The sequence below is a fragment of the Cupriavidus malaysiensis genome (genome assembly GCF_001854325.1).
Classification (GTDB): Bacteria; Pseudomonadota; Gammaproteobacteria; order Burkholderiales; family Burkholderiaceae; genus Cupriavidus; species Cupriavidus malaysiensis.
Genome location: NZ_CP017755.1, coordinates 2041236 through 2097023 on the forward strand (window position 1 = coordinate 2041236; position 55788 = coordinate 2097023).

Genomic DNA, 55788 nt, shown 5'->3' on the forward strand with positions numbered 1-55788 from the left:
CAGGCCGGTCAGCTCCAGCACGGCCTCGGCGCCAAGCCGCAGGCGCGTGCCGACCGGCAGCGCCAGCAGGTCGAGCCCCGCCGTGGCGACGTTCTCCCCCAGCGCCCCGTGCCCGAGGCCGAAGCCCTGGGCCGACCACTGCGCCAGCAGTTCGTCCGCGATCAAGTGGACCTGGCGCAGGTTGGGCTGGCTGGGATCGACCGCCACGCGCGAACGATGCTGCACGGTGACGCCGGCGTGCGCGTCCCCCTCCACGCCGAGACCGGCCAGCAGGCGGATTTCCTGCACCACCTCCTTGCTGAAGCCGTGCACGGCGCTGCGCGCCACCGCGGCCACCCGGGCATCCGGCCCGGCGCCGGCCGCCCTCACGCAGCCTCCAGCGCCACCTGCGGCCGCACCGGCGCCGCCGCCGCATAGCCGGCCGCGAACACCAGCCGGCCGGCCGACCACGTATGCGTCACCAGCGGCTGGCCCGCCACCGTCGCCACCGCGACCAGGTCGGCGCGCAGGCCTGGAATCAGGCCACCGCGGTCTCCAAGGCCGCAGGCGCACGCCGGATTGGCGGTCACCATGGCGAGCGCGCGCCACAGTGGCTGCCCGGCCTGTTGCGCGGCGGCAAAGGCCGAAGGCACCAGCGTCGACGGCTGGTAGTCCGAACACAGGATGCTGGCCACGCCGGCGCGGATGGCGTCGATGGCGCGCATCGAGCCGCTCTGGCTCTTGCCGCGCAGTACATTGGGCGCCCCCAGGATGGTCGGCAGCGCCCGCTCGCACGCGGTACGCGCCGTCTCCAGGTTGATGGGGAACTCGCTCATGCGCACGCCCAGCGCCAGCATGGCCTCGATGCGCTGCGGCGAATCGTCGTCGTGGCTGGCGGCCGGGATGCCCAGCCGGCCCGCGCGCGCCAGCAGGCGCTCGACGCGCCCGGCCACACCCTCGCGCTCCTTCAGCTTGCGCTCGGCGACCTCGCCGGCCGCTTCGCGGCTCATGCCGTGGTTGCCCATCAGGTAGGCCAGGTAGGCTTCCACCGTCTTGAACTGCCCCTGGCCGGGCGAGTGGTCCATCACCGAGATCAGGTCGACCACGCCCTCGTCCATCAACTGCTCCAGCGCCGGCACCGCGGCCGCGTCGGTCACCTCGTAGCGGCAGTGCACGCGGTTGTCGACCAGGCTGTGCGCGCGGAAGGCGGCCACCCTGCGCACGATGTCGGAGGCCGTCTGGTTGTTGCGCACGCCGGCCTCGTGGCTGGAGAAGGACAACGCATGGAAGGGTGTGGTGATGCCCGCGGCGGCATTGCGCCGATCCACCTGCGCCACGGCGAAATCGAGCGGGAACAGCACGTTGGCGCGCGGCTCGGCCTCCTTCTCGATGGCGTCGCAGTGCAGGTCGACCAGGCCGGGCAGCAGGTACTGGCCGTGCAGGTCGACCACCTGCGCGCCGCGCGGCACGGCGGATGGTGCGGGCTCGATGGCGGCGATACGGCCGTCTTCGATCAACAGGGCGCTGTCGGCCAGTTCCTGGTCCGGCAGCATCAGATGGGCATGCGTCAGGTAGATCGGTGGCATGTTCGGTTCCATGGGCAAAGGGCCGGGCGGCCGCTCAGGCGGGCCGGGCGGCGGCGGCGGCGGCGGGCACCATCGTTTCGCCCGTCGCCGGGCGCAGCGGCAGCAGCCGTGTGGCGACGGCGTCGCGCACCGCCTCGTCGTGGAAGATGCCGACCAGGCAGCGCCCCTCGGCCAGCGTCTCGCGCATCAGTTCCACCACCACCGCGCGGTTGTCGGCGTCGAGCGAGGCGGTGGGCTCGTCCAGCAGCAGGATCGGGTGGCCGCCGATGAAGCCGCGCGCGATATTGACGCGCTGCTGCTCGCCGCCGGAGAAGGTGGCCGGCGGCAGGCTCCACAGGCGGCCCGGCAGGTTCAGCCGCGCCAGCAGTGCCGCCGCGCGCTCGCGCGCGGCCTCCTGCGGCACGCCGCGCGCGAGCGCCGGCTCGGCCACCACATCCAGCGCCGAGACGCGCGGAATGGCGCGCAGGAACTGGCTGACATAGCCCACTACGTCGCGGCGCAACTGCAGGATGCGCTGCTCGGGCGCGCTGCTCAGCTCCACCCAGGCCTCGCCGGCGCCGGCCGGGTCGCGCAGGCGGATGCTGCCCTCGGTGGCCAGGTAGTTGCCATAGAGACAGCGCAGCAGCGTGCTCTTGCCGGTGCCCGAGGGACCGGCAAGCACCACGCACTCGCCACGCGCGGCGTCGAAATCGACCGCGTGCAGCACCGGCAGCCGCACGCCGCCCTGGTTGTGCAGCGTGAACAGCTTGCCGAGCCCGCGCACCTCGATCATGCGTTCGGTCATGCGCCCGGCCCCGGCCAGGGGACTCCGTACTTCGTCGTTCATGTTCAGACCTGCAGGATGGAGGAGACCAGCAATTGGGTGTAGGGATGCTGCGGATCGTCGAGGACCTGGTCGGTCAGGCCGCTCTCGACCACGCGGCCACCCTGCATCACCAGCGTGCGGTGCGCCAGCAGGCGCGCCACGGCGAGGTCGTGGGTGACGATGATGGCGGCCAGGCCGAGGTCGCCGACCAGGCGGCGCAGCAGGTCCAGCAGGCGTGCCTGCACCGACACGTCGAGCGAGGCGGTCGGCTCGTCCATGAAGACCAGGCGCGGATGCGTGACCAGGTTGCGGGCGATCTGCAGCCGCTGCTGCATGCCGCCGGAGAAGGAAGCCGGCGCGTCGTCGAGGCGGCCGAGGTCGATCTCCATCTTCTCCAGCCAGGCACCCGCCGCGGCGCGCAGGTCGCCGTAGTGGCGCTCGCCCACCGCCATCAGCCGCTCGGCGATGTTGGCGCCGGCGCTGACCTGCATGCGCAGGCCGTCGCGCGCGTGCTGGCGCACGAAGCCCCAGTCGGTGCGCGCCAGCAGGCGCAGCCGCGCGCTCGACAGCGTGGCCAGGTCGGTCATGCCCTGTTCGCGCACATCGTAGTGCAGGCTGCCCGACTGCGGCGGCGCCTGCATCGACACCGCCTGCAGCAGCGTGCTCTTGCCCGAGCCGGACTCGCCGACCACGCACAGCACTTCGCCGGGATAGAGGTCGAAGCTCACGTGGTGGCAGCCATGCACGCCATCCCAGGTGCGGGTCACGTCCCGCACCGACAGCAGAGGACGGTCCGCGCTCATGCCGCGCCCTCCCCGCCATGCATGCCCTGCGTGCCGGCCTGCGCCTGCTGGCGTCCGGCGCAGTATTCCGTATCGGAGCAGACGAACAGGCGGGTGCCGCTGTCATCCATGATGATCTCGTCCAGGTAGCTGTCGGAGGCGCCGCACTGCGCGCAGCAGGTCGACCACTTCTCGACGGTGAAGGGATGGTCGTCGAAATCCAGGCTCTTGACGCTGGTATAGGGCGGCACGGCGTAGACGCGTTTCTCGCGCCCGGCGCCGAACAGCATCAGCGCGGGGCTGCGGTCGAGCTTGGGATTGTCGAACTTCGGGATCGGCGAGGGCCGCATCATGTAGCGCCCGTTGACCGTCACCGGATAGTCGTAGGTGGTGGCGATATGGCCGTGATGCGCGATGTCCTCGTAGAGCTTGACGTGCATGGCGCCGTACTCGGACAGCGCGTGCATGGTGCGCGTCTCGCGCTCGCTCGGCTCCAGCCAGCGCAGCGGCTCCGGGATCGGCACCTGGAACACCATGATCTGGCCTTCGGCCAGCGGCGTCTCGGGGATGCGGTGGCGCGTCTGCACGATGCTGGCCTGGGCGGTGCGCTCGGTGGTGCGCACCCCGGTCACGCGCGCGAAGAAGCGGCGGATGTTGATGGCGTTGGTGGTGTCGTCCGAGCCCTGGTCGATCACCTTGAGCACGTCCTGGCTGCCGATGATGGCGGCCGTGACCTGGATGCCCCCGGTGCCCCAGCCGTAGGGCAGCGGCATCTCGCGCCCGCCGAACGGCACCTGGTAGCCGGGAATGGCCACGGCCTTGAGCAGCGCCCGGCGCAGCATGCGCTTGGTCGATTCGTCGAGATAGCCGAAGTTGTAGTGGGCGTCGCGCGCGGCGCTGTTGTCGGTCGGCGCCGGCGCGGCGGCGGCCTGGGTCGGGATGGCAGCGTTCATGCCAGCGTCTCCTCTTGCGTTGCGGCAGGCTGCGGCGCGGCGGCGGCCGGCGCCGGCGCGGCGGCCTCGCGCTCGGCGCGCAGGCGGCGCAGCAGCTCCAGGTTGGCCTGGAAGTCCACGTAGTGCGGCAGCTTCAAATGCTGCGTGAAGCCCGAGGCTTCGACATTGTCGCTGTGGTACAGCATGAACTCGACATCGTTGGCGGGCGCGTCGGCGGCTTCGCCCAGCTCTTCGGCGCGCATCGCGCGGTCGGCCAGGGCCATCGACATCGCCTTGCGCTCCCCATAGCCGAACACCAGGCCGTAGCCGCGCGTGAAACGCGGGCCGGCCTCGGCATTGCCGCTGAACTGGCTGACCATCTGGCACTCGGTCAGCTCGATCTCGCCGACGGTGACGGCAAAGCCCAGCTCTTCCACGAACAGCTCCACTTCCGCGCTGCCGTAGCGGATCTCGGCCGCGAACGGGTGCGAATTGCCGTAGCCGCGCTGGGTCGAGTAACCCATCGACAGCAGGAAGCCCTCGTCGGCGCGCGCCAGGTTCTGCAGGCGCGTGGCGCGCTCGGCCGGCAACGTCAGCGGCTCGCGCGTCAGGTCGCGCGGCGCGGGATCGCCGGCGGCCGGCAGGTCCGGCTCGATCAGCGCTTCGCGCTCCAGCAGCTCGGTCACGCGCGGCATGGCGGCCGCCAGCGGCACCTCGGCGGGCGGCAGCGGGTCGGCGACGCGCTCGGCTTCCAGGCTGAAGTCAAGCAGGCGCTGCGTGTAGTCATAGGTCGGGCCCAGCACCTGGCCGCCCGGCACGTCCTTGTAGGTGGACGAGATGCGGCGGCGCAACTGCATGGTGCCGGTATCGAGCGGCACCGTGTAGCCGAAACGCGGCAACGTGGTGCGGTAGGCGCGCAGCAGGAAGATGGCCTCGATCAGGTCGCCGGCCGCCTGCTTGATGGCCAGCGCGGCCAGGTGAGGATCGTGCAGCGAGCCCTCGGCCATCACGCGCGACACCGCCAGTGGCATCTGCTCGCGGATCTGCGCCAGGCTCAGTTCCGGCACGGCGGGATCGCCGCGCCGGTACTCGTCCAGCAAGCGATAGGAATTCAGGATGGCGCGCTCGCCTCCCTTGACGGCCACGTACATCTCAGTCCTCCATGCGGGTGGTGCGCGGCAGCGCGCAGAAGCGCGCCCCGCTGGTCAGCATCAGGTCCACGCCGAGCGGGAAGCGCGCATGGTTGGCGCGCCATTGCGCGCGCAGCCCCGGCGGCAGTCCCTCCACCTGCAGCGCCTGGCGCTGGGCGATGCCGGGACCGCTCAGGCTCAGCGCCTCGCCCTGCTGCAGCGAGGCGACTTCCAGCAGCAGCGTGGCGGAGCGGTCCGGATAGGCCGGATCGCCCTGCGCGCAGGCCGACAGGGCCGGGGCGTCGAAGCCCGCCGGCACCGCCACGAACGCCGCCGCCGCGGGCGTGTCCACCAGCGGGCACCCGCAGTGGAAACGCAGGAAATCGCGCGCGGCTGCCGGCACCTGCGCCGGCAGCCACACCGGCGTGTCGCCGTCGGCCAGCGTCAGCAGCAGCGCCGCCATGGCGGCGCCGAGACCCTGCGGCGCGCCGCAGGCGAGCGCGGGTGCCTGCACCCGCCCGGGGTGGGCCATGGCATCCAGGGCGGCACGGAACACCTGCTGCGCGTCGCCGACCGGGTCGTCGAAGCCGGCCACCAGGCCGGGACCGGCGCCACCGGGCGCCCGCAACTCCATCGTCTTGTCCATCTCAGTCCTCGCCCCTGACCATGGTGAAGAAATCCACGCGCGTCTGCGCCGCCACGGCGGCCTCGGCCGCGCGCCGGGCCGCGTGCGCCTGCGCCAGCGGCGCCAGCACCTCGGCCTCGATGCGCGCCTGCCACGACGGCAGCTGCAGCAGGGCATCCAGCACGGCTGCCTGTTCGGCATGGCGCAGGCTGCGCCCCTGCACATAGGCCACGCCGACTGCGGCGCCCTCGCTGCCCTCGCCATCCAGCGTGACGGCGCAGCGGCTGACCGTGGTCTCGCCCAGGTTGAACTGCGCTCCGGTGCCCCCGGCACGCGCGCGCACCATCGCCATGCCGCACTCCGGCCGGCGCAGGAAGCGCCAGGACGGCAGGCCGCCGGCCTCGCGCAGGCGGCCGAAAGCCGTATCCAGCGCCTCGTCTCCGGCCAGCGCCAGCACGCGCATCCAAGCCGCGCGCCCTGCCTGGCCAGGTGCCGCAGACGCCGCAGACGCCGCTCCGCCGTGCTGGCGGGGAATCCCGCTTTCGCTCATCATCACCCCTATACGTCTATACGTTTAGATGTAAAATTACCACCAACGGCAGCACTACACCATAGGCGCATGAAGCTTTGATGACGCACCCGCGGCGGAGTCGGACTCCTCGCACGGCGGCGCCACGCGGCACCGCAATGAGGCAAAATCGCACAATGACGATGAATGCTTGATGACAGAAGGCAAGGCAATGGCCGAACAAGAAGTCGAACGGGGTTCCGGCGTAGCGGTGTGGCGCCAGATCGGCGAGGCGCTGGCGCACGATATCCGCACCAAGCTGTACGGGCCGGGCGAGCAGCTCCCGCCCGAACCGGAGCTGGCGGCGCGCTTCGCCGTCAACCGCCACACCATCCGGCGCGCCATGGGCGAACTGGAGCAGAACGGACTGGTGCGCATCGAGCAGGGGCGCGGCACCTTCGTGCAGGAACACGCGATCGACTACGCCATCGGCCGCCGCACGCGCTTTTCGCAGAACCTGGCCAGCCAGGGCATGCGCGGCCACAACGAGGTCATGGAGGCGCAGACGCTGCGCGCGCCGGACATCGCCAGGCACCTGGGGCTGGCCCGCAGCGCGTCCATCCTGCGCGTGCAGACGGTGGGCAAGGCGGAGGAACGCACCATCGACGTGGCCGAGCACTACTTCGATGCCGGACGCTTCGACGGCCTCGACGAGCAGATGCGTACCACCAAGTCCATCTCGCGCGCGCTCGGCCACTATGGCATCGCCGACTACACGCGCAAGTGGACGCGCATCACCGCCACCCTGCCGAGCGCGCCGGTGGCACGCCTGCTGAACCAGCCCAAGACCCGGCCGGTGCTGCAGGTGGAATCCCTCAACGTGGACCTCGACGGCCAGCCGCTGCACTACAGCCTGGTGCGTTTCGCCGGCGACTGGGTGCAGCTCACGGTCGCCGATCCCGACTGAGCCGCCCGGCGCGGTGCCGGCAACGGCACGGCGGGCCGCCCTCACTGGTCTAGACATCTGTCTGTCATCTCTCAGCGATAACTTCGCCGGCATGGACACCTACACTTCCCAACCGACACCGCTCGCGGGCCTGACCGGCCGCCGCGTGCTGGGCGCCGACGGTATCGGCGCCGCCACCCTGCCCTTCGATGGCGGGCGCATCGCCACCGGCCGCAGCGCCGGCGCCTGCCTCGACGCCGGCGACCTGCTGGTGCTGCCCGGCATCGTGGACATCCATGGCGACGCCTTCGAGCGCGCGGTGATGCCGCGCCCCGGTGTCAGCTTCCCTTACCAGGCCGCGCTGTTCGACGTCGACCGCCAGTTGCTGGCACACGGCATCACCACCGAACTGCACGGCGTCACCCTGTCGTGGGAAGGCGGCCTGCGCGGCGAAGCCTACGCGCTGCGCATGTTCGACGCGCTGGAGCGCCAGCGTCCCTTCTTCGGCGCCAGCCATTTCGTGCACCTGCGCTTCGAGAGCTACCACCTGACCGGCATCGACACCGCGCTGGACTGGATGGCCAGCGGCAAGGTCAAGCTGCTCGCCATCAACGACCACCTGCCGGGCATGGCCAGGCGCCTGGGCGACGAGCTCAAGGTGGTGCAGTATGCCGACCGCGCCGAATGCGACAGCGACACCTTCCGCAGCCGCCTGCGCCAGGCCAGCCAGCACGCGGCCGAGGTGCCGGCGGCGATGGCGCGCCTGATCGCCGGCGCGCGCGCGGCCGGCCTGCCGGTGGCCTCGCACGACGATCCGGACCGCGCCACGCGCCAGCACTACCACCGCCAGGGCTGCGCCATCGCCGAGTTCCCGCTGACCGTGGAAACCGCCCAGATGGCGCGCCAGCTCGGCAACGACACCGTGTTCGGCGCCCCCAACGTGATGCGTGGTGGCAGCCACACCGGCGCGCCCGATGCCACCGAGATGGTCAGCGCCGGACTCTGCACCGTGCTGGCTTCCGACTACTACTACCCGGCCCCGCTGCAGGCGGCCTTCCATCTCGCCCGCCTCGGCGTGGCGAGCCTGCCGGCGGCCTGGGACCTGGTCTCACGCAATCCCGCGCGCGCGGCTGGCCTGCGCGACCGCGGCACGCTCGCGCCGGGACTGCGCGCCGACGCCATCCTGGTCGACGACAGCGTGCCAGGCTTCCCACGCGTGTGCGCCACCATCGTCGGCGGCGTGCTGCGCCACGCCACCCAGGGCTTCGGCCTGGCCGCGCCGCAGCCGGCGCGCGCCGCCGCATGAATCCCGCGTGAGAGCCACATGAAGGCCGCCATCCAGCAAGCTCACCGCTACGCCGTCTACCTGGCGCCGGCCGAACCCTTCCGCGGCATCGGCAGCCGCTGGCTGGGGCGCTGCGCCGACACCGGCGCCGCGCTGCCCGCCGCGCCGGACGGCGAGGCCCCGCCGGCAGCCTGGACCCGCGCCCCGGCCCACTACGGCCTGCACGCCACGCTGAAGGCGCCCTTCCGCCTCGCGCAGGACCGCACCCCGCCCATGCTCGACGCGGCGGCCCGCGCCTTCGCCCGCGGCCGCCAGCCCTTTGCCGCCCGGCTGGCGCTGCGCAACCTGCGCGGCTTCCTGGCCTGGTGCCTGGACGACAGCCCCGCGGGCGACGAGGGCCGGCGCCACATGCATGCGCTGGCCGACGATGCCGTGCGCGGCTTCGACGCCTTCCGCGCGCCGCCCACGCCCGAGGACACCGCGCGCCGCCGCCCCGAGCAGCTCGGCGCCGCCGAACGCGAGATGCTGGCGCGCTGGGGCTACCCCTACGTGTTCGACACCTTTACCTTCCACATCACGCTGACCGGCCAGCTCGACCCGGCCGCGCAGCAGGATGCCACCGCGCGCCTGCAACGGCTGGCGGGCGGGCACGCCGCCACGGCGATGCCGGTCGCGCGCATCAGCCTCTACGTGCAGCCCGAGCCGGGCGCCGATTTCGTCGTGGCACGCCACTATGGCTTCTCGGGCGCGGTCGAGGACGGTGCGGGCGCGGCCTGGCTGGGGACGGCGGCATGATGGGCGGCATGAAGGGTGCCATGAGCGGCGCACTGGTCTACGTCATGGGCCCCTCCGGCAGCGGCAAGGACTCGCTGCTGCGCGCGCTGCGCGAAGGCCTTGCCGATGGCGATCCCGTGCTGGTGGCGCACCGCTACATCACCCGTCCGAGCGACGCCAGCGAAGCCTCGGTGGCCCTGACGCCGGCCGAGTTCTCGCGCCGCTCGGAACTGGGCTGCTTCGCCCTGCAATGGCGCAGCCACGGCCTGCACTACGGGGTCGGCATCGAGATCGACGCCTGGATGGCGCGCGGACTCACCGTGGTGGTCAACGGCTCGCGCGAGCATCTCGGCGCCGCCCACGCGCGCTACCCTGGCCTGCACGCCGTGCAGGTCCAGGTCCGGCACGAGGTGCTGGCCACGCGCCTGGCCGCGCGCGGGCGCGAGTCCGGCGAAGCAGTGGCGGCGCGCCTGGCGCGCGCCACGCAGCCCTTCGACCTGCCGCACGGCTGCCGCCTGACCCGTCTCGACAACAGCGGCCCGCTCGAACAGGCCGCCGATGCCCTGCTGCGCCTGGTGCGCGCGCCGATCGCCGCCTGAGGGCACCGCCTGAGGGCGACGCCTGACTCCCTCCCGGCGGCGCCTGACTCCCTCCCGTGGGCCTCAGCCCGCCGCACGCACGCAGCGCGCCGCCATGGCGAGATAGTGCGGCAGCGCGGGCGTGGCCAGCCCCACCACCTTCGCCAGATCGTCGTAGCGGCGCAGCCGCACGGCAGCCAGCGCATGCGGGCCGGCGGCGAAGGCTTCGGCCTGCTGCGCGTCGAACGGACCGCCCTGCAGCGCCAGGCTGTGCTGCGAGGCCGGCGACAGACCGGCATGGTAATCCGCGTCGCGGGCGCACAGATAGCGCTTGGCGGCCACGTGCAGGCGCACCGGCTCGGTCACTTCCGCGCCGAACAACGTCGCCAGCGCGTCCGCGCCGGCTTCCTGGTGGCGCATGTCTGTGGTACTGCTTTCGGCCAGCATCAGGTGCCCGATGTCGTGCAGCAGCGCCGCCACCACCAGCGGCTCGGGCTCGCCCGCCTGCTCGGCCTGCCAGGCGCACTGCAGCGCGTGTTCGGTCTGGCTGATGGCCTCGCCGCCGTAGTAGTCGTTGCCGTGGCCGGCGAAGAGGGCTTGGATGCGGTCGAGGGTCAGCATATCGGAGGGGATGGTCATGGGGAAAATCGAAGGGATGCGCCAACGGTGCGCGCCAAGCCTGGTGTCTTGGCTCCCTTTCCCCGCATGGGGAGAGGGTTGGGGAGAGGGGTGGTTTGGCAAGGCGCCACGCATGACGAAGCCGTCGGTGTGATCCAGCACGTGAGCGCAAAGACGAAGCCGAGGGTGTGTCCAGGCCAACGTGCTCAGTCAGCGCCTGCCCTCTCCCCCGGCCCCTCTCCCGCAAGCGGGAGAGGGGTGACAACAAACGCGGTACTGGCCGCGCCTCAGACCAGCACCTTGCGGATCTGCGCGGACAGCACGTCGATCGCCGTGACGAAGGCGATCACGATGATCATCACCGCGCAGGTCTGCGCGTACTGGAAGCTGCGGATGATCTCCCACAGCACGGTGCCGATGCCGCCGGCGCCGACGATGCCGACCACCGAGGCCGAGCGCACGTTCGACTCGAAGCGGTACAGGCAGAACGAGATCCACAGCGGCAGCACCTGCGGGATCACACCGAACACGATCTCCTCCAGCGCGCAGGCGCCGGTGGCGCGCACGCCTTCGACCGGGCGCGGGTCGATCGCCTCGACCGCTTCGGAGAAGAGCTTGGCCAGCACCCCCATGGTGTGCACCCAGATCGCCAGCACGCCGGCGAACGGTCCCAGCCCGACGGCGACGATGAACAGCATGGCGAACACCATCTCGTTGATGGCGCGGCAGGCGTCCATCAGGCGGCGCACCGGCTGGTAGACGGCGGGCGGCACGATGTTCGATGAGCACAGCAGGCCCAGCGGCACCGCCATCACGACGGCGAGGAAGGTGCCCCAGATCGCGATCTGCACGGTCACCACCATTTCGTCGAGGTAGTTGCGCCAGTCGCGGAAATCGGGCGGGAAGAAGTCGGCGGCGAACTTGACCATGTTGCCGGAATCGCGCAGCAGGTCGAGCGGACGCATGTCGGCCCCCTGCCAGGACAGCGCCAGCATGGCGAGCACGATCGCCCAGACCAGCAGCAGCGGCAGCGAGGTGCGCGGCGGCCGGGCCGGCAGCTTGTTGGTGGCGGAGGAAGACATGGCGGGCCGGGGGGAGAAGGACATCGGTGGACTCGGAAAACGTGGCCGCGCGGGCCGGCCCTTGCCGGCCCGCGCGGGAAGCGGCGTTGACGCCTTACTGCGTGGCGGTGGAAGCGGCGGTTGCCTTGTCGAGTTCAGCCAGGCGGCGGGCGACGTCGGCCAGGCGCTTTTCCTTGTCGGCGGCGGCCAGGGTGGTGTCGGTTTCGATCTTCTGCTTTTCCTTGGCCAGTTCGATCTGGCGGATCGGCACCAGCTGGGCGTCGCTCGACGGACGGAAGCCCTGGTAGGTCAGCTTGGCCAGCACCTGCTTCTCGCGCTCGGCGTCGGCGCCCTTGCCGTAGTTGACGAAGAAGGTCTTGATCCTGGTCTTCAGGTCGGCCGGCAGGTCCTTGCGGTAGACCAGCGGATCGGCCGGGATCAGCGGCGACTTCCACAGCACGCGCACCTGGTCGTAGGCGTTCTTGCCGGTGTTGATGCGGTAGCGCTCCATGTTCTCGGTGTTGTTCACCGCCACGTCCACCTGCTTGTTCAGCACCGACAGCAGGTTCGACTCATGGTTGCTGATGCGCATGGCCTTGAAGAAGGTCTTCGGCTCGATCTTGTTGGCGCCCCACAGGTAGTAGCCCGGCACGGCGGTGCCCGAGGTCGAGTTCGGATCGCCCGCACCGTAGCTGAGTTCCTTGCCGCGCTTGAGCACGTCGTCCAGGGTCTTCAGGTCGCTGTCCTTGTTGACGATCAGCAGCGACCAGTAGCCCGGGTTGCCGTCCTTGTCGATCACCGAAGCGAACACTTCGCCGCTGGCGCGGTCGACCGCCTCGATCGCCGACTTGTTGCCGAACCAGGCCACCTGCACCTTGTTGAAGCGCATGCCCTCGATGATGCCGGCGTAGTCGGAGGCGAAGAAGGGCTTGACCTGCATGCCGAGCGCCTTGCTCAGGTCGTCGATGACGGGCTGCCACGCCGCCTTCAGGTTGGACGAGGTCTCGGTCGAGATCAGCCCGATGTTGATCGTCTTGCCCTCCTGGGCGGCGGCCGGCACGGCGATGGCGCTCAGGGCGAGCACCGCGAGAAAGGTTCTGCGGAACATGGTGGACTCCAGTGGGGGGATGGCAAAGGCCGAGGGACAATCGGGTGGCCGGCGGCCGTGTGCCGCCGGCCGCGCGGGACGCCCGCGGGCGTCCCGCCAGGTTCAGGCGGCGACCAGGCCGGGCACGGCTGGCATCGCGCCGGCGCCGGCCGGCGCCGAGGGCTCGAGCAGCTCGGCGGCCTCGGTGCCGTACAGATCGCGCAGCATGGCCGCGCTGAGGGCTGCCGACGGGCCGTCGTAGACCACCTTGCCGTGGCGCAGCGCGACCACGCGCGGGCAGTAGCGCATGGCCACGTCGACCTGGTGCAGCGACACCACCACGGCCGTGCGGCGGCTGCGGTTGATCTGCGCCAGCAACTCCATCACGCGCCGCGCGGATTCCGGATCCAGCGACGCGATCGGCTCGTCGACGAGGATCACGCGCGCGTTCTGCACCAGCGTGCGGGCGATCGCGGCGCGCTGCTGCTGGCCGCCCGACAAGGTCGAGGCACGCTGAAATGCATAGTCGTCTATACCAACCTGGGCAAGCGCTTCCAGGCCGGCATCGATCTCCTCGTTGCGGAAGAAACGGATCAGGCTGCGCCACAGCGGAATGCGCGGCAGCATGCCGGTCAGGACGTTGGTGATCACCGGCAGGCGCCCGACCAGGTTGAACTGCTGGAAGACGAAGCCGATCTCGCTGCGCACCTGCCGCACATCGCTCGCCAGGCGCCCGCCGCGCTGCACGCAGCGGCCGTTGACGAGCACCTCGCCGTCACCGGCATCGCCCTGGGCAAAGCCGGCCACGTGGCGCAGCAGTGTGGATTTGCCCGAGCCCGAGGCGCCGAGCAGCGCGACCATCTCACCCGGCGCCACGGTCAGCGTAACGTTGTCGAGCGCCTTGCGGTCTGCGCGAAATGATTTAGACAGGCCGCGCACTTCGATTGCATGCGTCATGCCGCTTCTCCTTGCTTGAACGGTGCGCAGATTCTGGCCGGTGCGGATGACAGAACGATGAAGCCGCGCGGCGAAGGCGTTCGACGCATGGGCGCCGGGAAAACGAGGCACCTGCGCCACCCCGCCCCGTCCGCCGCGTCACGCCGGCATCACAGAGTCGTCACCGCTCCGTCACTCAGCCGCCATCGAGCCGCCATCGAGCCGCCATCAAGCCGTCGACGCGGATTCACGCGCGTTCACGCCAGCGCCGCGTCACGGCGCCTCAGCGCCTCAGCGCGCGGCGGCCTGCAGCGTATCGCCGGCCGACGCACGCCCCCTGCCGGCGGCCTTGGCGCGGTAGAGATTGTCGTCGGCGCGGCGCAGCAGGCTGGCCAGGTCGTCGTCGCCCCGCAGCACCGCCACGCCCACGCTGGCACCCAGCCTGGCCTCGCCCTCCGGCAGCGGGAACGGCTGCCGCGCCGCCTCCACTACCTTGGCGGCGAACAGCAGCGCATCCTGTTCCGCCCGCATGCCTTCGAGGATGGCCGCGAACTCGTCGCCGCCGAAGCGCGCGGCCTCGTCGCCGGCGCGCAGCGCAGCGCACAGCCGTTCGCCGAACACCTTCAGCACGAGGTCGCCGGCGGCGTGGCCATGGGTGTCGTTGACCGCCTTGAAGTGGTCGAGGTCGACGAACAGCAAGGCCAGCGTATTGCCCGTGGCGCGCGCCGCGCGGATCGCCGCTTCGGCGGTGCTTTCGAAGCCCGCGCGGTTCAGCAGGCCGGTCAGGTGGTCGGTCAGGCTGGCGCGCAGCAGCCGCTCTTCCTCGCGCTTGCGTTCGGTGATATCGGACAGCACCGCATGGAAGCCGACGACACTGCCACTGCCGTCGCGCTGCGGCAGATAGGTGCTCTCGACGTAATGCTTGACACCGTTGCGCATGCGCGCGCGCTCGAACACCACGCGCTCGCCCTGCAGCGCCAGCCGCACGTGCATGGCGATATCACGGTACTCGGCGTCGCCGAGGAAGGCGTGCAGCGTCTTGCCGATGACCTCGCCGCGGCCGACGCCGAAGCCGCGCTCATACGACAGGTTGACGAAGCGGTAGACCTCGTCGCGGTCGATATAGGCGACCAGCCCCGGGATGGCATCGGCCAGCGCGCGCAGCGTGGCCTCGCTGCGCGCGACCGCGTCGGCATTGGCCTTGTCCGCGCTGATGTCGCGGATCACCGCCGAGAAGCGCTCGATGCGGCCGCTGTCGTCATGGTGGGCGATGATCATCTCGCTGGCGGCAAAGGGCGCGCCGCCGCCCAGCATGGTGGTCTCCCCCAGCCACATGCCATGCCGGCCGGCATGCGGCAGGATCTCTTCGGCCAGCCGCCGCATGGTCTCGGGCGGATGGAAATCGGCATAGCTGTGCCCTGCCAGCGGCGCGGCCGCGCCGAGGCCCGCGCGCCGTCGGCCGGCCGGATTCAGGTAGATCAGGTTGCCGCGCGCATCGAGCTGGGCGAAGAAGTCGGACGAAGCGTCGAAGATCTCCAGCAGGTGGCGCCGTTCGCTCTCCGCGCTCTCGCGCGCCGTCACGTCCTCGATGGCGCCGACGAAGCCGCGGAAGGTCCTGCCCAGCATCACCGGCCAGCTGCTGACCGCGATCGCGCGCACCTCGCGCCCGCGGCCGTGCTCGATATGCTGGAGCGCCCGGTAGGGGACGCGCCGGCTGACCGCGTGCTGCCAGGCGTCGCGCACGCCGGCCCGCTCCTGGGGCACCAGCAGGTCGTCCCAGTGCAGCGTACTGCCGGCCTCCAGGCCCGTGATGCGGCGATAGGCTTCGTTGACGCTGACGGTGCGCCCCTGGGCATCGGTACGGAAGTAGCCCAGCGGCGAGGCGTCGATGATGGCCGTGGTCACGCTGCGGCGCGTCTCCAGCTCGTCGAGCAGCGCGTCGAACTCCACCGTCAGCGCGTGCACGATCTCGCCGCGGGGCGGGACGTCCTGCGCGCCCGGACGCGGCACCGGGTCGGTGGAATCGCGCGTGGCCATGATATGGCGGATGCCGCGCCGGAGCCGGTCCAGCGATGCCGTGATCCAGCCGCACGCCAGCCAGGCCAGCAGCATCGACAGCGCCGTGCCGCCCAGCACGCCGGCCATGGCCGGCGGCTGCCAGACCGCCGTCGCGGTCAGCAGCAGCGCGCTCGTGGCGCCGGAAAACACGATGATGCGGCTTCGGATCGACCAGGGCATGTGAGGAATTCCGCGGCAAGCGCCACGGGAGCCGCGCGCGCCGCGCGCCACACCGTGGCAGGCGACTAGCCTACGTCGATTCCGGGTCGAAAGGAAGCCACCGCCCCCCCAGGCGCCGGGACGATGGGGCGGAAACAAGGAGAAAGCGGGAGAGCGCCCGGCGCGGCGGCCGCTGCCGCCCCCTCCGCGCCGCGCCTCAGTGCGCCACCATGAACACGTTGACGCAGTCCTCGAGCTGCTGGGCCTGCCGCTCCAGCCGCGCCGCGCCTTCGGCGGCCTGCTCGACCAGCGCCGCGTTGCGCTGCGTCAACTGTGCCACCTGCCCCACCGCGCGGTCGATGTGGCCGATCTCCTGGCTCTGTTCGCGGCTGGCGCCGGCGATGGCCATCACGCTCTCCATCAGCTTGCCGACGGTGTCCTCCACCCCGCCCATCGACGCCCCCGCCGCGTCCGCCGCGGCGCCGGCAAGCCCGATCGAGCGGCTCGAATCGTCCAGCAGCTGCTTGATCTCGCGCGCCGCGGCGGCGGTCCGCTGCGACAGGCTGCGCACCTCGCCGGCCACCACCGCGAAGCTGCGCCCGCCCTGCCCGGCGCGCGCGGCCTCGACCGCCGCGTTGAGCGCCAGGATATTGGTCTGGAAGGCGATGCCGTCGATCATCGAGGCAATCTCGCCGACCTTGAGCGACTGCCGGCCCAGCGCCTCGGCCAGCCCGACCACCTTGCGCACCTCGCCGTTCGCCGCCGCGGCGGCGGCCGCGGCCTGCCGGGCGGCGTCGCGCATGCCGTCGGCGCCGCTTGCATTGCGGCGCGCGCTGGCCGTGATCTGCGACAGGCTGGCGGTGGTCTGCTCGACCGTCGCCGCCTGCTCCTCGTTGCGCTGCGACAAGTCCGCGTTGCTGTCCGCCTGGCTGCGTGCCGCGGCACGGATGACGTCGGCGGCGCCGCGCGCGTCCAGCAGCACGCCGACCAGGCGCGCATTCATCTGGTTCAACACGCGCCCGAGCAGGCGCGTCTCGGCATCGCCGCGCTCGGGAAAGCGCTGCTGCACGCTGCCGCTGGAGACCGCGAAGGCGGTCGCGTTGAGCTGCTTGAGCGGCAGCAGTACCTGGTGCGACAGGTAGGCGGCGGCCCCCACGCCCAGCGCGGCGCCCGCGGCGAACAGCGCCCAGCCCACGGCGCCGTGCGCCGCGCCGCCCGCCCCGGGGAAGGCGGCCCACAGCGCCTGCGCCAGCATGGCCAGCACCAGCGCCAGCATCACGCCCCACAGGCGCACATGGACCGGGCTGCCCAGCACGCGGCCGGCCAGCCCGGCCAGACCCGTGCGCCTGACCTCGCCGCCGCGCAGCTCGAAGGTGCGGTCCCGGCCGGCGCGGATCTTGCGGTAGAGCGCATCCGCCGCCCGCACCTGCGCCGGCGTCGGGCGGGTCCGCACCGACATGTAGCCGACCTTGCGTCCGGCGGCGAACATCGGCGTGACGTTGGCCAGCACCCAGTAGAAGCCGCCGTCGGCACGGCGGTTCTTGACCACGCCGGTCCACGGGCGGTCGGCCTGCAGCGTGCGCCACATGTCGGCGAATACCTTGGCCGGCATGTCGGGATGGCGCACGATGTTCTGCGGCGCGCCCAGCACCGCCTCGCGGGGGAAGCCGCTGCTGCGCAGGAAGGCCTCGTTGGCATAGGTGATGCGGCTCTCGGTATCGGTGCGGGTGACGATCACTTCACCGTCCGGCAGCACGTACTCGTTGTCGTTGATCGGTAGGTTCTCGCGCATGGTCTTGCCTGTGGGTAGATATCCGCGCGCTTCTTGCCGCCGTCGGCAAGCGTGATCCGGGACCAGCCGCCTCCGGCGCGCGCGCGGTGCGGACTGGCGGCGGGCCCTAGCCGGCCCCGCCTTCGCCCGCGCCGCTCGTCTTCAGGAAATGCAGCAGCTCGCCGATCGGCATCGGCCGCGCCAGCGCGAAGCCCTGCGCGTACTGGCAGCCCTCGGCCTCGAGGAAACGCAGTTCCTCGCGCGTCTCCACGCCCTCGGCGATCACGCCCACGCCCAGCGCCGAGGCCAGGTGCAGGATGGCGCGTACGATCTTGCCCGCGGACGCGCCCTGGCGGATGCCGGCGATCAACTGGCGCGCGATCTTCAGCGAGGCGAGCGGGATATGCCCGAGGTAGCCCAGGTTCGAGTAGCCGGTGCCGAAATCGTCGATATAGATGTCCACGCCGGCGCGCGTCAGGCTTTCGAGCGCCGCGGTGGAGCCGTCGTCCTGCGCCACCAGCGCGCCTTCGGTGATCTCGATCTTGAGCGCGCCCGCGGGCAGGCCGGCGCGTGCCAGCAGGGCTTCCAGCTTGCCGCTGAGACCATGCGCATGCAGTTCGTCGGCCGGCATATTGACCGACACGCTGAACGGCCGGGCCAGCTCGGCACGGGTGCGTGCAAGGTCCTGGCAAGCGCGTTCGAGCACGAAATCGGTCAGCTTGCCGCCGAGCCCGAGATCGTGCACCACCGGCAGGAACTCGGTCGGCGGCACCGGACCGAGCGTGCGGGAATTCCAGCGCACCAGCGCTTCCGCTCCGACCGCCTGCCCGTTGCGCAGGTCGAACATCGGCTGGTAGGCCACCCACAGCTCGCCGGCGCTGAAGGCGCGCCGGATCGCCTGGTAGATCTGGTGGTAACGCTCGGCGTTGCGCTTGAGCGTGGGCGAGTAGTGCTTGGTGCGGCCGCGCCCTTCCCGCTTGGCTTCGTAGAGCGAGATGTCGGCCTGCTTGAACAGGGCCTTGCTGTCGCCGCCATCGTCGGGAAAACGGCTGACGCCCATGCTGGCGCCGACATAGAGCGTCATGCCGGGCAGCACGATGGGCGCCTCGACCTGGTCGGAGATGCGCTGCAGCAGAGCCTCGCGGTCGCCTTCGGTAAGCGGCCCGGCCAGCGCGATGGTGAATTCGTCCCCGCCGAGCCGCGCCACGATGTCGCTGCCCCGCACCGCGCCGGCCAGGCGCGCCGCCACCTTGACCAGCACCTGGTCGCCGATGTCGTGGCCCAGCGCATCGTTGATGCCCTTGAAGCGGTCGAGGTCGATCAGCACCAGGGTCACGCCCTGGCAGCGCTCGCTGCTGGCCGACAGCAGGGCGTCGAGACTGTCGAAGAAGCTGGCGCGGTTGTGCAGCTTGGTCAGGTCGTCGTAACAGGCCAGTTCGCGCAGGCGGCGCTCGGCCTCCAGCCGGAAGGTGACGTCGCGCCCGGCCGACACATAATGGGTTATCCGGCCCGCAGCATCACGCAGCGGCGTGATCACTTTCTCTTCCGAAAAGAGAGAACCGTTCTTCTTGCGGTTGAGGAAAATTGCTTCGAAAGATTTACCGGAGGCAATCACCGACCATAATTCCCGGTAGAAATCGTCGCCCATCTCGCCCGATTTCAATATCGCCAGGCTTCGCCCTACGGCCTCAGCGCGGGAATAACCTGTCAGCTTCTCGAAGGCGTGGTTCACATAGATAACACGCCCGTTCGGCTCGGTAATGACAATCGAATCGCCCGCCTGCTCCATGGCGAAGGCGTAGAGCGAAAGATTATCAGTCGCGCAGGCCGGACCGCACCGCCCCGTTTCACCGGCACACCTGAGCTGCATCGCCACCTGACCCCGTCTTGAAAACCCGGGGAAAATACGCAGCGCCGCGCCCGCCCCCGGGTGAGCCCGCACCAGAAAAAAATGGGCTCGATATTTTATTCAATAATCCGACCCCACGCGCGCCCGAAACCCCATGACAAGTGCCTCGCGCGACATTTCAGCGCGCGCAAACGTCATTTATGCGGCACCTGGTTCTGCGCCCGGGTCGCCGCCCTCCGATACAAGCCGGCCGAATAATTGTATTGATTTAACTCAAGCCGGATCCGGGCCAGTATGTGTATAGTCGCGCCCCGTGTAAAGCAATATAAATTGATACGGAGGCAGTAGCTCTACTTATGGCTCGCAGACCCACCATCGAGCAGCTGCGCATGTTCGTCGCCGCCGCGGAACACCACAGCTTCACGCTGGCCGCGCGCGCGATGCACAAGACGCAGGCGGCCGTCAGCATGCAGATGCGGCAGCTCGAAGAGATCGCCGATGCCAGGCTGTTCGAGCGCGGTGCGCGGCAATCGATGCTGACCGGGGCCGGCGAGGCGCTCTATGCCTATGCCAAGGAAATGATCTCGCTGGAGGACGAGGCCTGGGGCGCGCTGCGCGACAGCGCCCGGGCCCGCCTGCGCGTGGGGGCGCCCGAGATCTACCTGCCGCTGCTGGCCGAGGTGCTGCGGACCTTCGCCGAGAGCCGGCCGGAACTCTGCATCGAACTGGTGTCCGCCTCCACCCTTCAGCTTGCCCAGCGCCTCAAGGACGGCCGCCTCGACGCCGCCATCGGCGTACGCGGCCGCTATCTGGACGGCGAACTGCTGTGCCGCCAGCCGATGCGCTGGGTCTCGCACAGCTCGGCCGCCGAGATCTGGCTGCGCTCGCCGCTGCCGGTGGCGCTCTACGAGCCGGGCAGCACGGCCCGCACCCATATGCTGGACGCGCTGCAGCGGACCGGCGTGCGCCATCTCTGCGTGCATGAAAGCAATTCGGTGACGGGCGTGCTGGCCGGCGTGCATGCCGGCACCGCGGTGGGTGCGGTGCCGGCGCAGGCCGCGGTCGGCCCGGTGCGCCTGCTCGGCGCCTTCGACGGGCTGGCGGAAATCGAGCCGCTCGACATCATCGCCGCGGCGGGGCGGGACCCTGCCCCGCCGGCGCGCCGCGACTTCCTCGACGCGCTGGCCACCGCCTCGCGGCACTGGGACATCACGCTCCAGTAACCGCCGCCGCGCCTCGGGACACCTCGGGAACCGCTCAGGGCTTCGGCCGCACCGCGTCGGCGGTGCCCTGGATGAAGGCCTGGATCTTCACGACATCGTCGGCGCTCAGCTTGCCGGTGAAGTCCGGCATGCCGCGCGAGACGAAGGGGCCGTTGAACAGCATCTTGTCGAGATGCTCGATCGGGCCCGCGCCGACATAGGCCAGGTTGGGGATGTTGCCGCCCTTGTCGACGCCCGGCACCCCGTGGCAGAACACGCAGTTGTTGACGTAGAGCTTCTTGCCGGCCTCGACGTGAGCGGGGTCGTACTTGACGCCGCTCAGCAGCTCCGCCATCGGATACGCGCTCCACTCCGGTGCCTTGGCCTTGCCGCCGAGGGCGAAGGTGTACACCGTGCCCGGCGCCTGGCGGTCGGTGGCACGCGCGCTCAGCCCGAACACGCCGCCCCAGCCCACCGCCACCGACACGTACTGCTTGCCGTCGACGAGATAGGTGACGGGCGGCGCCACCACGCCGGTGCCGGTGGGCGCCTGCCACAGCTTCTCCCCCGTGGCCGCGTCGTAGGCGATGAAGCGGCCGTCGGCGGTGCCCTGGAACACCAGCTTGCCGGCCGTGGTCAGCGTGCCGCCGTTCCACGGGCTGGCATAGTCCTGCTGCCAGGCGGCCTTCTGCCGCACCGGGTCCCAGGCGATCAGGCGGCCGAATGGCTTGCTGGCCGGCGGCGCCTCGTTGACCAGCATGCCGAGATTCCAGCCCACGCCGCTGTGCGCCTCGGCCGAGTCCTTCTGGTTGTGCTCCCAGCGCTTGTCGTCGGCCAGCGTGAGCGGCACGTGCTGGGCCGGAATATAGGCCAGGCCCAGCTGCGGGTTGAACGACATGGCGTGCCAGTTGTGCGCGCCGAACGGCCCGGGCACCGCGTCCACCGGCTTGCCCGAGGTGTCGAACAGCGGCGTCTCGATGGGCCGCCCGTCCTGGTCGTAGCCGCTGGCCCAGTTGACGTCGACGAAGTTCCTGGCCGAGATGAACTTGCCGTTGGTGCGGTCGATGACGAAGAAGAAACCGTTCTTGGGCGCGTGCAGGATGACCTTGCGCGGCTGCCCGTCGATCTTCAGGTCGGCCAGGATGATGTCCTGGGTCGAGGTGTAGTCGGCGTTGTCCCCCGGCGTCTCCTGGTAGTGCCACACGTACTTGCCGGTGTCGGGATCGAGCGCGACGATCGACGCCAGGTAGAGGTTGTCGCCACCCTTGGGGCTGCGCTGCTTGCGGCTCCACGGCCCGCCGTTGCCGGTGCCGATATAGAGCAGGTTCAGGCCGGGATCGAAGGCCATGCTGTTCCAGACCGTGCCGCCGCCGCCGTTGACCCAGTACTTGCCGCTCGGGTCCCAGGTCTTGGCGGCCTTCGCCATCGCCTCGTTCTCGTAGGGCCTGGCCGGGTCGCCGGGCACCGTGAACCAGCGCCACTTCTGCGCGCCGGTGGCGGCGTCGTAGGCGGTGACATAGCCGCGCGCGCCGTACTCCGCGCCACCGTTGCCGATGATGACCTTGCCCTTGACCACGCGCGGCGCGCCGGTGATGGTGTAGGAATGGCGGTGGTCGGCGATGGTGTCGCGCTCCCACACTCTCTTGCCGGTGGCGGCATCGATGGCGACCAGGCGGCCGTCGAAGGTGCCAACGTAGACCTTGCCCTGGTACAGCGCCACGCCGCGGTTGACCACGTCGCAGCAGCCCTTGTAGCCGAGCCGGCGCGGCACCTGCGGATCATAGGTCCACAAGCGCCGGCCGCTGCGCGCGTCCACCGCATGCACGACGCTCCAGGGCGCCGACACGTACATGACGCCGTCGACCACGATCGGCGTGGCCTCGACCCCGCGCGTCGACTCCAGGTCGTAGCTCCAGGCCAGGCCCAGCTCCTTGGCATTGCCCGTGTTGATCTGGTCCAGCTTGCTGAAGCGGGTCTCGCCGTAATCCAGCCCATAGGACGGCCAGTCCGCCGTGCGCGCCGCGTTGGCCTGGATGCTCGCGCCGTCCACGCGTGCCGTGATGGCGCGCAGGCGCGCCACGCCCGGGCCGGCGCTGTCCTGCGCGCCGCCCGCCGCGCCCGCCAGCGCCGGCAGCAAAGCGCCTGCCGTCAGTGCCGCCGCCAGTGCCGCCGTCATCCCGCGGCGCGCCATCCGTGCGCCATCGGCCTTGCCTGTCGAATCCTTCATGGTCGTCTCCATATATTGTCCTTGTCGGGTTGCTTCTTGTCGCCGTGCTTCCTGTCGCTGGCCGCGGCTCAGAACACCTTGAGCAGCCGCAGGTTGACGCGGCTGCCTTCCATTGGCCCGTTGCGCACCGCGATGTCCTGGCCGTAGGTCGCCAGCAGCTGCAGCGTCGGGCTGGGGAACCACGCCGCGCCGATCGAGAATTTCGAGGTATTGGTGCGGTCGTTGCGCGACACCCCATCCACCTTGCTCTCGCCACCGGCCGCATAGGACAGGCCGCCGCGCAGGTCCAGGCTGTCGGTGACGGCGTAGCGCAGCCACGCCTGGCCCTGGAACAGCGGATCCTGGGTCAGCCGGGCCGAGTTCGCGCCGAACTGGCCGTTGGCGCCGTAGAAGGTCACGTCGGCGACCAGGTCGAGCGTGAAGCGGCCCACCAGCGGCGTGATATAGCCGGCCTGCAGGGCGAATTTCCAGCGGTTCTCGCCCAGGTTCAGCGCCCGGCTCTTGTCGTAGCTGCCGACCGGCACATAGAGGAAGGGGGTGATGCCGAAATAGCGCTTCTGCTCGGGCTGGTTCAGCAGCCAGACGGTGGCGGCCAGGATGGGATCGGCGACACCGGCGCCGCTGCCGAGCGCGCTCAGGTCCTTGCTGCCGCGCAGGCCGCCGAAGGGCAGCAGGATCTGCGGATCGACGGTGAAGCCGCCGATGTCCATGAAATGCACATAGCGCAGGATGCCGATGTCCGAGTTCAACCTGCCGCCCGCGACCTGCGTGCCGCCGGCATAGACCTTGTCGCGCTCGGCGTGCTGGTAGTACAGCAGGCCGAGGTTGGTGCCGGCCGGCAGCGCGGTGTAGTCGCCGGCATCCACGTCGATGGCGTGCGCCGGCATGGCCGCGCAGGCCAGCGCCACGGCGGCCGAGGTGGCGACGGCGCGCAGCCGTCGCCGCAGGCGACCGGGGGTCGTCTGTCCAGGCTTCATGTTTCCTCCGTTTCTCTCTTCTTTTTCGTTGTCTTGGTCGCCGCGCTGCGGCGGCTGCGGGCACGCGCGCGGCGTCGCGCGCGTGCATACGTGCGTACGTGCGGCAGGCTCAGCCGACCTGGCGGTGGGCGATGTTGAGCACGCTGAGCTGGGCGAACTCGGCCAGCCCTTCGGTGCCGAACTCGACGCCGATACCGGATTCCTTGGCGCCCACCAGCGGGATGTGCGGGCCGAAATGCAGGTGGTGGTTGACCCACGCGGTGCCGACGTCGAGGCGGCGCGCCACCTCGCTCGCGCGGTCCTCGCTGGCCGACCACACCGAGCCGCCCAGGCCGTAGGGCGAGGCATTGACGCGGGCCACCGCCTCGTCGATCTGCTCGTACTTCAGCACCGGCAGGATGGGGGCGAACTGCTCCTCGGCGACCAGCGCATTGTGGTCAGGCAGGTCGCGCACGATGGTGGGCGCGACGAAATAGCCGCCGCCCTTGAGCGGCGCCCCGCCGGCGAGGATGCGGCCATCGCGCCGCGCGGCGGCGAGAAAGCGGCCCGCCTTGTCGAACTGCATGGCGTTCTGCAGCGGGCCGATGGTGACACCGGCATCGGCGCCGTTGCCCACCACCGCCTGGCTGGCCAGCTCGGCCAGCGCCTCGCACATGCGGTCGTACTGCGAGGCGTGCACGTACAGGCGCTTGAGCGCCAGGCAGACCTGCCCGCAGTTGTAGAAGGCGCTGCCGAAGATGCGCGGGGCGACCTCGGCGACGTCGGCGTCGTCCAGCACGATGGCACCGTCGTTGCCGCCCAGCTCCAGCGTGATGCGCTTCAGGCGCGGCCCGGCGCTCTCCATGACCTTCTTCCCGGTCGCGGTGGAGCCCGTGAACGAGACCTTGGCCACATCGGGGTGGGAGGTCAGCAGGCTGCCCAGGTCATTGCGGTCGGTGATCACGTTGAGCACGCCCGGCGGGAAGATGTCGGCGGCCATGGCGCCGAGCTGCAGCGACGCCACCGGCGTGGTCGGCGCGGGCTTGAGCACCACCGTATTGCCCATCAGCAGCGCCGGCGCGATCTTGTAGGCGGCGATCAGCACCGGGAAGTTCCAGGCGGCGATCGCCGCCACCACGCCCAGCGGCCGGTGATGGACCTCGATGCGATGGGTGGCATCGTCCTGCACCACGGATACCGGCAGGCTCAGGCCGGCGATGTGGCGCACGAAGGCCTGCGCGAACGCCAGTTCCTGGCGTGCCTCGGCGAGCGGCTTGCCCTGCTCCAGCACCAGCGTCGCGGCAAGGTCCTCCGCATTGGCCTCGAGGCCGTCGGCGAAGCGCAGCAGCAGCGCGCGGCGCGCCTCCAGGCCGAGCGCGGCCCAGGCCGGCTGGGCCGCCTTGGCTGCCGCCACGGCCGCATTGGCCTCGTGCTCCGTGGCGCGCGACACGGTGGTGAACACCTCGCCGGTGGCGGGATTGACCACCTCGAGTTCCGCGCTGCCGCGCACCAGCTTGCCGCCGATCAGCAATCCTGCGATGTCTTTCATGTCCTGGTCTCCTCGTTGGTTCTTTCTTGTGCTGCCGAGTGATTGAGCTATTGAGCTATCGAGCTATCGAGCTGTTGTTCGGTGAGGACCTGTGCGGCCCTGAACGACGGGACGGCACGCGGCCACCCACGCCCCGAGCACAATGCAAAGCGCGTGCCTGCCGCGCCGCCTGCCCTGGCACACGCGGCGCCAGGCGGCTGGAAGGGGCTGCGCGCACGCCGCGCCGTGGAGATGCCCTGCGCGGCGGCGCGACTTGAGACACCGGCGACAGCCGTGGTGTCTCAGGAGCGGGCACTGTCTCGCGCCGGTGAGACAGGCAGCCGCGTGCCTTGCCTGCGGTGGGCACGTGGCACTGGCATCGGCAGGGGACGGGGGAAACGGAAAGCCGCTGAGGAGCGGCGAAGAGGACAGGACGGCCGCGCTGGATGCGCTGGATGCGCTGGATGCTGGATGCTGGATGCTGGATGCTGGATGTGCGAGATGCACGCTGCGTGCGCGGCCGGCGCAAGGCACGCCGGGGCACGCCGGCGCGCGCTCACCTGGCGCGTTCGCTCAGCCGCGCTGCAGCCGCGCCAGCTTGCGGTACAGCGTGGCGCGCGAGATGCCGAGCACGCGCGCCGCCTGCGCGCGGTTGCCGCCCAGCTCCGACAGCGTGCGCTCGATCGTCTCGCTTTCCAGGTCGGCCAGCATGGTGGAGCGCGCCGGGACCGCAGCGGCAGCAGCGGTGGCAGCGCCTGGCGCGGCCGGCATGCCGGCCTGCAGGTGCGCGACGGGCGGCGCCACGGCCAGCGCGGCCGCCTGCGCCAGCCAGGTCTCGTCGAAGTGCTCGCGCCCCACCGTCTCGCCGCCGCCGGACAGCGCCAGCGCCGCGCGCAGGGCCTGGTGCAGTTCGCGCACGTTGCCCGGCCAGGCATGCGCCATCAGCAATGCCATCACGTCCGCATCGAGACGCTTGCGCCGCCCGCCGGCGAGCGCGTCGACCTGCGCCTGGATCAGTTCGGCCAGGTCGGTGCGCTCGCGCAAGGCCGGCACCTGCACCGAGAGGCCGTTCAGGCGGTACAGCAGGTCCTCGCGGAAGGCGCCGGCGCGCACCAGCGCCGGCAGGTCGCGATGGGTGGCACAGATCACCGAGATGTCCACCGGGATCGCGCGATGGCCGCCCACGCGCGTCACGCTGCGATCCTGCAGCACGCTCAGCAGGCGCGCCTGCAGCGCCAGCGGCATGTCGCCGATCTCGTCCAGGAACAGGGTGCCGTGGCTGGCCTGCTCGATCTTGCCGATGCTGCCGCCCTTGCGGCCGCCGGTGAAGGCGCCCTCCTCATAGCCGAACAGCTCGGCTTCGGCCAGCCCTTCCGGGATCGCCGAGCAATTGAGCGAGACGAAGGCGCGGCCCGGCCGGCTGGCCTCGTGCAGCGCGCGTGCCAGCATGCTCTTGCCGGTGCCGGTTTCGCCCAGCAGGATCACCGGCACCTGCTCGCGCAGGACCGTGGCCGCCTTGCCGAACAGCCGCGCCAGCCTGGCGTCGGCCAGCACGCAACCCTGCGCCGCGCCGGCGGCCGCCGGCGTGGATGGCCGTGGCGCGCCCGCGCCCGGCGTCGCGGCCTGCGCCCGTGTTGGAGCCGGCGCAGGCTCCAGCGCGACGAAATAGCGCTCGCCCCCACGTCCGTTCAGCGTCGCCGCGCCCGCCGCGCCGGCGGCCGCAGCGCGCAGCCCGCCGGCAAAGACCTCGTCGAGCGCGCGCGGCGCCCAGGTCCCGCCCGGCCGCCCCAGCATCTGGCGCGCCGCGCGGTTGGCCGCGACGATCACGTCGTCGCGCGAAATGGCGACGATGCCTTCGGCGGGCGTGCCCAGCATGCGCGGATCGTGGTGCAGGCGCAGGATGCGGCAGCCGGCCATGCCGGCGTACATGCGGTTCTCGATCGACATGGCGGCGGCCTGCACGCGGCTGAGCGCGTAGGCCGGCAGGTCGATGCCGAAGCCCGTGATATCCAGCACGCCGACCAGCCTGTCGTGCGGATCATGGATGGGCGCCGCCGCGCAGACCACGTCGATCAGTTCTTCGAGATAGTGCTCGCCGCGGCGGATCTCGATCGGCAGGCCGCCTTCGCTCAGCACGCAGGCCGGCGCATTGGTGCCCAGCGCCGCCTCGCTGACGCGCTTGCCGCCCACCAGCGCGCGCGCCTGCGACGGCCCGGCGCCCCCCTGCACGGTGGAACTGACGATCACGCCTTCGGCGTTGGTGCAGAACACCAGCCAGTGGCGCGACGGAAACGCGCCCGCCAGGATCGCCATATCCTCTTCGGCGCAGGCGATCAGGGCCTGGTGCTCCGCTTCGAGCCGGCGCAACTGGCTGTGCGTGACGAAGTTGGTGCCGAGCGCGCGGTCGCCCGGGCGCAGCCCGTAGGTGGCGGCACGCTGCCAGGAACTGGCGATGCGCTCGGGGATGGTGCCGGGCGGCACCAGCCGGCCGTCGAAGAACTGGCGCCGCGCGGTGCGCACGTCGAGGGGAAGGCTGTCTGCGGCTTGCCTCATTGGGGGGCTGTCTCCGTGCGGCTTGTTATGTTGTGCCCGGCGGCGCGCATCGCGCGGGGCGGCGCCCGGGTGGTGGATGACTTTAGGTGAGGCCCCGGGCGATTTCAAGCGCGCCGGCGCGCGCCTGCTCGTTTTCCCCGAGGCCGCCGGCGCGGCGCGTGCGGCCACCGTCTCGCTTCGATCCACGCGGTGTCTCAGGATGAGACAAGCGGGTCGGCACAGCGTCCGCACACCGGCCGCCGCCGCGCCCGCCCCGCCTCGCCCGGCGTGCTGCCCGCGCCACCCGGCGCGGGGGCTTGCCGCCCGGCTCAGGCCCATGCTATGGTGCGCGTTCCAGGAGAACGGAGCATCCCGGCAGGCTGCCGGTGCCGCTCCTACCGAAGGCGTACCCCCGAAACGCTCAGGTGCAACAGACTGGATACCGAACCAACTGGAGAGCGTCGCGGCAGGCTGGCAGACACCAGCGCCGGCGGCCGCCGAAGGGGCAAGCCGAAGTCCGGGTGGACCAGGCGAATCTCTCAGGCAAAAGGACAGTGGGGGCAGGCGTGCGACACCGCACGCCTGCCCCTTTTTGCTTTCCTGGAGCCAGAGAAATGAAAGTCATCGTGATGGGCGCGGGCGTGATCGGCGTGGCCTCGGCCTGGTATCTCGCCAAGGCTGGCCACGAAGTGGTGGTGCTCGAACGCAATGCCGGCGCGGCGCGCGAAACCAGCTTCGGCAACGGCGGCCAGATCTCCGTCAGCCATGCCGAACCCTGGGCCAATCCCGCCGCGCCGTGGAAACTGCTGCGCTGGCTGGGCAAGGAGGATGCGCCGCTGCTGTTCCGCCTGCGCGCCGATCCCGCACAGTGGTCCTGGGGCCTGAAGTTCCTGCGCGAATGCTCGGCGCGCCGCTCCACCCACAACATGATCCAGCTGCTCAACCTGGGCACCTACAGCCGCGCCAGCCTGCAGGCGCTGCGCGCCGAAACAGGCATCGAGTACGACCACCTCAGCCGCGGCATCCTCCACTTCTACACCAGCGCCAAGGAGTTCGATGCCGCCATCGAGCCGGCCCGCATCATGCGCGAGCTCGGCTGCGAACGCCAGGTCATCGGTGCCGACGAAGTGGTGCGCATCGAACCGGCGCTGGCCGCCATCGCGCCGCGCCTGGCCGGCGCCACCTACACCAGCGCGGACGAGTCGGGCGACGTGCACCGCTTCACCACCGCGCTGGCGGCGCGTTGCGAGGCGGCCGGCGTGCGCTTCCGCTACGGCGTGCGCGTGCAGCGGCTGCATGCCGACGGCGGCGGCATGCGGGCGGTGGAATATGCCGACGACAGCGGCGCCTACCAGCTCGAAAGCGCCGATGCCTACGTGCTGGCGCTGGGCAGCTTCAGCCCGCTGCTGGCGCGGCCGCTGGGGATCAAGCTCGATATCTATCCCGCCAAGGGCTACTCGGCGACGCTGCCGGTGCTCGATGCGGAACGGGCGCCCAGCGTCAGCCTGACCGACGACGAGTACAAGCTGGTCTTCTCCCGCTTCGGCGACCGCCTGCGCATCGCCGGCACGGCGGAGCTTAACGGCTATGCGATGGAACTCAATCCGCTGCGCTGCGAAGCCATCGTGCGCCGCACGCTGGAGATCTTCCCGGGCATGAGCCGCCCGGAACTGGCGCGCTACTGGACCGGACTGCGCCCGGCCACGCCGGGCAACGTGCCGTACATCGGCGCCAGCAGCGTGGCGGGGCTCTACCTGAACACCGGCCACGGCACGCTGGGCTGGACGCATGGCTGCGGCTCCGGGCGCGCCATCGCCGACATCATCAGCGGCCGCGCCCCGGAGGTGGACTTCGCCTTCAGCGGCGCCCTGCCCCAGCGGCGCGTGGCAGCGGTGGCGGCCACCGGCGCCAGCGCGCGCTGAGCGCCGGCGCAAACGCTGTCTATCCGTCGCCCGAAGGCTTGTGGCAGGAAGCGGGCGACGGGAGGGCGTCTCAGGGCGCCGCCGCGATCACCTCGGCGACGGCCGCCGTCAGCTTGCGCGCGTAGGGCACGTGCAGGAACTCGTTGGGACCGTGGGCATTGGACTTCGGCCCCAGCACGCCGCACACCATGAACTGCGCCGACGGGAAGCCGGCCTGCAATGTGTTCATCAAGGGGATGGTGCCGCCCTGGCCGATATAGGCCAGGTCATGGCCGAAGTGGGTGCGCGAGGCCGTGTTCATGGCCTGTTCCAGCCAGGGCGCCAGGCCGGGCGCGTTCCAGCCGTTGGCCGCGCCGGCGGCGGGCTTGAAGGTGACCTTGGCGTTGTAGGGCGGGTCCAGTTCGAGCAGGGCCTTGAGATCGGCCGCCGCCCGCGCAGCGTCGACCAGCGGCGGCAAGCGCAGCGACAGCTTGAAGGCCGTGCGCGGGCGCAGCACATTGCCGGCATCCGCCAGCGACGGCAGGCCGGCGGCGCCGGTGACCGACAGCGAGGGCCGCCAGTTGGCGTTGAGCAGCACTTCCTGCGGATCGGCCACCACCGGCAGCACCGGCCGGCCGTCCTGGCCGCACGACCAGGGCATGCCCTTCCATACCGCCTCGCCGAGGATGCGCGCGGCCGCCTCGGTCTCGCGCAGGCGGTCGGCCGGAACCGGGCAATGGAAGGCGTCGGGCAGGATATTGCCGGTGGCGGCATCCTCCAGGCGCTCGAACAACTGGCGCATCACGCGGAAGCTGGACGGCGCGATGCCGCCATAGGAGCCCGAGTGGATGCCCTCCTCCAGCACCTCCACTTCGAGGTCGCCCACCACCAGGCCGCGCAGCGAGGTGGTCAGCCACAGCTGGTCGTAGTTGCCGGCGCCGGAATCCAGGCAGACCACCAGGCCGACCCGCCCCAGGCGCTGGCGCAGCGCGTCCACATACGGCAGCAGGTCATAGCTGCCGGATTCCTCGCAGGTCTCGATCAGGCCCACGCAGCGCGGGCGCTCCACGCCCTGCGCATCGAGCGCGGCCAGCGCCGCGATGCTGGCGTAGACGGCATAACCGTCGTCGGCGCCGCCGCGGCCGTAGAGGCGCCCGTCCTCCATCTTGGGCGTCCAGGGGCCGAGGTCGCGGCGCCAGCCGTCGAACTCGGGCTGCTTGTCGAGGTGGCCGTACAGCACGATGGTCTCGCTGCTGCCCGAACGCGTGGCGGGCGTCTCGAAATAGAGCAGCGGCGTGCGCCCGGGCAGGCGGATCACTTCCAGCTTGAGGCCGCGCACCGGCTGGCGCTCGACCCAGGCGGCGGCATCGGCGACGACGCGCTCCAGGTGGCCGTGGCGGGCCCAGTCGGCGTCGAAGGCAGGACTCTTGGCGGGAATGCCGATGTAGTCGGTCAGCGCGGGGACGATCTCGTCGTTCCACTTGCGCTCGACGAAGTCGCGCAGCGCGGCGCTGTCGGGCGCGCGGGTCGGTGCAGCCGTGTCGGTGGTCATGGTGCGTCCTGGCAGGTGGGAAGCGGCGCAGGCGGCCGGTGCGAGGCATTGTCGCACAGCGCCGCCCGCGCACGGGACGCACGGCCGCGGAACGCCGCGGCCAGGGTTGGGGCCTCAGGCCGCGGGCATCAGACGTCGATGGCCGAGTCCGACTTGACCTTGCGGCGCAGCTCGAACTTCTGGATCTTCCCGGTCGAGGTCTTGGGCAGCGGCCCGAAATAGACCGCCTTGGGTACCTTGAAGCCCGCCAGCAGCGAGCGGCAGTGCGCCATCAGTTCCTCGGCGGTGACGCTCGCGCCTTCCTTCAGCTCGACGAAGGCGCATGGCGTCTCGCCCCACTTGGCGTCGGGCTGGGCGACCACCGCCGCCGCCAGCACCGCGGGATGGCGGTACAGCGCGTCTTCGACCTCGACCGAGGAGATGTTCTCGCCGCCGGAGATGATGATGTCCTTGCTGCGGTCCTTGATCTTGACGTAGCCGTCAGGCATGCACACGCCCAGGTCGCCGGTGTGGAACCAGCCGCCGGCGAAGGCTTCGCGCGAGGCCTTCTCGTTCTTGAGATAGCCCTTCATGCAGATATTGCCGCGGAACATGATCTCGCCGATGGTCTCGCCGTCGGCCGGCACCGGCTCCATGGTGTCGGGATCCAGCACCGCCACCTGCGACTGCAGGTGGTAGCGCACGCCCTGGCGGGCCTTCATCACCGCACGTTCTTCCTGCGACAGCGCCGTCCAGCTGTCCTGCTCGGCGCACACCGCGGCCGGGCCGTAGACCTCGGTCAGGCCGTAGACGTGGGTCAGGTCGAAGCCCATGGCCTCCATCTGCGCCAGCACCGCGGCCGGCGGCGGCGCGCCCGCCACCATGCCGCGCACCGGCCCGCGCAGCCCTTCGCGCCAGGCCGCCGGCGCGTTGACCAGGGCGGTATGGACGATGGGCGCGGCGCAGTAGTGAGTCACGCCTTCATCGCGCATCAGGTCGAAGACCAGCTTGGGCTCGAACTTGCGCAGGCAGACGTTGACCCCGGCGCGGGCCGCCACCGTCCACGGGAAGCACCAGCCGTTGCAATGGAACAGCGGCAGCGTCCACAGGTAGACGGCATGCTTGGGCATGTCCCATTCGAGGATGTTGGAGACCGCGTTGATGGCCGCGCCGCGGTGGTGGTAGACCACGCCCTTCGGGTCGCCGGTGGTGCCCGAGGTGTAGTTCAGGGCAATGGCATCCCACTCGTCGTCCGGCAGGCGCCAGGCGTATTCCGGGTCGCCGCCGGCGAGGAAGCTCTCGTAGTCGGTCTCGCCGAAGGGCTGGGCCGGCACGGGGCCGAGCGCGTCATGCACGGCGATCACCTTCAGGCCGGGCACTTCCAGCGCCATCTGGCGCGCCACGTCGGCGAACTCGGTGTCGGCCAGCAGCACGCGCGCCTCGCCGTGGCGCAGCATGAACAGCAGGTTGGCGGCGTCCAGGCGGATATTGAGCGCATTGAGCACCGCGCCCGCCATCGGCACGCCGAAATGGGCCTCGATCATGGCCGGGGTGTTGGGCAGCAGCGCCGCCACGGTGTCCCCCTTGCCCACCCCGGCCGCGGCCAGCGCGCTGGCCAGGCGGCGGGTGCGCGCGTAGGTGTCGCGCCAGTTCTGCCGCACCGGGCCGTGCACGATGGCGAGCCGGTCGCCATACACTTCGGCAGCGCGGGCGATGAAGTCGATGGGAGTGAGGGGAACGAAATTGGCCGGGTTCTTGCCCAGGCCCGTCTCGAAGTCGGTCGGCATGCTTGGAGTCTCCACGTGCGCCGGCGCGGACCGCGCCCGGCGCTGTTACTTTTTGCGCTGCAAGGCTATCATCGCACACGCCGCCGCACTGTCGCCTGGATGACAGTGCGCCGCGCGCGCCGCATTCCGCCGCTTCCAGCGCTTCCGCCGTCCTGTCGCCGCCACCGCCTTGCCAGCCGCTTTCCGCCTGCCGCCGCCTGCCGCCATGACCACCGAGCCCCCGTCCGCCGACCCCGGCCCTGCCCCGCAGGCCGCCGCCGTGCTCGCCGGCCATGCGTGGTTCGACGCGCTGGCGCCGCACCACCAGGCCCTGGCGGCACGGCAGACCCTGGTGCAGGACTACGCGGCAGGCGCCTACATCGCCCGCCGCGGCGAGACCTCGCGCTACTGGATCGGCGCCGACACCGGCCTGATCAAGCTGGCGGTCTATACCGCCGATGGCCGCGGCTGCACCTTCTCCGGCGTACCGGCCGGCGGCTGGTGCGGCGAAGGCAGCGTGCTCAAGCGCGAACCGCGCCGCTACGACGTGATCGCCATCCGCGATTCACGCGTGCTGCTGGTGCCGGACGATGTATTCCATACGCTGCTCGGCGAAAGCCTGCCCTTCGCCTCCTTCGTGGTGCGCCAGCTCAACGAACGCATGGGGCAGTTCATCGCCATGGTGCAGAACGACCGCCTGCTGGGCGCCGACGCGCGCGTCGCCCAGGCCATCGCCCAGCTCTTCCATCCGGCGCTGTATCCCCGCACCAGCGCCGTGCTGGAACTGTCGCAGGAGGAAATCGGCCTGCTCACGGGCCTGTCCCGCCAGCGCGTCAACCAGGCCCTGCGCCGCCTGGCCGCCGACGGCATGGTCGACCTGTCCTACCAGAGCATCCGCGTGACCGACCTCGAGCAGTTGCGCCGCTTCGGGCTGTCAGCGCTATGAGCGCTATGAGTGCTATGAGCTCTCTACCGCGCGGCCGGCATACAATGCCGGCACGGCGCGCCTGAAGCGCGCCGGCTTCCCGACCCGTCATGGCCTTCCAGATCCCCTCCGAACTTCGCCTGAGCCGGCTGCGCTTCCCCTTCGCCGTGCGCGTGGAAGCCGTGCGCGGCGTGGCACGGCTGCGCGATGCCAATGCGCGGCGCGAGGTCCGGCCCGGCGATCCCTTCGTGGTCCCCGCCTTCGCCCACTTCGACTGCGACCTGCAGGCCGGCCCCGGCCGGCCGGTGGAGCTGACGCTGACCGCGGTGCCCGACCAGGCCTGCCCGCGCATGCTGCTGGCGGGCGGGCAGGAAAAATACTGGTCACGCGCGCTGGCCCATGCGATCTTCCTGCAGCCCCGCCTGGCCTGGAACGCCACGCTGGCCGCCGAACGCTGGCACGTGGCGCCGCGCCTGGTGCGCGCGCGGCTGTTCGCCGAGGGCGAGGCACTGCACGCCCTGCTGCGCGAGCAGCGCGTGGCGCACGCGCTCTATGCGCTGGCGGTGCCGGGGCTGCCGCCCGACACCGCCACGCCGGCCGGCCTCGGCCGCCTGGCCCAGGCAGCCGGCCTGCGCGACGCCGCCACGCTGGCCAACGCCTGCGCCAACCTGCACGGCATGCACCCCGCCTGCCTGCTGGCGGCGCCCGGCGCGCCGGCGGCCGCGCGCACGCTGCCGGGCTGGCATCCGGCCGCCGCCTGAGGCGGCGCAGCGGCGGAACGGCTCAGCGGCGGCCGGAAAATCCGGCGCCCTCCTCCGGTCGTCGCCAGCGGTGCACGCGGGCGCAGGCAAGGTCCGTCAACGTGAGCCCCATCACGCATGCCCGCCACGGAGGCGCCAGCCCGGCCCGCCTGCCCCCTACTCCAGCGTGATATGGTGCGCCCGGATCAGCGCGCCCCACTTGGCCTGTTCGCGCCCGACGAAGGCGGCGAAGCCGGCGCGGCTGTCGCCCATCGGCTCCAGGCCGAGATCCTGCATCTGCTTGACGACCGCCGGGTCCTTGAGCGCGGCGACGATGGCGGCGTTCAGCTTGTCGACCGTGGCGGACGGCGTGCCGGCCGGCACCACCACGCCTTGCCAGGCGAAGGCGGTGAAGTCCGCCAGGCCGGCCTCGGCGAAGGTCGGCACGTTGGGCAGCACCGCGGCGCGCTGCTCGGCGGGCAGCGCGATGGCGCGGATGCGGCCGGCGCGGATCAGCGGCGCGGCGGCGGACAGGTCGGCCATCATGAAGTCGACCTGGTTGCCGGCGAGGTCCTGCAGTGCCGGCGGCGTGCCCTTGTAGGGCACGTGCACGGCCTGTGCCTTGAGACGGTCGAGCATCAGCTGGGCGCTCAGGTGGTGCGGGCTGCCGGTGCCGACCGAGGCGTAGGTGGCCTTGCCGCCGTCCGCTTTCAGCCACTGGATGAATTCGGCCAGGGTATGGGCCGGCACGCGCGGGCTGGTGACCAGCACCACCGGCAGCCGCACCAGCGGCGTCACCAGGGTGAAGTCGGCCTTGGCGTCATAGGGCAGCTTGGGATAGAGCGCGGGGTTGAGCACCAGCGTGCCCTGCCCCGCCGTCAGCAGCGTGGCGCCGTCCGCCTTGGCGCGCGCCACGTCCTGCGCGGCCAGGATGGTGGCGCCGCCCGGCTTGTTGTCCACCACGATGTTCTGCTGCAGCACCGGCGAGATCTTCTGCGCGACGATGCGGGTGGCGAGGTCGCTGCCGCCCCCCGCGCTGTAGGGCACCACCCAGCGCGCGGGCGGCTCGGCCCGCGCGGCCGTGATGCCGCCGAGGCCGAGGCCGAGGCCGGCCACCAGGGCGAGCGTGCCGAGCCTGGCGCGGCGGCGGGAAGGGAAATGGCGCTGGCGCTGTGCTGCCGGCATGGTCGTGTCTCCTTGGAATAGGGCGTTGTTCTGTGTCTTGGCCCCTGGCGCGGCAGGGCGGGCGTCAGTAGGTCTTGTCCTGTGCCGCTCCGGCGGCGGCGGCGGGCGGCGCCGCCTTGAACTGCGCGGCCAGCGCCTCGGCGCCGCGGGCCAGCACGGTGGTGTCCACGCCGACGGCGGTGAAGCGCGTGCCGAGGTCCATGTAGCGGCGCGACTGCGCCGCGTCGCCGCTGAGGATGCCGGCCGCCTTGCCGGCGGCGCGGATGCGCGCGATGGCATCGGCGATGGCCTGCAGCACCTCGGGGTGGCCGGGGTTGCCCAGGTGGCCGAAGTCGGCGCTGAGGTCGGAGGGGCCGATGAAGACGCCATCGACGCCCTCGGTGGCGAGGATGCCATCCAGGTTGTCCAGCCCGGCGCGCGTCTCCACCTGCACCAGCACGCACATCTCTTCGTTGGCGCGCGCCAGGTAGCCGGGCACGCGGTTCCAGCGCGAGGCGCGCGCCAGCGCGGCGCCGACGCCGCGCACGCCCTGCGGCGGGTAGCGCGTGGCGGCCACGGCGGCGGCCGCTTCCTCGCCGGTCTGCACCATCGGCACCAGCAGCGTCTGCACGCCGATGTCGAGCAGTTGCTTGATCAGCACCGCATCGTTCCAGGCCGCGCGCACCACCGGCCGCACCGGATAGGGCGCCACGGCCTGCAGCTGGGCCAGGATGGACGGCACCGTATTGGGCGCGTGCTCGCCGTCGATCAGCAGCCAGTCGAAGCCGGCGCCGGCCAGCAGCTCGGCGGTGTAGGGGCTGGCCAGGCCCAGCCACAGGCCGATCTGCTGCTCGCCCGCCTGCAGTGCGCGCTTGAAGGTATTGACAGGGAAATCCATGGGGAAACTCCTCGGGCCGCACGCGGCCCCGGTGCGGGGAGCGCGGGTGGCGCGCTCAGGCGAAATGGCAGCCGACCGTGCCCAGCGGGCCGTAGTCGACGTGGAAGGTGTCGCCCGCCTGGGCCACCACCGGGCGGGTGAAGGAACCGCCCAGGATCACCTCGCCGGCCTCCAGGCGCACGCCGAAGGGATGCAGCTTGTTGGCCAGCCAGGCCACGCCGTTGGCCGGGTGGTTCAGCACGCCGGCGGCCACGCCGGTCTCCTCGATCACGCCGTTGCGCGACATGATGGCCGAGACCCAGCGCAGGTCCACGTCGAAGGGCCGCACCGGGCGCCCGCCCATCACCACGCCGGCGTTGGCCGCGTTGTCGGAGATGGTGTCGAACACCTTGCGCGGGCGCTTGCTCTCGGGATCGATGGACTGGCTGCGCGCATCGATGATCTCCAGCGCCGGGATCACGTACTCGACCGCGTCATAGACGTCGAACAATGTGCAGTTCGGACCCGCCAGCGGCTTGCCGAGGATGAAGGCCAGCTCCACCTCCACGCGCGGCATGATGAAGCGGCCGGTGGGGATCTCGCCGCCTTCGTGGAAGAACATGTCGTCCAGCAGGGTGCCGTAGTCGGGCTCGTCGATCTGCGACGACATCTGCATCGCGCGCGAGGTCAGCCCGATCTTGTGGCCCTTGACAGTGCGGCCTTCTGCCAGTTTCAGCGCGACCCATTCGCGCTGGATCGCATAGGCATCCTCGATGGTGATGTCGGGATGGTCCAGCGAGATCTGGCGGATCTGGACACGGGTCTTCTCCGCCTGGTTCAGGCGTTCCGCCACCTGGCGGATCAGTTCGGGACTCAGCATGGGGACTCCGGCGGCGCGAGCGCCGCGACAATGAACGGATGGGCCGGCTCGGCGTGCCTCAGCCGGCCTTCTTGAAACGGGCGTGCACGTTGTTGTGCTTGTAGCTGCCGCCCTCGTTGAACTCGGCCAGTTCCATCGACAAGGCCAGGTAGCGCCTGGCGTAGAGTTCGGCGAAATGCTGCTTGATCGCCTCGAACAGCTCGTCGCAGGCCTTCTTCTTGACCGCTGCCTCGCGCCCGGCGCCGATCTTCAGCGTCACGTGGACGAAGGCGTAGTCTTCCTCCCCGTCGGCCATGCGGTAGTCCGCCAGCGCGATGGCGCGCGAGCGGATGCCGCCGATGGGAAACACCCCGCCCTGTGCGATCAGGGTGTCGTTGATGGTCTTCAGCAGTGCCGGCACATCGGCTTCGGCACGGATATTGTCGGTGTACTCGACGATGACATGAGGCATGGCAGTGCTCGCGGAATCTCGGCAAAGGATCAGGGCAGCGGAAAGATCGCGTTGATCTGGCCGGTACCCGAACTGGTGAAGTAGTCGGTGACGATCTCCACCGGCTTGTCATAGGCGTCCCAGCCCAGCAGCCCCAGCAGCATCGCCGTGTCGTGCATGCCGCCCTCGCCCACGCACAGCTCGTTGTACTCGGGCAGCATGCGGCAGAAGGTGGCCCAGTCGCCCTGCTTCCACAGCTCGACCACGCGCAGGTCGACCTGCTTGTAGAACTCGCGGCTGATCTGGTGGATGCTCTCTTCCGGGCTGTTGTTGTCGTTGAAGCGGTGCGACAGCGAGCCGCTGGCGAGAAAGGCCACGTTGGCATCGCTCTTCTCGATGGCCTCGCGCAGCGCGACGCCGAAGCGGCGGCTCTCGTCGAGCTGGTGCCAGGCGCACCAGCCGGCGATGGAGACCACCTTGAAATGCTGGTCGCCGTTCATGTAGCGCATCGGCACCAGGGTGCCGTACTCAAGCTCCAGGCTGCCGATCTCGTGCGCACGCGTCATCACGCCGTGCTCGCACGCGGTCTGGGCGATCAGGCGGCCCAGCTCCGGGTTGCCCGCATAGGCATAGGCCATGTCCTTGATGAAGTGGGGCAGCTCGTTGCTGGTGTAGATGCCCTCGAAGCGCGCGTTGCAGTTGACGTGGTAGCCGGCGTTGACCAGCCAGTGCACGTCGGACACCACGATGGTGTCGACGCCCAGCTCGCGGCAGCGGCGGCCGATCTCCCGGTGCCCGGCGATGGCCGCCGCGCGGCAGCCGTGGTGCTTGCCGGGCAGCTCCGACAGGTACATCGACGGTACATGCGTGATCTTGGCGGCCAGCGAAAGCTTGCCCATGGTCTTGTCTCCTTCCTGTGGCGCCGTGCCTGCCGGCCTGCGCCTTGTCTGCCTTGCTTGCCGGGTTCCGGCCAGAGCGATGGCCCTTATCCTTCCTGCTGCCTGCTTCCTGCTTCCTGCTTCCTGCTGCCTGCTCCCCTCTCGCGCCCGCGGGAGAGCGGTCGGGGGTGAGGGCCGGCATTCGGCAGTACGACGGCGTTCACCTCATGCCAGCGCCTGCCCACTGCCCATTCCCCCCGGCCCTCATACCCCCCACTTGGGGATATGGTGGCTGCCCATCGAAATACACACGTTCTTCACCTCGGCAAACACTTCGAAGCTGTACTCGCCCCCCTCGCGCCCGGTGCCGGATTCCTTGGTGCCGCCGAAGGGCTGGCGCAGGTCGCGCACATTCTGGCTGTTGACGAAGACCATGCCGGCCTCGATGCCGCGTGCCAGGCGGTGCACCTTGCCCACGTCCCGGGTCCAGATATAGGAGGCCAGGCCGTAGCTGGTGTCGTTGGCCTGCGCCAGGCCGTCTTCCTCGTCCTTGAACGGGATCAGGCAGGCCACGGGCCCGAAGATCTCTTCCTGCGCCACGCGCATGCGGTTGTCGACGTCGGCCAGCACCGTCGGGCGCACGAAGTTGCCGTGTTTCAGGTGCGCGGGCAGGCCTTCGGGCAGTTCGGGGCCGCCGGCCAGGATGCGCGCGCCTTCCTGTTCGCCCAGACGGATGTAGCCGGTCACCTTTTCCCAATGCTGGCGCGTGATCATCGCGCCGACATGGGTCTGCGGGTCGGTCGGGTCGCCCACGCGCAGGCGCGCGGCGCGCTCGGCAAACTGGCGCACGAATTCGTCGTAGACGGTCTCCTGCACGAAGATGCGCGAGCCGGCGGTACAGCGCTCGCCGTTGATCGAGAAGATGGTGAACAGGGCCGCGTCGAGCGCGCGCTCGAGGTCGGCGTCGTCGAACACCAGCACCGGCGACTTGCCGCCCAGTTCCATCGAGAACTTCTTCAGGCCGGCGCGCTCGATGATGCGCTTGCCGGTGACGGTGCCGCCGGTGAAGGAAACCGCGCGCACGTCCGGATGGCGCACCAGCGCGTCGCCGGCCGTGGCGCCCAGGCCCTGCACCACGTTGAGCACGCCGGGCGGCACGCCGGCTTCCAGCGCCAGCATGCCGAGCTGGTCGGCGGTGAGCGGCGACAGCTCGGACATCTTCAGCACGGCGGTATTGCCCAGCGCCAGGCAGGGCGCGACCTTCCAGGTGGCCGTCATGAAGGGCACGTTCCACGGCGAGATCAGCGCGCACACGCCGACCGGCTGGTAGAGCGTGTAGTTGAGCATCTGGTCGTCGACCGGATAGGTGCGCCCGTTCATCTGCACGCACACCTCGGCGAAGAAGTTGAAGTTCTCGGAAGCGCGCGGGATCAGCTGCTTGCTGGTCTGCGCGATGGGCAGGCCGGTGTCCTGCGTTTCCAGCGCCGCCAGCTGCGGCACGTTCTGCGCGATCAGCTCGCCGAGCCGGCGCATGATGCGCGCGCGTTCCTTGGCCGGTGTGTTGGCCCACTTGGGAAAGGCCGCCTTGGCCGCGGCGACGGCGGCGTCGATCTCCGCCTCGCCGCCCGCGGCGACCTCGGCGATGGCCTCGCCGGTGGCGGGGTTCCAGGTGGTGAAGCGGTCCTTGCTGTCGACCTGCTTGCCATCGATCCAGTGCTTGATCATCTCAGTCTCCTTGCTGCCGGCGCCCGGCAAGTACGTGTGTCCGCTGCGCCCGTCGCTTCAGTCGGTGCTGCCGTATCCGCCCGCGGCGGCGATGGTGTTCACCAGCCGTCCGATGCCCTCGATCTCCGTGACGACCTCGTCGCCGGGCTGCGTGTCGGCCAGCCCTTCCGGCGTGCCGGTGAGGATCATGTCGCCGGCTTCCAGCGTCATGAAGCTGCTCAGGTAGGCGATCAGCCACGGGATGCCGAAGATCATGTCGCGCGTCGAGCCCTCCTGCGTCAGCTTGCCGTTGACGGTGGTGCGCAGGGTCAGGTTCATCGGGTCGTCGATATCGTCGCGGTCCACCAGCCAGGGGCCCAGCGGCGTGCAGGTATCGCGGTTCTTCACCCGCAGGTTGGGACGGTAGTAGTTCTCGAGGTAGTCGCGGATGGCGTAGTCGTTGGCCACGGTGTAGCCGCGCACATAGTCATAGGCATCGGCTTCCTTGACGTGGCGCGCGGTGCGGCCGATCACCACCGCCAGCTCGCACTCGTAATGCATGTACTTGACGCCGTCCGGGCGGATGGTGCGGCCGCGGTGGCCGATGAAGGTGCCCGGCCCCTTGAGGAAGACCAGCGGTTCCTCCGGTGCCTTGAAGGCCAGTTCCTTCGCGTGGTCGGCATAGTTCAGCCCCAGCGCGAAACTGGTGCGCGGCGCCACCGGCGGCAGCCACACCACCGCGTCCTCGGCCACTTCGCGGCCGTCGTCCAGCTTCAGCCGGCCCGCGCCGGCAGGCCGGGCACCGTGGACCAGGCCGTCATACGCAACGCGCGCGGTCTTCATGCTGCCTCCCCGCTACGGGCGGCCGCCACCACGCGGTGCTGCAGGCGGCCGACATGCTCGATCTCGATCTCCACCACGTCGCCGGCGCGCGCCAGCGGCGCGCCCTCCGGCACGCCGGCCAGCAGCACGTCGCCGGCTTCCAGCGACATGAAGGCGCTGACTTCCGCCAGCAACTGCTCGACCGGACGGATCAGGTTGGATGTGTGGTTGCGCTGCCGCACCTCGCCGTTGATGCGCACCGAAAGCGCCAGCGCGCCGGCGTCGGCCACCGCCGCGCGGGGCGTGATCCAGGGGCCGATCGGGCAGTAGCCGTCGCGGCACTTGTGGCGCACCGCCGGACGGTAGTAGCTGGCGTGGGGCACGCTGACGTCGGACACCACGGTGTAGCCGGCAATGTAGTCGGCAGCGCGCGCCGCGTCGATGCGGGTGGCGCGCCGGCCGATCACGATGCCCAGCGCGGCGCCGATCTCGAGCGTCTCCGTGCCGGGCGCCAGTTCGACCTCGGCGAGGTGGCCGGCCAGGGTGTTGGCCGGCTTGAGGTACAGGATCGGCGCCGCCGGCGGCGCCTGGTAGGGCGCGGCGTGGACGCTGTCACCCAGGGCCGCCAGCGCGCCGCGGTAGTTCAGCAGCGCCCCGTAGACGGTGCCGGTCACCGCCGGCAGCCAGCGGAAGGCCGCCGGGTCCAGCGTGCGGCCGCCGTCCAGCGGCAGCCCGCTCGTTGCCTCCACCTCGGCGGTGGCCGGCTGGCCGCCGCGCACGGCGATCCGTGCCAGCCGCGTCATGCTTGCGCTCATGGTCTCCTCTCGCTCCCGATGGACCGGTGCCGGCCGCGGGCGCCATGCCCGCGTGACCGACGCGCCGGTCTCGTGCTCACTCATTGATTAACATGTTAATTAAAAAGACCGCTGCTTTCAAGCACCGTGTCTCGCGCCGGCGCCGGCACGCTCCAGCCTTGCGCCGATGGCCGCCGCCGTCACCCTACGTCACCTTACCGTGCTGTCATGGCGCTGTCATCGACGCTCCGCACAATGCCGCCCAGACACGGTTGCCGGTGCATCGACGCGCCTGGATGACGCAGCGCAACATGCGCGCATACCGTGACGGGCCTTGACGCCCGCTTTTTTTCGACTGAAATGAAAACGTTTTCAAACCTGCCGGCACGCCGCCTGCAAGCAGCCCGCCGATGACGCAAGACGATGCCCCGCTTCCCGGCGCCGCGACCCTGGCCGATGTCGCCGAGGCCGCACGCGTGTCGCTGGCCACGGCCTCGCGCGTGTTCAGCAGCCCGGCGCTGGTACGCGACGCCACCGCCCAGCGCGTGCTCGACGCCGCCCGCACGCTGCGCTTCCGCCCCAACCTGCTGGGCAGCAAGCTGCGCGCGCAGCGCACCCGCATGATCGGCGTGATGCTGCCGACGCTGGAGAACGCGGTTTTCGCCGAGTGCTGGCATGGCATCGAAGAGGCCGCGCTGGCGGCCGGGTATTCGCTGATGCTGGTGACCAGCGGCTACCGGCCGGAGCGCGAACGCGAGCGCGTCGAGTACCTGCTGCGCCACCGCGTCGACGGCATGGTGCTGACCGTGGCGGACGCCGCCCGCAGCGCCGTGCTCGACCAGCTCGACACGGAAGACATCCCCTACGTGCTGGCCTACAACCAGGCCGGGCCGCGCGGGCGGCGCCACTCGGTCTCGGTGGACAACCGCGCCAGCGCCTGCGCCGGTGTACAGGCCCTGCTGGCCGCCGGGCACCGGCGCATCGCCGTGGTGTCGGGCGCCTTCATCGCCTCCGACCGTGCGCGCCAGCGCTTCGCCGGCTACCAGGACGCCATGCGTGCGCAGGGCCTCGCGCCCGCCCCCGCGCTGTGCCTGCCCTCGCACACGGCCAGCAACGCGGACCAGCTGGCGGCGCTGATGGCGGGCCCCGGAGCGCCCACCGCGCTGTTCTGTACCAATGACCTGCTGGCCATCGGCGTGATCTCCGACCTGCGCCGCCTGGGCCTGCGCGTGCCGGCCGATGTCTCGGTGCTCGGCTACGACGGCATCGCGCTGGGCACGGCGGTCGAGCCCGCGCTGGCCACCGTGGCGCAGCCCAGCGGCGAGATCGGCGCGCAGGCCATCGCGCGCCTGCTGGCCCGGCTCGAACCTGGCGCCGCACCCGCCGGCGCACGCGTGACGCTGCTGGCGCATGCGCTGCGCCCGGGCGGCACCATCGGCGCGCCGCCGGGTGACGCTGCCGCAGCCGGTGCCGATGCCATAGTCCCCGACGCTTCATCCGACGCTGCGCCCGCAGCCCTTTCCGACGCTGTCCCCCCCGCAGTCCAACCAAGGAGTTCCTGATGCATCCGATTCGTTCCTGGCGCCGCGGCCTGCGCGCGATCGCACTGGCCCTCGGCACCGCCGCGCTCAGCCATGCCGCCGCCGCCCAGACCGCGATCTGCTACAACTGCCCGCCCGAATGGGCCGACTGGGCCGCGCAGATCCGCGCCATCAAGGACAAGACCGGCGTCACCGTGCCGTTCGACAACAAGAACTCCGGCCAGTCGCTGGCGCAACTGGTGGCCGAGAAGGCCAGCCCGGTCGCCGACGTGGTCTACTACGGCGTGACCTTCGGCATCCAGGCCCGCAAGGACGGCGTCACCGCCGCCTACAAGCCGGCCCACTGGGCCGACATTCCCGACGGCCTCAAGGACCCGCAGGGCAACTGGTTCGCCATCCACTCGGGCACCATGGGCTTCATGGTCAATGTCGACGCGCTGCGCGGCAAGCCGGTGCCGCAGTCGTGGGCCGACCTGCTCAAGCCCGAGTACAAGGGCCTGGTCGGCTATCTCGACCCCGCCAGCGCCTTCGTCGGCTACGTCGGCGCGGTGGCCGTCAACCAGGCGCTGGGCGGCACCCTGGACAACTTCGGCCCGGCCTTCAAGTACTTCAAGGACCTGCAGAAGAACCAGCCCATCGTGCCCAAGCAGACCGCCTACGCGCGCGTGCTGTCGGGCGAGATCCCCATCCTGCTGGACTACGACTTCAACGCCTACCGGGCGCGCTACAAGGACCACGCCAACGTCGCCTTCGTCATTCCGAAGGAAGGCTCGGTGGTGGTGCCTTATGTGATGAGCCTGGTCAACAAGGCTCCGCATGAAGCCGAGGGCCGCAAGGTGCTCGACTTCGTGCTGTCCGACGCCGGCCAGGCGCTGTGGGCCAATGCCTACCTGCGGCCGGTGCGCGGCACCATGCCCAAGGACGTGCAGGCGCGCTTCCTGCCGGCCGCCGACTACGCGCGCGCCAGGACGGTGGACTACGGCAAGATGGCCGAGGTGCAGAAAGCCTTCAGCGACCAGTATTTGAAGGAGGTGCGCTGAGGGCGGGGCAGGCGTGATCGCACCATCCCCGCGATAGTTTGCTCCCCTCTCCCACAGCGTGGGAGAGGGGAGACAACCCAGCGCGGAGTTCGTGCCCGCGCCCATGCCCACTCAGCGGCCATCGAAACCACGACTCCCACCCAAGCCATGCCACGCCGCCCCCCGCTCCTCTTCCTCTTCGCCCTGCCCGCGCTGGTCGTCTTCGCGGCCTTCTTCTGCCTGCCGATGGCCAGGCTGCTCGCCGTCAGCGTCGGCGGCGAACAGGGCGCCGGCGTCTACTGGACCATGCTCAGCAGCCCGCGCTACCTGCACAGCCTGCTGGTGACCGTGCTGCTGTCCGGCACGGTGACGCTGGCCACGCTGCTGATCGCCGGCGTGGCCGGCACCTTCCTGCAGCGCCACCCGGTGCCGGGCAAGCCGGTGCTGGTCGCCATGCTGACCTTTCCGCTGGCCTTCCCGGGCGTGGTGATCGGCTTCATGGTGATCATGCTGGGCGGCCGCAACGGCCTGCTGGCGGCGCTCGGCGACCAGCTGGCCGGCGAGCGCTGGACCTTCGCCTACGGCCTGGCCGGCCTGTTCGTCGGCTATCTGTACTTCTCCATCCCGCGCGTGATCCTCACCGTGATGGCGGCGGTGGAGAAGCTCGACCCCTCGCTGGAAGAGGCGGCGCGCTCGCTCGGCGCCGGCCCCTGGGGCGTGGTGCGCGACGTCATGCTGCCCGCGCTGATGCCGGCGCTGGTGTCGAGCGGCGCGATCTGCTTCGCCACCAGCATGGGCGCCTTCGGCACGGCCTTCACGCTGGCCACCCAGCTCGACGTGCTGCCGCTCACCATCTACAACGAGTTCACCAACTACGCCAATTTCGGCATGGCCGCCGCGCTGTCGGTGCTGTTGGGCGCGGTCACCTGGGCCCTGCTGGCGCTGGCGCGCTGGTTCTCGGGCGACGCCGTGGCCGCCACCGCCTAGGAGACCGCCTATGTCCTCCCTTCCGAATGCCCGCCAAGGCCACCAGCCCCGCCGCGCCGGCTACTGGCTGCAGTTCGCGCTGACCGCCGCCGTCTGCCTGTTCATGACCGCGCCGGTGGTGCTGTCGGTGCTGGCCGGCCTCACCAACAATATCTTCATCGGCCTGGCCAGCGGCCTGACCACGCGCTGGCTGGGCGAGGTATGGGCGCTCTACCGCGGCACCATCTTCCTCTCGCTGGGCATCGCGCTGGCCTGCCTGGCCTGCACCCTGGTGCTGGGCGTGCCCGCGGCCTACTACATGGCGCTGCGGCGCGGGCGCCTGACGCGCCTGGTCGAGGAACTGCTGATGCTGCCGGTGGCCGTGCCCGGACTGGCCACGGCGCTCGGCCTGATCCTGCTCTACGGCGGCTGGGCGGCGCTGCGCACCAGCTGGGTCTTCATCCTGATCGGCCACGTGCTCTTCACGCTGCCGTTCATGGTGCGCGCGGTGCTGGCCGTGCTGTCGGCCATCGACGTGCGCACGCTCGAAGACGCCGCCGCCAGCCTGGGGGCCTCGCGCCTGCAGCGCTTCTTCGGCGTGGTGCTGCCCAACTGCCGCCAGGGCATCCTGGCGGGCGCGCTGATGGTGGTCACGCTGTCGGTCGGCGAGTTCAACCTGACCTGGATGCTGCACACCCCGACCACGCAGACGCTGCCGGTCGGCCTGGCCGACAGCTACGCCTCGATGCGGCTGGAGATCGGCTCCGCCTACACCATCGTCTTCTTCCTGATGATCATTCCCCTGCTGGTGCTGATGCAGGCCCTGTCGGCCGCCGGCGCACGCGCGCGCAAGCACCGCGCGCCGATGCCCGATGCCGCCGGCGAGGCCACCTCCATCGCTGCCCCCGCCGCCCAGCTTAACGCCGAGACCCGCCATGCATGACACCATTCCCATCCGCCTGCGCGGCTGCGCCAAGACCTTCGCCGACGGCACCGTCGCGCTGCAGCCGCTCGATCTCGACATCGGCGCCGCCGAGACCGTGGTGCTGCTCGGGCCCTCGGGCTGCGGCAAGACCACCACGCTGCGCCTGATCGCCGGCCTGGAATTCCCCGACGCCGGCGGCGAGGTGTGGTTCGGCGAGCAGGACGTGACGGCGCTGCCGATCGAGAAGCGCGGCGTCGGCATGGTGTTCCAGAGCTATGCCTTGTTCCCCAACATGACGGTGGCGGAGAACATCGGCTATGGCCTGCGCGTGCGCCGCCTCGACAGCGCCGCGCGGCGCCGCCGCGTCGACGAGATGCTGGGCATGATGCACCTGGAGGCGCTGGCCGACCGCCGCGTCGACCAGCTCTCCGGCGGCCAGCGCCAGCGCGTCGCGCTGGCGCGCGCCATCGCCGTGCAGCCGCGCGTGCTGCTGCTGGACGAACCCTTGACCGCGCTCGACGCCAAGCTGCGCGACACCCTGCGCGCCGATATCAACTACCTGCTGCGCAGCCTCGGCATCACCGCCGTCTATGTGACCCACGACCAGGCCGAAGCGATGGCGCTGGGCGACCGCATCATCGTGATGGACAAGGGCCGCATCGCCCAGACCGGCACCCCGCAGGAGATCTACCGTGCCCCCGCCAGCGCCTTCGTGGCGGACTTCATCGGCACCATGAACCGCCTGCCCGCCAGCGCGGCCGGCGGCGCCTGGCAGGTGCCGGGCGGCTGGCTGCCACGCGCCGCGGAGGACGGCCATGCCCAGGCGGAACTGATGTTCCGGCCCGAGGACGTGGCCCCGGCCGCCGACGGTGAGGCGGCCGCGCTGCACGGCAGCGTGCTGGCGGCCCTCTTCCTCGGCTCCTGCACGCGGCTGCTGGTCGATGTCGGCGCCCCCGCGCCGCTGGTGGTCGACACCGCCCGGCGCGGCGACTGGCCGGCGGGCTCACGCATCGGCCTGCGGGTCGAGGCGGCCCACCTGATCACCCTGCCGGCAGCGCCGGCCGCCGCCGCATGAACCAGCCACCGGGGCCGCGCCACCGCCCCCCGCCACCGATCATCCTCCTTCTGCCATGACAACCGACACCTACCTGATCGCCCAGATCACCGACCTGCACATCAAGGCCGGCGGACGCCTTTCCTATGGCGTGGTCGATACCGCCGGCGCGCTGCAGCGCTGCCTCGACACCCTGCTGGCCGCGCCGCAGCGCCCGGACGCCGTGGTCGCCACCGGCGACCTGGTCGACTTCGGCAGCGAAGAGGAATACCGCTTCCTGCGCGGCCTGCTGGCCGCCCTGCCGATGCCGGTCTACCTGCTGCCCGGCAACCACGACAGCCGCGCCATGCTGCGCCGGGTGTTCCCCGACCACGCCTACCTGTTCTCCGGCGGCGCCGGCGACGAGCCGGTGCACTACGCCGTGCACGCCGGTCCGCTGTGCCTGGTGGGCTTCGACTGCACCGTGCCGGGCCGCAGCGGCGGCCGCGCCGACGCGGCCGGCCTGCGGTGGCTGGATGCCACGCTGGCCGCGGCGCCGGCCACGCCGACCTTGCTGATGCTGCACCACCCGCCCTTCCACACCGGCATCGGCCACATGGACACGCAAGGGCTGGAGGGCGCCGCCGACCTGGAGCCAGTGGTGCGCCGCCACCCCCAGGTGGAGCGCGTGCTGTGCGGCCACCTGCACCGCCACATCGTGCGCCGCTTCGGCGGCACCCTGGCCATGACCGCGCCCGGACCGGCCCACCAGGTGGCGCTCGACCTCGATCCGCAGGCGCCCTCGCGCTTCCGCATGGAGCCGCCGGGCTACCTGCTGCACTGGTGGCATGCCCGGCACGGCCTGGTCACCCATGCCGCCGCCAGCGGCGACCACGGGCCGGCCTATCCCTTCTACGATGCGGATGGCAGGCTGATCGACTGAGGCCGCGCGGACTCAGTGCCCGCGCAGTGAGGCGGCCCGCTGCGCCGCTCTACTGCGCCGCTCTACTGCGCCGCTCTACAGCGCCGGACTACTGCTCGGACAGCACGAAGTCGTAGCGGCCTTCGTGGAACGGCGTCTCGAAGCCGAAGCGACCGGCCAGCGCGTCGCCGGCACCGCGCTCGGCGTACGCGATCACCAGCGCCGGCTTGACGCCGAACACCGCGTCCGAGTCCAGGTAGGGATCGCCGGCGTTGAACACATGCGTGACCAGGGTCCGCTTGCCCTCCGCCTCGATCATGAAATGCAGGTGGGCGGGCCGGTACACATGCCGACCGGTGGCCGCCATCATGCGTCCCACGGGACCATCGTCCGGGATCGGGTAGGACACCGGCAGGATGGTGCGGATCGCGTAGTAGCCGTCCGCGTCGGTGCGATAGCGGCCGCGCAGGTTGCCGTGCGGCTGCGCGGTGTCCTGCCCCGAGTACATGCCGTTGACCGCGGTCTGCCAGACGTCGAGCGTCGCGCCGGCCAGCGGGCGGCCCTCGGTATCGCGCACGTGCCCGTGCACCAGCGCCGGGCTGCCGGCCGTGAGAGCCATGTTCTCGCCGGTGGCGCGCTCGGGCATGCCGGCCATGTAGAACGGGCCGAACACCGTGCTCTCGGTGGCGCCGGCCGGCTTGCGATGGTTGATCGCATCCACCAGCATCGACACGCCGAGCGTGTCCGACAACAGGATGAACTCCTGGCGCACCACGCCGTCGCAGGTCTGCCCGGTCTCGGTCAGGAAACGGATCGCGGCCATCCACTCGGCCTCGCTCGGCTCCACCTCGCTGACGAAGGCGTGCAGGTGGCGCACCAGCGCCTGCATCAGGTGCCGCAGGCGCGGGTCCGGGGTCCTGGCGAAGGTGTCGATGACCTGCCGGGTCAGGCGCGCTTCGGCGGCATGGGCTTCGTTCATGGCGTGTCTCCTGGGTCGGCGCCTGGCGCGCCTGTCTGTGTTGTCCGGCTCTCGTTCGGCTCTCGTTCGGCTCTCGTTCGGCTCTCGTTCGGCTCTCTTTCGACTCTCTTCCGGCTGGCTTCCGCCGCCGCGCTCAGGCCGGCGCCTCGCCGTGCCAGGCGCGCCTGAGCATGGCGAGCACCTCGTCATAGGTGACGGGGCGCGGATTGTCGTAGGGGTTCGCCACCGCCAGCTGCGCGGCGCGTTCCAGGCCGTCCTCCGGCATGCCGATCCCGGCCAGCGCCAGCGGCACGCCCAGGCGCTGGTTGAGGGCGAACAGCAGCGGCCCGGCCTCCTCGGCGGCGCTGCCGCCGAGCGCGCGCGCCACGCGGCCGAGCGCCTCGGGCGCGGCGGCGTGGTTGTAGTGGGCCGCATGCGGCAGCACGATGGTGTGCGTCTGTGCATGCGGCAGGTTGAAGGTACCGCCCAGCGTGTGGCACAGCTTGTGGTGCAGCGCCATGCCGACCGCGCCCAGGCAGGCGCCGGCCAGCCAGGCCCCGTACAGGGCGCCGGCGCGCGCCTCGCGGTCGGCCGGGTCCGCCACCACGGCAGGCAGCGCCCGGGCAAGTGCGCGGATCGCTTCCTCGGCCATCAGGCTGATGATGGGATTGGCATCGCGGGCATAGAGGGCCTCCACCGCATGGGCCATGGCGTTCACGCCCGAACTGGCCGACAGCGCCGGCGGCAGGCCCAGCGTCAGCAGCGGATCGTAGACCACCGTGCGCGGCAGCACGCGCAGGTCGCGCCCGGTCTTCTTGAGGCCGCCGTCGGTGATGCCGTAGATCGGCGTCATCTCGGAACCGGCGTAAGTGGTCGGCACCGCCACGATGGGCAGGGCCGAGGTCAGCGCGATGGCCTTGCCCAGGCCGATGGTGGAGCCGCCGCCCACCGCCACGCAGCAGTCGGCGCCCAGGCGGGCCGCTTCGGCGCGGGCCGCCTCGGCCGATTCCAGCGGCACGTGCATCACCGCGCCGGGGTGCACGCCGGCGGCGCGCTCTCCCAGGGCCTGTGCCACCTGTTCCCCCAACGCCCGCTGGCCGGGCGTGGTCAGCACCAGCGCGCGGCGCGCGCCAAGCGCCGCCACCTCTTCCGGCAGCCGCGCCAGCGCCCCGCTCTCGAACACCACGCGCGACGGCAAACCCTGGTAGACGAACCGCATGCTCCCCCTCTCCGTTCCGGTCACTGCTCACTGGTCACTGGTCACTGGCCCGGCACGATGCGGCGGCCCTGCCGCCACATCGCCGTGCCTTGTGCATCATAGCCCTGGCGCGGGGCGCCTGCCGGCGGACGAAAAAAAACCCACTGCCGGGTGGTAGTGGGTAGACGAAGTGGTGCCGCCGGCCCAGCGGGGGCAGCGGCTGTCGCATCATCGCAGCCCGGTGGCCAAAGCGGAATAGTCCATACGGACTAAGCTGCGGAAGTCCCACACCCGCCTTCGTGCCGCGCATCGGGCACATGGACAAAGCCGCCGGAATGCGCTTCAATCACATCGCCGCGCACCGGTGGTGCGCCATGCACCCGCCGGGCACCCCCGTGTCCCGGCACCGTCTCCGCGCTTCTAGTCCACATGTCCCGCGCCAGCCTGCTCCTGATCGACGACCACACCCTGTTCCGCACCGGCCTGCGCCTGGTGCTGGCGGACTCGCCGCGCGTCGCCACCATCGTCGAGAGCGGTTCGGTCATGGACGCGGTGCAGGCCTTCGGCGGGCAGGCCATCGACGTCCTGCTGCTCGACATCCAGATGCCCGGCCTGAATGGTATCGAAGGGGTCAAGGTACTGCGCCGCCATTTCCCGCAGGCGCGCATCCTGATCGTCTCCGGCACTTCCGGGCTGGAGGGCGTGCCGGCCGAAGTGCGGCGCGAACTGGCGGGCTTCCTGCCCAAGTCGGCCGACACCCGCCAGATCGAGGAGGCGCTCGCCCGCTGCCTGGACGGCGGCAGCTACTTCGCCACCGAGCGCAGCGGCGCCGCCGCGCCGGCGGCGCGCTACCAGCCCAGTCCGCTGACGCCGCGCCAGCTCGAGGTGCTGGAGCAGCTCAGCCTGGGCCGCTCCAACAAGGTCATCGCCCATCATCTCGGCCTCTCCGAGAACACCGTGCGCGTGCACGTGGCCGCCATCCTCGACCACCTGGGCGTGGTCAGCCGCGTCGAGGCCATCCTCGAGGCGCAGCGGCGCGGGCTGATCCACGCCCGCTGAGCCCGCCCGCCGGCCAGCCAGACGACAGCCCGAGCCCGCGCGATGCCCCGCTCCTTCCCACGCCTGCCGCTGCTGCCCCGCTTCGACGAGCCGCGCCTGCTGGCCGCGCAGATGGGGCTGCTCGACGAGAGCTTCGGCGTGGCCATGCTCGGCAGTTCGCTCGCCGCCGTGATCCTGGCCGTCGGCCTCAGCCTGACCCATCGCACCCTGGGCCCGCTGCCCTGGGCCGCGGCCATGGTGCTGGCCTGCGCCGCCGCGCACTACGGGCGCTTCCGCATCCCCGAGCGCCTCAGCGAGGCCCAGGCGCCGCGCTACGCGCGCGCCGTCACCATCGTGCTGACCCTGATCGGCGCCCTGTGGGGCCTGGTCGCCTGGCTCTACCTGGACGTGCGCTCGCCTTCCACCGTGATCTGCGTGCTGTCGCTGCTGGCGGGCATGAGCGCGGCCGCGCTGGCGGTGTTCTCTGCCTGCCTGCCAGTCGCGGTGGGCTTCTTCCTGCCGGCCATCGTGCCGGTCTGGCTCGTCTTCCTCGCCACCGGCGACCTCGACTACCTGCCGATGTTCCTCGGCACGCCGCTCTATCTCGGCGTGCTGATCGTGTTCGCGCGCAACTATGCGCGGGTGGCCCGGCACTCGATCGCGCTGCGCTTCGAGAATGTCGACCTGATCCACCAGTTGCGCGAGCAGACCGCGCGCTCGGAGCGCGCCCAGCGCGCCGCCGAGGAAGCCAACCGCGCCAAGTCCGTGTTCCTGGCCTCGGCCAGCCACGACCTGCGCCAGCCGCTGCACGCGCTCGGCCTGTTCGTCGTGTCGCTGGACCGCACCCCGCTCGACGCGCACCAGCGCCAGTTGACCGAGCACATCCGCTCCTGCTCGGGCGCCGCGCGCGAGATGCTCAATACCCTGCTCGACTTCTCCAAGCTCGACGCCGGCGTGGTGGTGGCGCGGCCACGCGCCTTCCGCCTGCAGCCGCTGCTGCACAAGCTGGAGAACGAGTTCGCGCCGCAGGCCAATGCGCGCGGCCTGGTCTACCGCACGCGCGACACCACCGCGGTGCTGTTCGGCGACCCCACCCTGGTCGAGCTGGTGCTGCGCAACCTGATCGCCAATGCGATCCGCTACACGCCGCAGGGCGGTGTGCTGGTGGCGTGCCGGCCACAGCGGCGGCCACGCCAGCCACCGCAGCAGGCCCGGCTGGAAGTATGGGACACCGGCATCGGCATTCCGCCCGAGCAGCAGCGCGCGGTGTTCCGCGAGTTCCACCAGCTCGGCAATCCCGAACGCGACCAGCGCAAGGGGCTGGGGCTCGGCCTGGCCATCGTCGAGGGGCTGGCGCGCACCATGGACACGCGCGTCACGCTGGCCTCGCGCCCCGGGCGCGGCTCGGTGTTCGGCCTGCTGCTGCCGCTGTCGGCCAGCGAGCCGGAGGAAGCCCCCGCCATGCCGGCGCCCAGCAGCCTGGACGGCCTGTCGGTGCTGGTGATCGACGACGACGAGGCCATCCGCATCGCCATCTGCGAGCTGCTGGCCGGCTGGGGCTGCCTGTGCCGCGCGGTGGACTCCGAAGCCGAAGCGCTGGCCGTGTCGGACAGCTTCACGCCCGACCTGCTGCTGGCGGACTACCGCCTGCGCGGCGACCGCACCGGCCTGCAGGCCACCGAAGCGATCCGCGCGCGCCTGGGCCGGCAGGTGCCGGCCATCATCGTCACCGGCGACACCGCCGCCGACCGCCTGCGCGACGTGCATACGGAAGGGGAAACGCTGCTGCACAAACCCGTGGTGGCCGAGGCGCTGCAGGCCGCCATGCTCGCCAAGATGCGCGAGCACGGCTGGGTGCGGTCGGCGCCGGCGCAGGACTGAAGCCGGCCGGGCGCCGGCACCCGGATCTCAGATCTTCGGGATGTGCAGCGCCTTGCTGACCATGAGGGTGCCGGACAGCGCGAACAGCAGCACCAGCGGATGCAGGTCGGCCGGACCGAGGCTCCATACCCCGCCGGGCAGCGCGTCGCCGATACGCTCCTGCGCGGCGCACCAGGCCAGCACGGCGGTCAGCAGCACGCTGGTCGGAATCGGCGTGCCTTCGAAGTAGGCCACCTTGTCGCTGCCGGCTGAGAGCTGCTCGGCGGTCACGTTGAAGCGCGCCAGCCGGCTCACGCCGCAGCAGACGAAGTAGATCAGCACCGCCAGGTCCCAGCCGCCGCGCAGCCCGGCGGCAAAGGCCAGCACGGCGGGGCCGACGCCGAAAGAGATGATGTCGGCCAGCGAATCCAGCTCGCGGCCGAGCGCCGAATGCTGGTGGCGCCAGCGCGCGATGCGGCCGTCGAGCACATCGAAGAGGAAGGCCGCCGGCGCCAGCGCGGCGGCGACGAAGAAATCGGCCGGGTCGCGCCCCGCCACGTAGAACATGGCGAAGAAGACCGAGCCCATGCCGCAGGCGGCGTTGCCCAGCGTGAACAGGTCGGCGAGCTGCAGCTCGCGCAGCATCGTGAAGTGCTTGGGGCGTTCGATCGGGGATGACATGGCAGTCCTTGGGCTCTGCGCCGGCACGCTAACGATAGGCCAGGAGCGCCGCCGGCGCCAGCCGGCGGCACGCTGGGCCGTGTCTCACGCGCCGTGCTCCGAGCACGCTGATCAGAGCACCGTGCTCGCGTGTCCGACCTTGGGCGCCGCGGCGAAGCAGTCGCCGACCAGGCGGCGCCACTCGAGGAAGTCGGCCGACTCGCGGAAATGGACCATGTGGTCTTCCACGGTGTCCCAGGACACGACCAGCGTGTAGAGGGACGGTTCTTCGATCGACTTGAGCAGATTCAGGCCGTGGCAGCCGCGCGCGCGCAGGAAAATCGGCTTGGCCTGCGCCACGCCCTGCTCGAACTGCGCTTCCATGCCGGGCTTGATCGAAAACTGTGCGATTTCGGAAATCATGTGGGTGTCTTCCAGGAGAGATGGGAGTCCGGGGAGCGTCCCGCGCGCACGGCCAGCGCGCGCGCCGGGACGGCACCGCCACCCGCATTGTGCATCGGGAGCGGCGCCACGGGAACCGCACGGCCGCCCGCCGGACATGGCGCCGCGGCCGCGCACCTGTTGCTTGCCACCTGTCGCTTGTCATGTGCCTCGGCTAGAAAGGCGCCGGGCAGGCGGCGGCTCCCGGAGGGAAGCGAACGAGGCGGACGCAGCGGATGAAGCGGATGAGGGCGCAGGCCAGGCCAATGTATGCCAACCAGTCATCGTCCCGTCATCGGCATTGCCTAGCATCCTGCGCTTTGCTGTTCATGCCAATCGTGCACCAAAGCACGAATCTCTCCAGGAAAGAGCCACCCCATGCGCCTCCACTACACCTTACCCACCCTGCTCCTGCTGGCCTTGCCAGCCCACGCCGAGCTTTTCATCAGCGAGTACGTGGAGGGCACCTCCAACAACAAGGCCATCGAGATCTACAACCCCGATGCCACCGAGGCCGACCTGTCCCTCTACAAGATCGAGCAGTACAACAACGGCGCCAGCACGCCCACCAGCTCCTTTGCGCTGACCGGCAAGCTCGCGCCCGGCGCGGTCCACGTGATGGCCCACAGCACGCTGGCCGCCGTGCTCGGCGCGCGCGCCAACCAGACCGTCGGTTTCACCTTCAACGGCGACGACGCCATCACCCTGACCCGCTCGGGCACCGTGGTCGACCACCTCGGCCAGGTCGGCTACCAACCCCCGGCCGGCTTCTGGGGCACGGCCGAGGCCGGCACCAAAGACCATACGCTGCGCCGCAAGTCCACCGTCAAGCAGGGCGATACCGCCACCACCGCGGCGTTCGACCCGGCGTTGCAGTGGGATTCCTACGCGGTGGACGACT

General features: G+C 70.9%; 50 protein-coding genes and 1 riboswitch (2 of these 51 running past the window's edge). Of the genes, 17 read left to right on the forward strand and 33 right to left on the reverse strand.

Translation table 11 applies throughout. The features are described 5' to 3' along the window. The 8 genes in view from BKK80_RS28575 to phnG are tightly spaced (at most 34 nt apart) and all read right to left on the reverse strand, a layout consistent with a single transcriptional unit that may run on beyond the window. Window positions 1-369, reverse strand: the 5' portion of a protein-coding gene (locus BKK80_RS28575) for an MOSC domain-containing protein (RefSeq protein WP_071019564.1). Its footprint begins 195 nt before the window's first position; the window shows 369 of its 564 coding nt (coding positions 1-369); the start codon lies at window positions 367-369; its stop codon lies beyond the left edge, outside the window. Next, on the reverse strand, window positions 366-1565 hold the full coding sequence (locus BKK80_RS28580; protein ID WP_071040083.1) for an alpha-D-ribose 1-methylphosphonate 5-triphosphate diphosphatase: 1200 nt from the start codon (window positions 1563-1565) through the stop codon (window positions 366-368). The genes BKK80_RS28575 and BKK80_RS28580 overlap by 4 nt, the downstream gene beginning before the upstream one ends. 34 nt (window positions 1566-1599) lie before the next feature. Beyond that, window positions 1600-2391 carry a phosphonate C-P lyase system protein PhnL gene (phnL, locus tag BKK80_RS28585; RefSeq protein WP_236903811.1) on the reverse strand — a complete coding sequence of 264 codons (792 nt, stop codon included), beginning with the start codon at window positions 2389-2391 and terminating at the stop codon, window positions 1600-1602. A 2-nt stretch (window positions 2392-2393) separates the two neighbouring features. Beyond that, window positions 2394-3173, reverse strand: a complete 780-nt coding sequence (phnK, locus tag BKK80_RS28590) for a phosphonate C-P lyase system protein PhnK (protein WP_071019557.1) — start codon at window positions 3171-3173, stop codon at window positions 2394-2396. After that, a complete protein-coding gene (locus BKK80_RS28595) occupies window positions 3170-4105 on the reverse strand; it encodes an alpha-D-ribose 1-methylphosphonate 5-phosphate C-P-lyase PhnJ (protein ID WP_071019555.1) in 936 nt (311 codons plus the stop codon). The genes phnK and BKK80_RS28595 overlap by 4 nt, the downstream gene beginning before the upstream one ends. Beyond that, the gene (locus BKK80_RS28600) at window positions 4102-5235 is read right to left on the reverse strand and encodes a carbon-phosphorus lyase complex subunit (RefSeq protein ID WP_071040085.1); all 1134 of its coding nucleotides are present in this window, start codon (window positions 5233-5235) and stop codon (window positions 4102-4104) included. The genes BKK80_RS28595 and BKK80_RS28600 overlap by 4 nt, the downstream gene beginning before the upstream one ends. A 1-nt stretch (window position 5236) precedes the next feature. After that, window positions 5237-5860, reverse strand: coding sequence for a phosphonate C-P lyase system protein PhnH (phnH, locus tag BKK80_RS28605; RefSeq protein ID WP_156811466.1), 624 nt, complete (start codon window positions 5858-5860; stop codon window positions 5237-5239). Window position 5861: 1 nt separating this feature from the next. Further along, window positions 5862-6302 (reverse strand): phosphonate C-P lyase system protein PhnG, encoded by a 441-nt coding sequence (phnG, locus tag BKK80_RS28610; RefSeq protein WP_071040086.1) that lies wholly within the window; start codon window positions 6300-6302, stop codon window positions 5862-5864. 277 nt (window positions 6303-6579) lie between these two features. Here phnG and phnF point away from each other — a divergent pair, with 277 nt between their 5' ends. The 4 genes from phnF to phnN all read left to right on the forward strand — a co-directional run bounded on the left by phnF (window position 6580) and on the right by phnN (window position 9951). Continuing rightward, complete coding sequence (gene phnF / locus BKK80_RS28615; RefSeq protein WP_071019548.1) at window positions 6580-7314, forward strand: phosphonate metabolism transcriptional regulator PhnF; 735 nt, start codon at window positions 6580-6582, stop codon at window positions 7312-7314. A 91-nt stretch (window positions 7315-7405) separates the two neighbouring features. Further along, window positions 7406-8599 carry an alpha-D-ribose 1-methylphosphonate 5-triphosphate diphosphatase gene (locus BKK80_RS28620; RefSeq protein WP_071040088.1) on the forward strand — a complete coding sequence of 398 codons (1194 nt, stop codon included), beginning with the start codon at window positions 7406-7408 and terminating at the stop codon, window positions 8597-8599. Window positions 8600-8617: 18 nt separating this feature from the next. After that, window positions 8618-9373, forward strand: coding sequence for a DUF1045 domain-containing protein (locus tag BKK80_RS28625; protein WP_071072251.1), 756 nt, complete (start codon window positions 8618-8620; stop codon window positions 9371-9373). A 20-nt stretch (window positions 9374-9393) separates the two neighbouring features. Further along, complete coding sequence (gene phnN, locus BKK80_RS28630; protein WP_236903814.1) at window positions 9394-9951, forward strand: phosphonate metabolism protein/1,5-bisphosphokinase (PRPP-forming) PhnN; 558 nt, start codon at window positions 9394-9396, stop codon at window positions 9949-9951. A 63-nt stretch (window positions 9952-10014) separates the two neighbouring features. Here phnN and BKK80_RS28635 read toward each other — a convergent pair whose 3' ends face one another. The 7 genes from BKK80_RS28635 to BKK80_RS28665 form a co-directional block, all read right to left on the reverse strand. Further along, window positions 10015-10551 carry a phosphonate degradation HD-domain oxygenase gene (locus BKK80_RS28635; protein ID WP_071040565.1) on the reverse strand — a complete coding sequence of 179 codons (537 nt, stop codon included), beginning with the start codon at window positions 10549-10551 and terminating at the stop codon, window positions 10015-10017. Between the two features lie 284 nt (window positions 10552-10835). Then, window positions 10836-11630: a phosphonate ABC transporter, permease protein PhnE gene (phnE, locus tag BKK80_RS28640; RefSeq protein WP_071019537.1), complete on the reverse strand. Its 795-nt coding sequence runs from the start codon at window positions 11628-11630 to the stop codon at window positions 10836-10838. A gap of 94 nt (window positions 11631-11724) precedes the next feature. Beyond that, complete coding sequence (phnD, locus tag BKK80_RS28645; RefSeq protein ID WP_071019534.1) at window positions 11725-12717, reverse strand: phosphonate ABC transporter substrate-binding protein; 993 nt, start codon at window positions 12715-12717, stop codon at window positions 11725-11727. A 102-nt stretch (window positions 12718-12819) separates the two neighbouring features. Beyond that, window positions 12820-13653 carry a phosphonate ABC transporter ATP-binding protein gene (gene phnC / locus BKK80_RS28650; RefSeq protein WP_071072255.1) on the reverse strand — a complete coding sequence of 278 codons (834 nt, stop codon included), beginning with the start codon at window positions 13651-13653 and terminating at the stop codon, window positions 12820-12822. 270 nt (window positions 13654-13923) lie between these two features. Next, the gene (locus BKK80_RS28655; RefSeq protein WP_071072257.1) at window positions 13924-15870 is read right to left on the reverse strand and encodes a diguanylate cyclase; all 1947 of its coding nucleotides are present in this window, start codon (window positions 15868-15870) and stop codon (window positions 13924-13926) included. Window positions 15871-16066: 196 nt separating this feature from the next. Further along, window positions 16067-17641 carry a methyl-accepting chemotaxis protein gene (locus BKK80_RS28660; protein ID WP_071019529.1) on the reverse strand — a complete coding sequence of 525 codons (1575 nt, stop codon included), beginning with the start codon at window positions 17639-17641 and terminating at the stop codon, window positions 16067-16069. A gap of 106 nt (window positions 17642-17747) precedes the next feature. After that, window positions 17748-19490: a putative bifunctional diguanylate cyclase/phosphodiesterase gene (locus tag BKK80_RS28665; protein ID WP_084085549.1), complete on the reverse strand. Its 1743-nt coding sequence runs from the start codon at window positions 19488-19490 to the stop codon at window positions 17748-17750. Between the two features lie 335 nt (window positions 19491-19825). On the opposite strand from BKK80_RS28665, the gene BKK80_RS28670 reads away from it, so the two are divergent. Continuing rightward, a complete protein-coding gene (locus BKK80_RS28670; protein ID WP_071019523.1) occupies window positions 19826-20692 on the forward strand; it encodes a LysR family transcriptional regulator in 867 nt (288 codons plus the stop codon). Window positions 20693-20726: 34 nt separating this feature from the next. On the opposite strand, the gene BKK80_RS28675 is transcribed toward BKK80_RS28670, so the two are convergent. From BKK80_RS28675 to BKK80_RS28690, 4 genes are all read right to left on the reverse strand, one after another. Then, window positions 20727-22898 (reverse strand): PQQ-dependent dehydrogenase, methanol/ethanol family, encoded by a 2172-nt coding sequence (locus BKK80_RS28675; RefSeq protein WP_071072259.1) that lies wholly within the window; start codon window positions 22896-22898, stop codon window positions 20727-20729. 68 nt (window positions 22899-22966) lie between these two features. Next, window positions 22967-23875: a transporter gene (locus BKK80_RS28680; RefSeq protein ID WP_071072261.1), complete on the reverse strand. Its 909-nt coding sequence runs from the start codon at window positions 23873-23875 to the stop codon at window positions 22967-22969. Window positions 23876-23984: 109 nt separating this feature from the next. Beyond that, window positions 23985-25403 carry an aldehyde dehydrogenase family protein gene (locus BKK80_RS28685; RefSeq protein ID WP_071072263.1) on the reverse strand — a complete coding sequence of 473 codons (1419 nt, stop codon included), beginning with the start codon at window positions 25401-25403 and terminating at the stop codon, window positions 23985-23987. 552 nt (window positions 25404-25955) lie between these two features. Next, complete coding sequence (locus BKK80_RS28690; RefSeq protein ID WP_071072265.1) at window positions 25956-27935, reverse strand: sigma-54-dependent Fis family transcriptional regulator; 1980 nt, start codon at window positions 27933-27935, stop codon at window positions 25956-25958. 420 nt (window positions 27936-28355) lie between these two features. Beyond that, window positions 28356-28479: riboswitch (glycine riboswitch) on the forward strand. Between the two features lie 49 nt (window positions 28480-28528). On the opposite strand from BKK80_RS28690, the gene BKK80_RS28695 reads away from it, so the two are divergent. After that, the gene (locus BKK80_RS28695) at window positions 28529-29836 is read left to right on the forward strand and encodes a D-amino acid dehydrogenase (RefSeq protein WP_071019511.1); all 1308 of its coding nucleotides are present in this window, start codon (window positions 28529-28531) and stop codon (window positions 29834-29836) included. Between the two features lie 70 nt (window positions 29837-29906). Here BKK80_RS28695 and BKK80_RS28700 read toward each other — a convergent pair whose 3' ends face one another. Then, the gene (locus BKK80_RS28700; protein WP_071040099.1) at window positions 29907-31367 is read right to left on the reverse strand and encodes a M20/M25/M40 family metallo-hydrolase; all 1461 of its coding nucleotides are present in this window, start codon (window positions 31365-31367) and stop codon (window positions 29907-29909) included. Window positions 31368-31495: 128 nt separating this feature from the next. After that, a complete protein-coding gene (locus BKK80_RS28705) occupies window positions 31496-33133 on the reverse strand; it encodes an acyl-CoA synthetase (RefSeq protein ID WP_071019505.1) in 1638 nt (545 codons plus the stop codon). A gap of 205 nt (window positions 33134-33338) precedes the next feature. Between BKK80_RS28705 and BKK80_RS28710 the strand changes: the two genes are divergently transcribed. Next, on the forward strand, window positions 33339-34058 hold the full coding sequence (locus BKK80_RS28710) for a Crp/Fnr family transcriptional regulator (RefSeq protein ID WP_071019502.1): 720 nt from the start codon (window positions 33339-33341) through the stop codon (window positions 34056-34058). 89 nt (window positions 34059-34147) lie between these two features. Then, window positions 34148-34798, forward strand: a complete 651-nt coding sequence (locus BKK80_RS28715) for an AraC family transcriptional regulator (protein WP_071040100.1) — start codon at window positions 34148-34150, stop codon at window positions 34796-34798. Window positions 34799-34954: 156 nt separating this feature from the next. On the opposite strand, the gene BKK80_RS28720 is transcribed toward BKK80_RS28715, so the two are convergent. The 8 genes from BKK80_RS28720 to BKK80_RS28755 all read right to left on the reverse strand — a co-directional run bounded on the left by BKK80_RS28720 (window position 34955) and on the right by BKK80_RS28755 (window position 42347). Beyond that, window positions 34955-35962, reverse strand: coding sequence for a Bug family tripartite tricarboxylate transporter substrate binding protein (locus BKK80_RS28720; protein WP_084545798.1), 1008 nt, complete (start codon window positions 35960-35962; stop codon window positions 34955-34957). Between the two features lie 64 nt (window positions 35963-36026). Beyond that, window positions 36027-36839 carry a 4-hydroxy-2-oxoheptanedioate aldolase gene (hpaI, locus tag BKK80_RS28725; protein WP_071072267.1) on the reverse strand — a complete coding sequence of 271 codons (813 nt, stop codon included), beginning with the start codon at window positions 36837-36839 and terminating at the stop codon, window positions 36027-36029. 55 nt (window positions 36840-36894) lie between these two features. Beyond that, window positions 36895-37698: a 2-oxo-hept-4-ene-1,7-dioate hydratase gene (gene hpaH, locus BKK80_RS28730; RefSeq protein ID WP_071040102.1), complete on the reverse strand. Its 804-nt coding sequence runs from the start codon at window positions 37696-37698 to the stop codon at window positions 36895-36897. Between the two features lie 58 nt (window positions 37699-37756). Next, on the reverse strand, window positions 37757-38149 hold the full coding sequence (locus BKK80_RS28735) for a 5-carboxymethyl-2-hydroxymuconate Delta-isomerase (RefSeq protein ID WP_071040103.1): 393 nt from the start codon (window positions 38147-38149) through the stop codon (window positions 37757-37759). Between the two features lie 29 nt (window positions 38150-38178). Further along, window positions 38179-39027: a 3,4-dihydroxyphenylacetate 2,3-dioxygenase gene (hpaD, locus tag BKK80_RS28740; RefSeq protein WP_071019488.1), complete on the reverse strand. Its 849-nt coding sequence runs from the start codon at window positions 39025-39027 to the stop codon at window positions 38179-38181. A 243-nt stretch (window positions 39028-39270) separates the two neighbouring features. Then, the gene (hpaE, locus tag BKK80_RS28745; RefSeq protein ID WP_071019486.1) at window positions 39271-40731 is read right to left on the reverse strand and encodes a 5-carboxymethyl-2-hydroxymuconate semialdehyde dehydrogenase; all 1461 of its coding nucleotides are present in this window, start codon (window positions 40729-40731) and stop codon (window positions 39271-39273) included. Window positions 40732-40788: 57 nt separating this feature from the next. Beyond that, the gene (locus tag BKK80_RS28750; protein ID WP_071019482.1) at window positions 40789-41553 is read right to left on the reverse strand and encodes a fumarylacetoacetate hydrolase family protein; all 765 of its coding nucleotides are present in this window, start codon (window positions 41551-41553) and stop codon (window positions 40789-40791) included. After that, window positions 41550-42347: a fumarylacetoacetate hydrolase family protein gene (locus tag BKK80_RS28755; RefSeq protein WP_231908109.1), complete on the reverse strand. Its 798-nt coding sequence runs from the start codon at window positions 42345-42347 to the stop codon at window positions 41550-41552. The genes BKK80_RS28750 and BKK80_RS28755 overlap by 4 nt, the downstream gene beginning before the upstream one ends. Window positions 42348-42736: 389 nt before the next feature. Here BKK80_RS28755 and BKK80_RS28760 point away from each other — a divergent pair, with 389 nt between their 5' ends. The 6 genes from BKK80_RS28760 to BKK80_RS28785 all read left to right on the forward strand — a co-directional run bounded on the left by BKK80_RS28760 (window position 42737) and on the right by BKK80_RS28785 (window position 48753). Continuing rightward, window positions 42737-43888 carry a substrate-binding domain-containing protein gene (locus tag BKK80_RS28760; RefSeq protein WP_083384481.1) on the forward strand — a complete coding sequence of 384 codons (1152 nt, stop codon included), beginning with the start codon at window positions 42737-42739 and terminating at the stop codon, window positions 43886-43888. Continuing rightward, window positions 43888-44907 (forward strand): ABC transporter substrate-binding protein, encoded by a 1020-nt coding sequence (locus BKK80_RS28765; protein ID WP_071019477.1) that lies wholly within the window; start codon window positions 43888-43890, stop codon window positions 44905-44907. Before BKK80_RS28760 ends, BKK80_RS28765 begins: the two co-directional genes overlap by 1 nt. 147 nt (window positions 44908-45054) lie before the next feature. Next, on the forward strand, window positions 45055-45873 hold the full coding sequence (locus tag BKK80_RS28770; RefSeq protein WP_071072270.1) for an ABC transporter permease: 819 nt from the start codon (window positions 45055-45057) through the stop codon (window positions 45871-45873). Between the two features lie 10 nt (window positions 45874-45883). Then, window positions 45884-46795, forward strand: a complete 912-nt coding sequence (locus tag BKK80_RS28775; protein WP_071019471.1) for an ABC transporter permease — start codon at window positions 45884-45886, stop codon at window positions 46793-46795. Then, window positions 46788-47852, forward strand: a complete 1065-nt coding sequence (locus tag BKK80_RS28780) for an ABC transporter ATP-binding protein (RefSeq protein WP_071072273.1) — start codon at window positions 46788-46790, stop codon at window positions 47850-47852. Before BKK80_RS28775 ends, BKK80_RS28780 begins: the two co-directional genes overlap by 8 nt. Window positions 47853-47907: 55 nt before the next feature. After that, window positions 47908-48753, forward strand: a complete 846-nt coding sequence (locus BKK80_RS28785; RefSeq protein ID WP_071072275.1) for a phosphodiesterase — start codon at window positions 47908-47910, stop codon at window positions 48751-48753. A gap of 88 nt (window positions 48754-48841) precedes the next feature. Here BKK80_RS28785 and BKK80_RS28790 read toward each other — a convergent pair whose 3' ends face one another. Beyond that, on the reverse strand, window positions 48842-49711 hold the full coding sequence (locus BKK80_RS28790; RefSeq protein WP_071072277.1) for an intradiol ring-cleavage dioxygenase: 870 nt from the start codon (window positions 49709-49711) through the stop codon (window positions 48842-48844). A 133-nt stretch (window positions 49712-49844) separates the two neighbouring features. Next, window positions 49845-50909, reverse strand: a complete 1065-nt coding sequence (locus tag BKK80_RS28795; protein ID WP_071019461.1) for a maleylacetate reductase — start codon at window positions 50907-50909, stop codon at window positions 49845-49847. A 408-nt stretch (window positions 50910-51317) separates the two neighbouring features. Between BKK80_RS28795 and BKK80_RS28800 the strand changes: the two genes are divergently transcribed. Together BKK80_RS28800 and BKK80_RS28805 are read left to right on the forward strand one after the other, a co-directional pair. Further along, a complete protein-coding gene (locus BKK80_RS28800; protein ID WP_071019459.1) occupies window positions 51318-51947 on the forward strand; it encodes a response regulator transcription factor in 630 nt (209 codons plus the stop codon). A 42-nt stretch (window positions 51948-51989) separates the two neighbouring features. Beyond that, a complete protein-coding gene (locus tag BKK80_RS28805; RefSeq protein WP_071040112.1) occupies window positions 51990-53807 on the forward strand; it encodes an ATP-binding response regulator in 1818 nt (605 codons plus the stop codon). 27 nt (window positions 53808-53834) lie between these two features. Here the strand turns inward: BKK80_RS28805 and BKK80_RS28810 are convergent, their stop codons facing one another. Together BKK80_RS28810 and BKK80_RS28815 are read right to left on the reverse strand one after the other, a co-directional pair. Beyond that, window positions 53835-54467 (reverse strand): CDP-alcohol phosphatidyltransferase family protein, encoded by a 633-nt coding sequence (locus tag BKK80_RS28810; RefSeq protein WP_071040113.1) that lies wholly within the window; start codon window positions 54465-54467, stop codon window positions 53835-53837. Between the two features lie 111 nt (window positions 54468-54578). Next, window positions 54579-54869 (reverse strand): antibiotic biosynthesis monooxygenase family protein, encoded by a 291-nt coding sequence (locus tag BKK80_RS28815; RefSeq protein WP_071019452.1) that lies wholly within the window; start codon window positions 54867-54869, stop codon window positions 54579-54581. Between the two features lie 396 nt (window positions 54870-55265). On the opposite strand from BKK80_RS28815, the gene BKK80_RS28820 reads away from it, so the two are divergent. Beyond that, window positions 55266-55788: the start of an ExeM/NucH family extracellular endonuclease gene (locus BKK80_RS28820; protein WP_071072279.1), read on the forward strand. 1946 nt of this gene lie beyond the right edge of the window; only the first 523 of its 2469 coding nucleotides appear in the window; it begins with the start codon at window positions 55266-55268; its stop codon lies off the right edge, out of view.

Bases quoted from the DNA above. Each gene is read 5' to 3' on its own strand.
- BKK80_RS28600 (WP_071040085.1), bottom strand. From the start codon at position 5,235: ATGTACGTGGCCGTCAAGGGAGGCGAGCGCGCCATCCTGAATTCCTAT.
- phnF (WP_071019548.1), top strand. From the start codon at position 6,580: ATGGCCGAACAAGAAGTCGAACGGGGTTCCGGCGTAGCGGTGTGGCGC.
- BKK80_RS28660 (WP_071019529.1), bottom strand. From the start codon at position 17,641: ATGCGCGAGAACCTACCGATCAACGACAACGAGTACGTGCTGCCGGAC.
- BKK80_RS28625 (WP_071072251.1), top strand. From the start codon at position 8,618: ATGAAGGCCGCCATCCAGCAAGCTCACCGCTACGCCGTCTACCTGGCG.
- hpaI (WP_071072267.1), bottom strand. From the start codon at position 36,839: ATGGATTTCCCTGTCAATACCTTCAAGCGCGCACTGCAGGCGGGCGAG.
- BKK80_RS28635 (WP_071040565.1), bottom strand. From the start codon at position 10,551: ATGCTGACCCTCGACCGCATCCAAGCCCTCTTCGCCGGCCACGGCAAC.
- BKK80_RS28680 (WP_071072261.1), bottom strand. From the start codon at position 23,875: ATGAAGCCTGGACAGACGACCCCCGGTCGCCTGCGGCGACGGCTGCGC.
- phnL (WP_236903811.1), bottom strand. From the start codon at position 2,391: ATGAACGACGAAGTACGGAGTCCCCTGGCCGGGGCCGGGCGCATGACC.
- BKK80_RS28705 (WP_071019505.1), bottom strand. From the start codon at position 33,133: ATGCCGACCGACTTCGAGACGGGCCTGGGCAAGAACCCGGCCAATTTC.
- phnG (WP_071040086.1), bottom strand. From the start codon at position 6,302: ATGCGCGTGCTGGCGCTGGCCGGAGACGAGGCGCTGGATACGGCTTTC.
- BKK80_RS28675 (WP_071072259.1), bottom strand. From the start codon at position 22,898: ATGAAGGATTCGACAGGCAAGGCCGATGGCGCACGGATGGCGCGCCGC.
- BKK80_RS28800 (WP_071019459.1), top strand. From the start codon at position 51,318: ATGTCCCGCGCCAGCCTGCTCCTGATCGACGACCACACCCTGTTCCGC.
- BKK80_RS28715 (WP_071040100.1), top strand. From the start codon at position 34,148: ATGGCCTTCCAGATCCCCTCCGAACTTCGCCTGAGCCGGCTGCGCTTC.
- BKK80_RS28770 (WP_071072270.1), top strand. From the start codon at position 45,055: ATGCCACGCCGCCCCCCGCTCCTCTTCCTCTTCGCCCTGCCCGCGCTG.
- BKK80_RS28790 (WP_071072277.1), bottom strand. From the start codon at position 49,711: ATGAACGAAGCCCATGCCGCCGAAGCGCGCCTGACCCGGCAGGTCATC.
- hpaD (WP_071019488.1), bottom strand. From the start codon at position 39,027: ATGGGCAAGCTTTCGCTGGCCGCCAAGATCACGCATGTACCGTCGATG.
- BKK80_RS28720 (WP_084545798.1), bottom strand. From the start codon at position 35,962: ATGCCGGCAGCACAGCGCCAGCGCCATTTCCCTTCCCGCCGCCGCGCC.
- BKK80_RS28665 (WP_084085549.1), bottom strand. From the start codon at position 19,490: ATGCAGCTCAGGTGTGCCGGTGAAACGGGGCGGTGCGGTCCGGCCTGC.
- phnN (WP_236903814.1), top strand. From the start codon at position 9,394: ATGAGCGGCGCACTGGTCTACGTCATGGGCCCCTCCGGCAGCGGCAAG.
- phnD (WP_071019534.1), bottom strand. From the start codon at position 12,717: ATGTTCCGCAGAACCTTTCTCGCGGTGCTCGCCCTGAGCGCCATCGCC.
- BKK80_RS28785 (WP_071072275.1), top strand. From the start codon at position 47,908: ATGACAACCGACACCTACCTGATCGCCCAGATCACCGACCTGCACATC.
- BKK80_RS28755 (WP_231908109.1), bottom strand. From the start codon at position 42,347: ATGAGCGCAAGCATGACGCGGCTGGCACGGATCGCCGTGCGCGGCGGC.
- BKK80_RS28670 (WP_071019523.1), top strand. From the start codon at position 19,826: ATGGCTCGCAGACCCACCATCGAGCAGCTGCGCATGTTCGTCGCCGCC.
- BKK80_RS28690 (WP_071072265.1), bottom strand. From the start codon at position 27,935: ATGAGGCAAGCCGCAGACAGCCTTCCCCTCGACGTGCGCACCGCGCGG.
- BKK80_RS28710 (WP_071019502.1), top strand. From the start codon at position 33,339: ATGACCACCGAGCCCCCGTCCGCCGACCCCGGCCCTGCCCCGCAGGCC.
- hpaH (WP_071040102.1), bottom strand. From the start codon at position 37,698: ATGCTGAGTCCCGAACTGATCCGCCAGGTGGCGGAACGCCTGAACCAG.
- hpaE (WP_071019486.1), bottom strand. From the start codon at position 40,731: ATGATCAAGCACTGGATCGATGGCAAGCAGGTCGACAGCAAGGACCGC.
- phnE (WP_071019537.1), bottom strand. From the start codon at position 11,630: ATGTCTTCCTCCGCCACCAACAAGCTGCCGGCCCGGCCGCCGCGCACC.
- BKK80_RS28805 (WP_071040112.1), top strand. From the start codon at position 51,990: ATGCCCCGCTCCTTCCCACGCCTGCCGCTGCTGCCCCGCTTCGACGAG.
- BKK80_RS28580 (WP_071040083.1), bottom strand. From the start codon at position 1,565: ATGCCACCGATCTACCTGACGCATGCCCATCTGATGCTGCCGGACCAG.
- BKK80_RS28620 (WP_071040088.1), top strand. From the start codon at position 7,406: ATGGACACCTACACTTCCCAACCGACACCGCTCGCGGGCCTGACCGGC.
- BKK80_RS28815 (WP_071019452.1), bottom strand. From the start codon at position 54,869: ATGATTTCCGAAATCGCACAGTTTTCGATCAAGCCCGGCATGGAAGCG.
- BKK80_RS28700 (WP_071040099.1), bottom strand. From the start codon at position 31,367: ATGACCACCGACACGGCTGCACCGACCCGCGCGCCCGACAGCGCCGCG.
- BKK80_RS28735 (WP_071040103.1), bottom strand. From the start codon at position 38,149: ATGCCTCATGTCATCGTCGAGTACACCGACAATATCCGTGCCGAAGCC.
- BKK80_RS28760 (WP_083384481.1), top strand. From the start codon at position 42,737: ATGACGCAAGACGATGCCCCGCTTCCCGGCGCCGCGACCCTGGCCGAT.
- BKK80_RS28750 (WP_071019482.1), bottom strand. From the start codon at position 41,553: ATGAAGACCGCGCGCGTTGCGTATGACGGCCTGGTCCACGGTGCCCGG.
- BKK80_RS28765 (WP_071019477.1), top strand. From the start codon at position 43,888: ATGCATCCGATTCGTTCCTGGCGCCGCGGCCTGCGCGCGATCGCACTG.
- BKK80_RS28780 (WP_071072273.1), top strand. From the start codon at position 46,788: ATGCATGACACCATTCCCATCCGCCTGCGCGGCTGCGCCAAGACCTTC.
- BKK80_RS28795 (WP_071019461.1), bottom strand. From the start codon at position 50,909: ATGCGGTTCGTCTACCAGGGTTTGCCGTCGCGCGTGGTGTTCGAGAGC.
- phnH (WP_156811466.1), bottom strand. From the start codon at position 5,860: ATGGACAAGACGATGGAGTTGCGGGCGCCCGGTGGCGCCGGTCCCGGC.
- phnC (WP_071072255.1), bottom strand. From the start codon at position 13,653: ATGACGCATGCAATCGAAGTGCGCGGCCTGTCTAAATCATTTCGCGCA.
- BKK80_RS28595 (WP_071019555.1), bottom strand. From the start codon at position 4,105: ATGAACGCTGCCATCCCGACCCAGGCCGCCGCCGCGCCGGCGCCGACC.
- BKK80_RS28695 (WP_071019511.1), top strand. From the start codon at position 28,529: ATGAAAGTCATCGTGATGGGCGCGGGCGTGATCGGCGTGGCCTCGGCC.
- BKK80_RS28685 (WP_071072263.1), bottom strand. From the start codon at position 25,403: ATGAAAGACATCGCAGGATTGCTGATCGGCGGCAAGCTGGTGCGCGGC.
- BKK80_RS28810 (WP_071040113.1), bottom strand. From the start codon at position 54,467: ATGTCATCCCCGATCGAACGCCCCAAGCACTTCACGATGCTGCGCGAG.
- BKK80_RS28655 (WP_071072257.1), bottom strand. From the start codon at position 15,870: ATGCCCTGGTCGATCCGAAGCCGCATCATCGTGTTTTCCGGCGCCACG.
- BKK80_RS28775 (WP_071019471.1), top strand. From the start codon at position 45,884: ATGTCCTCCCTTCCGAATGCCCGCCAAGGCCACCAGCCCCGCCGCGCC.
- phnK (WP_071019557.1), bottom strand. From the start codon at position 3,173: ATGAGCGCGGACCGTCCTCTGCTGTCGGTGCGGGACGTGACCCGCACC.